At 35.2% G+C, this 46,030-nt stretch carries 37 protein-coding genes and 1 tRNA gene; 24 read left to right on the top strand and 14 right to left on the bottom strand.

Annotated elements, in window-relative coordinates:
• Positions 1–161: 161 nt before the first annotated feature.
• A complete protein-coding gene (locus GCQ56_RS19340) occupies positions 162–746 on the top strand; it encodes a hypothetical protein (RefSeq protein ID WP_152736186.1) in 585 nt (194 codons plus the stop codon).
• Positions 747–1,122: 376 nt separating this feature from the next.
• On the top strand, positions 1,123–1,647 hold the full coding sequence (locus GCQ56_RS19335; RefSeq protein ID WP_152736185.1) for a hypothetical protein: 525 nt from the start codon (positions 1,123–1,125) through the stop codon (positions 1,645–1,647).
• A gap of 763 nt (positions 1,648–2,410) precedes the next feature.
• On the opposite strand, the gene GCQ56_RS19330 is transcribed toward GCQ56_RS19335, so the two are convergent.
• From GCQ56_RS19330 to GCQ56_RS19305, 6 genes are all read right to left on the bottom strand, one after another.
• A complete protein-coding gene (locus GCQ56_RS19330) occupies positions 2,411–2,812 on the bottom strand; it encodes an endonuclease domain-containing protein (protein ID WP_152736184.1) in 402 nt (133 codons plus the stop codon).
• 438 nt (positions 2,813–3,250) lie between these two features.
• Positions 3,251–4,723, bottom strand: a complete 1,473-nt coding sequence (locus GCQ56_RS19325) for a DUF5723 family protein (RefSeq protein WP_152736183.1) — start codon at positions 4,721–4,723, stop codon at positions 3,251–3,253.
• A 19-nt stretch (positions 4,724–4,742) separates the two neighbouring features.
• Positions 4,743–6,380, bottom strand: coding sequence for a hypothetical protein (locus tag GCQ56_RS19320; protein WP_152736182.1), 1,638 nt, complete (start codon positions 6,378–6,380; stop codon positions 4,743–4,745).
• A 158-nt stretch (positions 6,381–6,538) separates the two neighbouring features.
• Positions 6,539–9,289 carry a DUF3352 domain-containing protein gene (locus GCQ56_RS19315; protein WP_152736181.1) on the bottom strand — a complete coding sequence of 917 codons (2,751 nt, stop codon included), beginning with the start codon at positions 9,287–9,289 and terminating at the stop codon, positions 6,539–6,541.
• A 224-nt stretch (positions 9,290–9,513) separates the two neighbouring features.
• Positions 9,514–11,073, bottom strand: coding sequence for an aldehyde dehydrogenase family protein (locus GCQ56_RS19310; RefSeq protein ID WP_193323849.1), 1,560 nt, complete (start codon positions 11,071–11,073; stop codon positions 9,514–9,516).
• Between the two features lie 178 nt (positions 11,074–11,251).
• Entirely contained in the window at positions 11,252–12,247 is a 996-nt protein-coding gene (locus GCQ56_RS19305) for a dihydroorotate dehydrogenase-like protein (protein ID WP_152736180.1), read from the bottom strand.
• A gap of 274 nt (positions 12,248–12,521) precedes the next feature.
• Here GCQ56_RS19305 and GCQ56_RS19300 point away from each other — a divergent pair, with 274 nt between their 5' ends.
• The 3 genes from GCQ56_RS19300 to GCQ56_RS19290 all read left to right on the top strand — a co-directional run bounded on the left by GCQ56_RS19300 (position 12,522) and on the right by GCQ56_RS19290 (position 15,147).
• Complete coding sequence (locus GCQ56_RS19300) at positions 12,522–14,060, top strand: AbgT family transporter (protein ID WP_152736179.1); 1,539 nt, start codon at positions 12,522–12,524, stop codon at positions 14,058–14,060.
• A gap of 143 nt (positions 14,061–14,203) precedes the next feature.
• Positions 14,204–14,285 (top strand) — tRNA-Leu (locus GCQ56_RS19295).
• Positions 14,286–14,700: 415 nt separating this feature from the next.
• Positions 14,701–15,147 (top strand): hypothetical protein, encoded by a 447-nt coding sequence (locus GCQ56_RS19290; RefSeq protein WP_152736178.1) that lies wholly within the window; start codon positions 14,701–14,703, stop codon positions 15,145–15,147.
• 80 nt (positions 15,148–15,227) lie between these two features.
• On the opposite strand, the gene GCQ56_RS19285 is transcribed toward GCQ56_RS19290, so the two are convergent.
• Both GCQ56_RS19285 and GCQ56_RS19280 read right to left on the bottom strand, forming a co-directional pair.
• Positions 15,228–16,814, bottom strand: a complete 1,587-nt coding sequence (locus GCQ56_RS19285; RefSeq protein WP_152736177.1) for a PorP/SprF family type IX secretion system membrane protein — start codon at positions 16,812–16,814, stop codon at positions 15,228–15,230.
• 14 nt (positions 16,815–16,828) lie between these two features.
• Complete coding sequence (locus GCQ56_RS19280) at positions 16,829–20,749, bottom strand: gliding motility-associated C-terminal domain-containing protein (protein WP_152736176.1); 3,921 nt, start codon at positions 20,747–20,749, stop codon at positions 16,829–16,831.
• 412 nt (positions 20,750–21,161) lie between these two features.
• Between GCQ56_RS19280 and GCQ56_RS19275 the strand changes: the two genes are divergently transcribed.
• The 3 genes from GCQ56_RS19275 (at position 21,162) to GCQ56_RS19265 (ending at position 24,212) form a co-directional block, all read left to right on the top strand.
• Positions 21,162–21,608, top strand: a complete 447-nt coding sequence (locus GCQ56_RS19275) for a dCMP deaminase family protein (protein WP_152736175.1) — start codon at positions 21,162–21,164, stop codon at positions 21,606–21,608.
• Between the two features lie 5 nt (positions 21,609–21,613).
• On the top strand, positions 21,614–23,218 hold the full coding sequence (locus tag GCQ56_RS19270) for a S41 family peptidase (protein ID WP_152736174.1): 1,605 nt from the start codon (positions 21,614–21,616) through the stop codon (positions 23,216–23,218).
• A 148-nt stretch (positions 23,219–23,366) separates the two neighbouring features.
• Complete coding sequence (locus GCQ56_RS19265) at positions 23,367–24,212, top strand: periplasmic heavy metal sensor (protein ID WP_152736173.1); 846 nt, start codon at positions 23,367–23,369, stop codon at positions 24,210–24,212.
• 57 nt (positions 24,213–24,269) lie between these two features.
• Here the strand turns inward: GCQ56_RS19265 and hemN are convergent, their stop codons facing one another.
• On the bottom strand, positions 24,270–25,634 hold the full coding sequence (hemN, locus tag GCQ56_RS19260) for an oxygen-independent coproporphyrinogen III oxidase (RefSeq protein ID WP_152736172.1): 1,365 nt from the start codon (positions 25,632–25,634) through the stop codon (positions 24,270–24,272).
• A gap of 127 nt (positions 25,635–25,761) precedes the next feature.
• On the opposite strand from hemN, the gene buk reads away from it, so the two are divergent.
• Together buk and GCQ56_RS19250 are read left to right on the top strand one after the other, a co-directional pair.
• The gene (gene buk / locus GCQ56_RS19255) at positions 25,762–26,838 is read left to right on the top strand and encodes a butyrate kinase (RefSeq protein WP_152736171.1); all 1,077 of its coding nucleotides are present in this window, start codon (positions 25,762–25,764) and stop codon (positions 26,836–26,838) included.
• Between the two features lie 3 nt (positions 26,839–26,841).
• Entirely contained in the window at positions 26,842–27,342 is a 501-nt protein-coding gene (locus tag GCQ56_RS19250; protein ID WP_152736170.1) for an alpha/beta fold hydrolase, read from the top strand.
• A 55-nt stretch (positions 27,343–27,397) separates the two neighbouring features.
• Here GCQ56_RS19250 and trpS read toward each other — a convergent pair whose 3' ends face one another.
• Together trpS and GCQ56_RS19240 are read right to left on the bottom strand one after the other, a co-directional pair.
• On the bottom strand, positions 27,398–28,387 hold the full coding sequence (gene trpS, locus GCQ56_RS19245; protein ID WP_152736169.1) for a tryptophan--tRNA ligase: 990 nt from the start codon (positions 28,385–28,387) through the stop codon (positions 27,398–27,400).
• A gap of 145 nt (positions 28,388–28,532) precedes the next feature.
• Positions 28,533–28,976, bottom strand: coding sequence for a YqaA family protein (locus GCQ56_RS19240; RefSeq protein ID WP_152736168.1), 444 nt, complete (start codon positions 28,974–28,976; stop codon positions 28,533–28,535).
• Between the two features lie 149 nt (positions 28,977–29,125).
• On the opposite strand from GCQ56_RS19240, the gene rbfA reads away from it, so the two are divergent.
• The 4 genes from rbfA to GCQ56_RS19220 all read left to right on the top strand — a co-directional run bounded on the left by rbfA (position 29,126) and on the right by GCQ56_RS19220 (position 32,114).
• Positions 29,126–29,461 (top strand): 30S ribosome-binding factor RbfA, encoded by a 336-nt coding sequence (rbfA, locus tag GCQ56_RS19235; protein WP_152736167.1) that lies wholly within the window; start codon positions 29,126–29,128, stop codon positions 29,459–29,461.
• A 12-nt stretch (positions 29,462–29,473) separates the two neighbouring features.
• Positions 29,474–30,688: an FtsX-like permease family protein gene (locus tag GCQ56_RS19230; protein WP_152736166.1), complete on the top strand. Its 1,215-nt coding sequence runs from the start codon at positions 29,474–29,476 to the stop codon at positions 30,686–30,688.
• 82 nt (positions 30,689–30,770) lie between these two features.
• A complete protein-coding gene (locus GCQ56_RS19225; RefSeq protein ID WP_152736165.1) occupies positions 30,771–31,457 on the top strand; it encodes a hypothetical protein in 687 nt (228 codons plus the stop codon).
• A gap of 12 nt (positions 31,458–31,469) precedes the next feature.
• Complete coding sequence (locus GCQ56_RS19220; RefSeq protein ID WP_152736164.1) at positions 31,470–32,114, top strand: hypothetical protein; 645 nt, start codon at positions 31,470–31,472, stop codon at positions 32,112–32,114.
• Between the two features lie 26 nt (positions 32,115–32,140).
• Here the strand turns inward: GCQ56_RS19220 and dusB are convergent, their stop codons facing one another.
• Positions 32,141–33,136: a tRNA dihydrouridine synthase DusB gene (gene dusB / locus GCQ56_RS19215; RefSeq protein WP_299994870.1), complete on the bottom strand. Its 996-nt coding sequence runs from the start codon at positions 33,134–33,136 to the stop codon at positions 32,141–32,143.
• A 137-nt stretch (positions 33,137–33,273) separates the two neighbouring features.
• Here dusB and GCQ56_RS19210 point away from each other — a divergent pair, with 137 nt between their 5' ends.
• Complete coding sequence (locus GCQ56_RS19210) at positions 33,274–34,194, top strand: CPBP family intramembrane glutamic endopeptidase (RefSeq protein WP_152736163.1); 921 nt, start codon at positions 33,274–33,276, stop codon at positions 34,192–34,194.
• Here GCQ56_RS19210 and GCQ56_RS19205 read toward each other — a convergent pair.
• Together GCQ56_RS19205 and GCQ56_RS19200 are read right to left on the bottom strand one after the other, a co-directional pair.
• Positions 34,141–34,920, bottom strand: coding sequence for a hypothetical protein (locus tag GCQ56_RS19205; protein WP_152736162.1), 780 nt, complete (start codon positions 34,918–34,920; stop codon positions 34,141–34,143). The genes GCQ56_RS19210 and GCQ56_RS19205 overlap by 54 nt on opposite strands.
• A 249-nt stretch (positions 34,921–35,169) precedes the next feature.
• Positions 35,170–35,856: a hypothetical protein gene (locus GCQ56_RS19200; protein WP_152736161.1), complete on the bottom strand. Its 687-nt coding sequence runs from the start codon at positions 35,854–35,856 to the stop codon at positions 35,170–35,172.
• A gap of 283 nt (positions 35,857–36,139) precedes the next feature.
• On the opposite strand from GCQ56_RS19200, the gene GCQ56_RS19195 reads away from it, so the two are divergent.
• The 9 genes from GCQ56_RS19195 to GCQ56_RS19155 form a co-directional block, all read left to right on the top strand.
• A complete protein-coding gene (locus tag GCQ56_RS19195; RefSeq protein ID WP_193323848.1) occupies positions 36,140–36,946 on the top strand; it encodes an energy transducer TonB in 807 nt (268 codons plus the stop codon).
• A 777-nt stretch (positions 36,947–37,723) separates the two neighbouring features.
• The gene (locus GCQ56_RS19190) at positions 37,724–37,951 is read left to right on the top strand and encodes a hypothetical protein (protein WP_152736159.1); all 228 of its coding nucleotides are present in this window, start codon (positions 37,724–37,726) and stop codon (positions 37,949–37,951) included.
• 87 nt (positions 37,952–38,038) lie between these two features.
• Positions 38,039–38,662: a phage tail protein gene (locus GCQ56_RS19185; RefSeq protein WP_152736158.1), complete on the top strand. Its 624-nt coding sequence runs from the start codon at positions 38,039–38,041 to the stop codon at positions 38,660–38,662.
• Positions 38,663–38,833: 171 nt separating this feature from the next.
• The gene (locus tag GCQ56_RS19180; protein ID WP_152736157.1) at positions 38,834–39,820 is read left to right on the top strand and encodes a hypothetical protein; all 987 of its coding nucleotides are present in this window, start codon (positions 38,834–38,836) and stop codon (positions 39,818–39,820) included.
• Positions 39,821–39,867: 47 nt separating this feature from the next.
• Positions 39,868–40,491: a phage tail protein gene (locus GCQ56_RS19175; RefSeq protein WP_152736156.1), complete on the top strand. Its 624-nt coding sequence runs from the start codon at positions 39,868–39,870 to the stop codon at positions 40,489–40,491.
• A 69-nt stretch (positions 40,492–40,560) separates the two neighbouring features.
• Complete coding sequence (locus GCQ56_RS19170; protein WP_152736155.1) at positions 40,561–41,181, top strand: phage tail protein; 621 nt, start codon at positions 40,561–40,563, stop codon at positions 41,179–41,181.
• Positions 41,182–41,256: 75 nt separating this feature from the next.
• On the top strand, positions 41,257–42,363 hold the full coding sequence (locus tag GCQ56_RS19165) for an ABC transporter substrate-binding protein (protein ID WP_152736154.1): 1,107 nt from the start codon (positions 41,257–41,259) through the stop codon (positions 42,361–42,363).
• Between the two features lie 57 nt (positions 42,364–42,420).
• Positions 42,421–43,287 carry a methionyl-tRNA formyltransferase gene (locus GCQ56_RS19160; protein ID WP_193323847.1) on the top strand — a complete coding sequence of 289 codons (867 nt, stop codon included), beginning with the start codon at positions 42,421–42,423 and terminating at the stop codon, positions 43,285–43,287.
• Positions 43,288–43,314: 27 nt separating this feature from the next.
• A partial coding sequence (locus tag GCQ56_RS19155; protein WP_152736152.1) for a Calx-beta domain-containing protein occupies positions 43,315–46,030 on the top strand: 2,716 nt, incomplete at its 3' end.

Genomic DNA, 46,030 nt, shown 5'->3' with positions numbered 1-46,030 from the left:
TTTGGCTCAAATAAGAACCTCAATTCTATTTCAAATTAAAAGGATTTTCAATTTTTATGTATCCTTAAAACTGCTATATTTAAAGCTTAATTGAGCAGTTTAATCAGTTTTTAGACAAACTGCCGTTCTGGGTAATTGAAATAAACGATAAAGCTGTTATAATGGCAAAAAAGAAAAATAAGGATTCAAATTATCAATTTGCTATAGAAATAGCAGATGGATTCTACCAATCAGGATTATCAATAGCAAATCATTCACATGAAGATAAGAGTGACAGAGGATATATCTGGATCCCTCCTGGTGTCGTGAATTTCAGTTTTGCTACTGAACTACTTCTAAAAGCCACAATCTTTTATGATCTAAAGAAAAAGCCTTGGGGACATAAGTTGTATGATTTATATAAATCACTCTCGACGGAAACGAGACTAAAAATTGAAGAGGCATATAAACTACATAAAAAGGAAAATGAAGCAGTAGAGTCTTTACCTGCTTATAAAATAATAATTCGTGTAGGAGAAGATAATTCAGACCATTCGCAAGAGACAAATGTTGACGAAATAAAAAACTTATTAGAAATTCATAGCGAATCATTCGAAAATTGGAGATACATACATGAATTTGGAGAAGAGGGGTATTGCTATGAATTTGATTTTAAAGCAATGGATGCTTTTTATAAAGCTATACAGGACATTCTGAGAATATTTCTTAAAGAGGAAAAAATGTCATTTGGTATGAAAAGGGTCTAAAATTCAACTACCCACAACAAAAGTAACCGTTGCGCATCCACATAAAATTAGATGAATACATTATAAAAGCCTTAAAAGGTTGTCTCTTGGCAAGCTTTTAAGGCTTTGTTTTTTGCTTTCAGTTCTTGAAAAAGTAAAATTATTGAGATTTTAAAATGGATCTGTTGCTTTTAGAGGGAAAGCACCTTGAATTTGAATAGAAAGGCAATGGAATTTGGAAGGTCTATTACAGAAATGTATTTTTAGGATACTTTAATGAAAATAAATTAAGATCAAAAGAATCATCAACAAGGGTAGAGACTAATTTAGTGTAAAGTCTAATCTTTAACTTGTGTAAAGGATGTGCCTTTACGAACACTTAAACCCAATTTGAATAATGAAGTATAGATTAATATTATTGTTTTTAGTTTTTACATCATGCGGGCATAAAACAGAGATAATTAAATGTGATTCAGACTTATCTCATTATTCAGCTTTTGATTATGAGATTCTTGAAAAAGAATTCATTAATGAGGTTAATGGTGATTCTGTATTTAGTGCGGAAATTTTAATTAAGACATTTACTAAGGATTCCATGATATTAATGGATTCGGTAAGCTGTTTTTGCTTGGCTATCTGTAAAAAGGAGTCAATTGCTGAAGCTCGATTCTATAAAAACAAAATTGGATTTGAAATTGCTAAAAAATATCAAATAAATGAATTCAGTATTGCAACTTTATATATTGATAATAATATTGATATGCAGAATCTGTTGAAACACTCCATTGCTTCAATTAGAATAGATGATATTGATCAAAATTGGACACAACACTTAAATTCTGATAATTTTTCGGTTTTTGGACTTAGACAGATTCAACCATTAGAAGGAGAATATGTAGAGAGGAAATTAGTCATTGAATAAAATAAGCAGTGCCTAACAAAAGTAACCGTTGCGCATCCACATAAAATAAGATGAATAAATGATTAGAGCCTTAAAAGTTTGTCTCTTGGCTAGCTTTTAAGGCTTTGTTTTAATGTTACCAACTGCCGCAAGCAGTCTAACTATTTCCAAAGAAAAATCCCGAACCTGCTGAGTCCGGGATTTTCTTCTAACCACTATTTACTAACCTAAATCTAATCTATGAAAAAACATCTCTGTTTTGTATGTTACAAATGTAGGTGGTAATTGTGCTAAATGGTTAAAACAAAAGTTAATGAAGCTTAAAAGTGGGTTTGTATTTTCTTTTTCACCCTTTTGCCTGTCGGCATTTTCCCTGGGAGGGAAAAATTGTAATTGCAAAGTACAAATCTTGATGTAAGAGACTCTGGTTTTAAAGTTGAGTGTTTCCCTTTTAGAGAAACGGAACAAACTGTTGGTAGACTAACGGGTGAATTTTCGGAAAACATGCAAATCTACACCAAAGAAAAATCCCGAACTTCGTTAAGTCCGGGATTTTCTTCTAACCACTAATTACTAACCTAAATCTAATCTATGAAAAAACATCTCTGTTTTGTATGTTACAAATGTAGGTGGTAATTGTGCTAAATGCTTTAAACAAAAGTTAATGAAGCTTAAAAGTGGGTTTATATTTTCTTTTTCACCCTTTTGCCTGTCGGCATTTTCCCTGGGAGGGAAAAATCAAAATGGATAAAGATGAATCAAGCTTAGCCGATATGAGTTTTAATTATCTCATTTTCCTTTTGAAAACAGGATCATTGTCATTGCTTTTAAAATGACTTATAATTTTAGTAAGTACTTTTTGAATGTCAATTAGTTCTTCGTTTTTAATTCTAAGGACAGTGATATCCATACTTTTTAAAATTTCTTCTCGATTTTTGTCTTTTGCTTTCTGAAAATCATGAATTTTTCCATCTAATTCAATGACAAGTTGTTCATCTTTACAATAAAAATCAGGGATAAAGAAAAAATGCTCTTCTTCATTCGAATCATAAACTATTGCATGTTGTCGTAGAAATTTTCGTCCTTTTAATTGACGTCTTCTAATTTGTTGCCAAAGCAATTGTTCCGAAGGAGTAGCTTCCTTTCTAAGTTTTTGTTTAAATTCTTTTATCTCTGAGTATTTCATACAGAACCTATTTCCAATAAAATTAGAAATATTATTTCAAGATTTTTATCAACGATTAATCAATTCTTTAATTTTCAAGTTGAGTATTTCCCTAAAAGAGAAAAGTTCTAAAATTAAAGATAGAACTCGATTTGAAATTTCTCTCCTGTTAGGGGAGATCCCGACAGGGAGAGGGGTGTGATTGTTCACATTTTTTCTTTTTCACCCTTTTGCCTGTCGGCACTTCCCCTAAAAGGGGAAGATTGGAATTGTAAAGCTTGATGCAAGAGACTCTGGGTTTAAAGTTGAGTGTTTCCCTTTTAGGGAACCTGAACAAACTGTTGGTAGACTAATGGGTGAGGAAAATAAAACACAAAAAAAGGACTACCTGCAAGAGGTAGCCCTGAATTTAAATTGATGTAAACACTCCGAAAATATGGAGTTTATTGTAGTTACGCTTTATTTGTATAAGGGTTTCTTTTTGTTCTTCAGTTCATCTTCGAAAGAACAGGAATTTCGACTGATTACTTTGTTTTTGCAACCAAATAAAAAGTTGAAACCAAAACGAATGTTTGCTATTTGTGCGCTGTTGGGTCTAATTGCAGCCATTACATTGTCGCTAATCACATAGAATTGCAAAGGACCCGCTTTAGCCGCAATACCAAGTCCAAGGTTGGCATAAGAATTATTGGCAACGGTGTAACTGGCACTAGTGCTTAGGTTCTTAAAAAAGCGAGCATTTGCTGAAAAAGACAGAGAAGATTGAACCTTGCCATTAAAAATTTCAGTTCTACTCAAAGCTCCTAAATTAACTCTCTTCCCAATTTGATGCGTTCCTCCCAAATAGATTTTAGTTGGTAAGGCAACAGAATAAGATCCTACCAAATCAGTAGCACGAAATTCGTCAGCAATATCATCCGAAAGATCTTCAAAAACATCTTCAATCTCTTCATAATTTGGATCATTTGAATTTCCAGATTGTGACCAATCGGCACCGTCATAGGTGAATGAACCATCCTGAACAAATTCATATCCATTCGATTTCCAATTGATAGCACCAATATCTAAGATACTTGCATAAAGCGTAGTTTTATCATCCATTTGGTAAGTCATACCCAAATCTACAGCAAAACCCTTATTATCGGTGTTTAAAAAGAAATCCTGATCGAAATCATCACCATCAAAGTTGATATCATCTACATATCCATCTGCATCGTAACCAATTTGATTGATTGGTAAAGAGGCTCTAAGTCTGTGTTTTGAATTTAGAACAATTTGATCTCCCGAAGCTGAGGTGAATATTGACATATCGGATTCTTCCATATGCACATTTGCAACACCAAACAATACTTTCCCCTTAATACCAACTGTCCATTTATCGTTGATCTTTTTAGATGCTCCAAGCGCAATTTCGTGATAATAGTTGGCATCAAGTCCTATGCCTCCCCAATTCGAAGTTTTACCTCTATAATCGTAGTTACCATCTTTAAGGAATGTAATCATCTCTTTATCGAAGCTAAACCTGGAATCTTCTTTTTCAATTACATCCAGAGTGAAATAGTAATCTTTCGCGCGAATTCCTAAGGCAAAAAGAGTTATTTCAAGTTGTTGAGATACATAATTGGTTGTTTTTAAGGCATCGTGAAAGCTATTCACATTTACCACCAACGAATCGGAACGAATTCCTGTTCCATCGGTAATAATATCATCGTAAGCGAAAGCGGTATTGCCATAATTCACATAAATAGAACTGAGGGCAGGAAAACCTACAAACACTTTACATTCTGGTTGAATAGCAGGATTTAACTGATTGGATTGAGGCACATTTTGCATTAAATACAATGTGTTGTTTAATTTCTGTGCTGTAGCATTTGTAATCAGAAAAACAATTAGAATTCCTGTAAGAGATATTTTATAAAATAGTTTAATCATAGCGGGGTGAATGAGTCTTCTAATTATTTAAGTCGATTTGGGCTTGAACAGCTATTGCAAATTTAAGTTCGTAATCACCCTTTAATTTTACAGCTTCAGTTCCAGTGCCAGAGGTTTTAACGCTAGCATTGATAATAAGATTCTCTGTCTCGTTAAGGTGTTCAATTTGAGTCTGCGTCAATTTTATTTCATGAGTTACCTCAACAATTGTACTTGGATCAACTTCTCCTTCGGATGCATGTCCAGCTGGGTAGACTCCTGCAGCATCTATTACTTCACTATCCACAATAGAATCAACTACATTGTAAAGTTCATCAGTCATGTAAATTCTATCAATTTGAACGTCTAAAGGATATCCGTTTTCGGCTGTTATAACGATAGCTGCATTCATTATTTTTTCTGCATCGTCAATATCCATATCATCAATGGTATCGCGTAGCATTAAATTAGTCGCTGAGAAATCAAGAGGGACATCAATTTCCAGATCAACATCAATTCGCGAACTGCTGCTAAGAATGTTCGGTTGTGAATTAATATCTACTGTATTTGGATTTAAGTCAACCTGACCTGAATAATCCAATCGATCAGAAGGTGGCAAAGCCATCACTTGAGTGATTTGTGAGTTGTTTCTGTCGTAAACAACTGTTTCTGATATTCCGTTGGTAACTTCGGATAAATTTCTTGGATAATTGGGTTGCAAAGGATCTGGATTTAGAGATGCCGAATTGCCATCTGTACTATAACCAGTCATATTGGCATTAATCTCAAAAGGTACACCAACCGAATTGCGCATGTACAAGTAAATTCTTGGATCAGCAAATTCGTATTCGCCTTCAATATCATCCCAAAAATCAACATCCATATCTATATTACCCGTTCCTATGTCTATCATTTGTTTACCAAAATCACCATAAGCCATATCGAAATTGATATTCTGAACCTGATATTGAATTCCTAAGCTACCTACACCAGAAATGGTTCCTCCATTGTCTAGAATTGTTCCAGAAAATTCAATGGTAATTTCATTTGCAGTTGTGTATGGTGTGTTAAAAGTTAGATTGAGATCAGTTAAATCGAAGTTCTCAACATGGTTTGGATTGTTTGCTGGAATTGTAAAGTTATCCGTTGCAAGTGCACCTCCGATTGTTCCACCAGGAATCGTCACATCAAGAGAGATATCTGCATTTAGCGGGTTGCTAAAAGTTAATTGTAGATTTCCATCAATTTCTAATTGAGATAAGGTAATGCCAGCTTGACCTGTTTGTACACCATATACATCAGATTGAGGTGGAATAGGTATTGGACCGGCGAAACCTACCGGAGGAAGGGGCATTGAATAGCTTTCTGTAAGCTGGTTTGGAAATGTTAATACAGAACCTGCATCGTAGGTAAAAATATTATCTTCTCGATATTTGATGTGAAGAAAACCATTTTCTAAAAAGATGGTTTGATCAGCAGGATCAGTTTCATGTTCGTTTAATAAATACCAAAGAGAATAGGTTCCGTAACTAACGGGAACGATCATATTTGGAGTCCAATCTACCTTATCAGATAATTTATCCATGTCGTAATCATCTGAATCGAAACATGATTGCATTGTTACGGCTAAAATACCGGAAATTAAAACCGGAATGAGAAATCGAAATTTAGATATCATAGTAGTTTTATTTAATTGACATACGTAAATTAATACCGCTTAACGCATGTTCAACCCTAATATATTTGATTAGATTTTTAGTTTGCCTCAACAAAAATACGAAATCATGTAAACAACTTAATTGATTACGTGAATAAAATCTTATTGCTGATGAACGGCTAGTGTACGGAGTAGTTTAACAAGAAGTTACGATTATCTCCTACGTATAGGTTAAAAGATTTATCACCCGATTTGGCAAAGCCAATAGAAAATTCTGTGTTGCCTTTCAGAGGAAATCCACTGTGATTGTTACCATTGGTATCAAGCAGATAAATTTTATTCTCATTTTCAACACATATTCCAATTTCGATATTCCTTCTAGAGAATCTGTAAACATGAGGAGCATAGCTGATACCAGAGTCGAATTTTTTCTCCAGCTTTGTTTTTCCGCTAGCATCAAAAACCTTGAGGAAATTATAATCTGCAAACAGGTATTCATTTTTACCATCAGAATTCAAGTCGGCAGCAGTAAAAAAGTGTGCTTCCGATAATTCGGTAAATGTTTTACTTTCCACTTTTCCTGTGAAATAAATGTAGTGAATGGTACCATTGGTATCAGTTGTAACCATACGGCTATTCGTTTTTTCCAGGAAGAATGGATTTTTCTCCGATTTTGAGAATTGCTTTTTTAGTTTTACTCGCTCTACACCACGTCTATTCAATATGTATATTCGATATTTATCGGCGAAAACAATGTAATCTTTATTGTTGACTCTAAAATGTTGAATTTGGCTGGTAATTTGGTTTTCAGCCTTGGCAGGATTCCATCCGGTAAGCAATTTTCCTTCTTTAGTGTAAGCGTATGCTTTTTGATCTTTGCAAGGAATAAAGAATCGATAATTGCGATTTTTATCGTAATCGAATATGGAAACTCCTCTTACCGCATCCGATTTTAACCGAATTGGATAATTCTTTACGTTATTGCCATTTCTATCAATCAAATGCAAATGTTTTTTGGTTGCAAACAGATATTGCAATTTGTTATTTTTGAAGTAATCAACTTGCTGAATTTCTCCAATGATTTTAGAATCCAAAGGTTTTTTCCATAGCATTCTACCTGCTGGATTCAAAAGGCATAATTGATTGTTGATATCCTGAATCAGAATTTCATTCTCCTTGGTGTAATGATTTCTTACCAAATAGGGTTTGTGCTTGAAACAAGTATCTAATCTGGATTCCCAATCGGTTTGTGGGGCAGCTTCCAAAACCGGATCGTACTCAATAAACAAGTTGTTGTAAATTAAGTTTCGATTCGAACTTAATTGCAAGCCAATTGCCTGAAACTTATTTACACTTTCCTTATGATTTTTAATTTCCTTTTGCAATTCTTCGTTTAAAAAACTTGATATAAATCGATTTGCTTTAGGTGTTGCTGTATAAAAAAAGAAGTTGGCTTTATTGGAAAGAAACTCTTTATTTTCCTGATAACTCTGATTGCTATCAAGGGTTTTTCCTAAAACTGATTCTTTAATGAACTCCGATAAGGAGTTGATATTCGGTCCCATAACCAAATAGTTGTCGATAAAGGTAAAATAAGCCGATGAGGCATCCGTAAAAAAGCTTCCAAAGAGCTTTTCTGGCAAACGATCATCCGGTAATCGGTAGATATCGAAGGATGTTTCAGAATCCAATTTATAGGTTCTTTTGTAATATGCCAAAGTGCGTTGTTGCTTTTTAGCGTATCCCAAAACAGGCTTCAGCATTTTCTCTTTGGCAATACTTGCACTTTTGGTTCTTATTACGGTGAATCTTTTATCAGAATTACCTTCAGCAAATGCTAAACCAATTTCTTTATGGATAATTGAGAATATGATTTCTTCAAAATCTTCTCCTGTTTTCTTTTTTAGATCATTGATATCCTTTTGATAATCTGATAATTTTCCCATTTGATCGAGAAACTTGCGATATTTTCCCTTGTGCATTAAAGGATCTGCAATACCCAATATTGCCAAAATACCAGTCTCTGAAGGAAGAATGGATTCCATTTCCATTTTAACAGGTTCTTGCTGCAAAAATAGATTCATCAGATTCCCTTGTTGAGGATCACTATAAGTAAAACCATTCAGTAAAATAATGCGGTTTCTAAAGCTAAGATCAAGCTCTGTCCAGTTGGCTAAATTGGTGTAGTTGCGAATAAATTTGCTGTGACTTTTATCCAATGAAAAGGAAATCTGTTTTGGGAATGTTTTTAAATTCAGGAATATATTGGCATCAACATTTTTACCAATAGTTCTTCTGATTTGTTCAAAACCTTTCGATTTAGATATGGAATTCTCGGTACTTAATTGACGAATCGAATTTTCCAATAATAACATCGATCGGCTACCAATTAATAGACCATTGGAAAATGAAAAATGCAATTCTTCACCTTTTTTGGAAGAGCTTGGAATGGTGTAAAGAGTTGTGTTTTGGTAGTGTCGCTCTCTTAATTGTAAATCAGGACCAATCCAATTGCTAACAGAACTTTGAATCTTTTTTTCTTCCAGGTAATCATTAATGGGCAAGATGTAGAGATATTCAATATCGTTTTTCCCTTGCAAATGACTAGCCAGAGTAAAACTACGATCTAATGAAAATGAATAATCGGAATCAAAGTTGCTTACCAAGCTATCAATAAATTGAAGATTATTGTTGATTTTGGCTATTTTATCAAAGTTTCCTAGCTCTTTCCAGGCGCCAGTGTTATTCTCCAATTTAGTGATGAGTTTTTCCAAACTCTCGAATTGAATGATTAATTCGGAGTTTACAGGTACTGCAGAGAAAGGATCAATTCCTTTGTATTCTTTTTGTTTTTGAAGATATAAATAGCCTAAAACAATGATTGCCAAAAGCAATACAATGAAAAAAGAGGTAAGAATTTTTCTCAGCATAGTAAACAGATTGGATGGTATAGTGTTGCTTCAAAAATAAGAATTTATGAAGGCTTTAAAAAATTATGTGAAAGGCTTTTGTGAATGATATTGCATTAATGTGTGAATTAATGATTTTGATAGGTGAGAAGCTCGATTAATGCTATAAATTTGGAAGAATTAAATAAAAAAAGCCCCCGCATTAGCGGAGGCCTTACATTATTAAAATTTGAAATGCTATTTTTTTATAAATCAAATTTGATTCCTTGAGCTAATGGCAAATCATTACCATAGTTTAAGGTATTTGTTTGTCTTCTCATGTATGTTTTCCAAGAGTCCGAACCCGATTCGCGTCCACCACCAGTTTCCTTTTCACCACCAAAAGCACCACCAATTTCGGCACCTGAAGTTCCAATATTAACATTTGCAATACCACAATCGCTCCCAACTGCAGAAATAAAGGTTTGTGCTTCACGCATATTCATCGTAAAAATGGACGAAGATAAACCTTGAGGAACATCGTTGTGCAAGTCAATTGCTTCTTCGAGTGTTTTGTATTTCATGATGTACAATACCGGAACAAAAGATTCATCCTGAACAATTTGCCAGTGGTTTTCTACCTCGCAGAAAGTTGGAAGTACAAAATTGCCTTCAATAACCTTATCACCAAATACAATTTTACCACCTGCTTTTTTTACCTCGGCAATGGCAGTTTTATAAACTTCAACAGCACCTTCATCAATTACCGGTCCAACCAAAGTATTTTCATCAAGTGGATTACCAATTTTTCCTTCAACTTGTTTGTATGCATTTAGCAATCGACCTTTTACATCATCGTAAATACTTTCGTGAATGATTAGTCGACGAGTAGAAGTACATCTTTGTCCTGCAGTACCTACCGAACCGAAAACAATCCCTGGAATTGCCAGATCCAAATCAGCAGTTGGAGCAACAATAATTGCATTGTTTCCACCCAATTCAGCAATGGTTCTTCCCAAACGAGCACCAACTTTTTCAGCCACACGTTTTCCAATAGCTGTTGATCCGGTTACTGATATTAGTGGAACACGTTTGTCTTCAATAAAGTTATCACCCATTACTGATGATTTAGCAACAACTAGATTGAAAACACCTTCAGGAACATCATTATCCTTCAATACTTTTTGAATGATATTGTGACAAGCGATTGCACAAAGAGGAACTTTAGAGCTAGGTTTCCAGATTACAACATCGCCACAAACAGCTGCGATCATTGCATTCCAAGCCCATACTGCTACTGGAAAGTTAAAAGCAGAAATAACACCAGTAATCCCTAACGGATGATATTGATCCATCATTTTGTGATCTGGTCGTTCTGAATGCATGGTAAATCCGTAAAGCATTCTCGATTGTCCAACAGCAAAGTCGCAAATGTCTATCATTTCTTGAACTTCACCCAAACCTTCCTGATAGATTTTTCCCATTTCCAAGGTAACCAATCTACCCAAATCATCTTTTGCGTCGCGTAAAGCATTACCAATTTGACGAACAATTTCTCCTCGTTTTGGGGCTGGCATTTTGCGCCATACTTTAAATGCTTCTTGCGCTTTTACAAGTACTTTTTCATAATCATCTCCATCTGCATTTTGAACTTTCGCAATTAAAGATCCATCAATAGGAGAGAAGGATTCGGTAACAGCACCTTTGCAGTCGAACCATTCTGTTCCCGTTGAGACTCCGGCATTTAAATCTTTTATGCCCAATCGTTGTAGTGTATCCTGTACATCAAAATTTTTCATGATTTTTTGTGTAGTTGTCGTTTCCATGTGATTATGAATTTTTACAGTAATTATGCTTAAACTAAAGAATTATACAATTTAATAAAACTAAATCTAAATAGTAATGATTTTTATCAGTTTAACGGTTTAAGCCTATAAAAAACCCGAATCAATTACTTGACTCGGGCTGAAAGGATATTTATTTTTTAAAAACAAAAGGTTCTTTTTAATGCATTACAAAATTTCTGAAATTCTTCATGAATTGAACTCGTTCGTAAGCCGCTGGTTCATTTGATTTCGATTGGCACATTTTACCCTTAAAATCACGAATGTTCTCAAATCCCTGATCTTCCATCCATGAATAAATTTCTTTTGTAAGAATATCAATATACTCCGGTCCGTTTTTATATAAAATGGATGCCAATTGAACAGCATCAGCACCTGCCAGTATTTGTTTGATAATACTCTCCGAAGTATGAATTCCGGTAGTTGCAGCCAAAGAGCATTTTACACGATCCGACATGATTCCAATCCATCGTAATGAATTCTTGTAGTCATCGGAATGTGAAAGTACTTGTCCACTGGTAATGCTTAGATTATTAATGTCGATATCAGGACTGTAAAAACGGTTGAACATTACAACTCCATCAGCATCCATATCGTCTAATTTCTTGATTACATTTGCCAAATTAGAATGGTAAGGACTTATTTTTAAAGCAACCGGAATGGCAACTTGTTCCTTTACTGTTTTCAATACATCGAAATAAATCTGTTCGTTTTCTTCGCCACTTCTGTTCATATCCGTCGGCAAAACAAAAAGATTCACTTCAAGAGCATCAGCACCTGCTTTTTCAATTTCACGAGAAAAGTAAGTCCATTTTTGTGCGCTAACACAGTTGATACTTGCAATAATAGGAATCGAAACAGCAGCTTTAGCTTCTTCAATCAATCTTAAATATTTACGTAGAATATCCTCATGAGGCTCTTCCTCCATATAGTCAAAAGTCTCAGGATAAATGTATGGACGATTGGTCATGGCATGCATTTGCTCTTCCATTTCCATTACAATTTCTTCCTCGAAAAGAGATTTAAGAACAATAGCTCCAGCTCCATTTGCTTCCAATTCGACTAGTTTTTCAACAGTATCAGTTAATCCGGAGCTTGCTACGATGATAGGATTTTTTAAATCCAATCCTAAATAGTTTGTTGTTAAGTTAGGCATGTTAGAAAAGTTTAGTTTATGTTTTTGATATTTACTCAAATTTAGCAGGGGAAATGCTTTATTACAAATCAATAATCTTTATACTAATATAGAGAATCCTTATCTGTTTAAACTCAGATCTTCGCTAAATTATTTTGGGTTTTTAAGTTCGGTGTGTAAAATCACTGTAAGCATAAATTTACAAAGTCAATTCTTATTTGCAGTATCCCATGATTTTACCTTTTTTTGTGTTTCAATCGGTTTTCCGTTTGAACAACTTAACCAACTAACTAACATGCAGAATACTTTAAAGAAAAAACGAAGCTGGACAGATCGTTTTTTGAATGTGACTGAGAAATTTGGGAATGCGCTTCCGCATCCTGCAACACTTTTTGCAATTTTTGCCATAATGGCGATTTTATTATCTGGACTTGCATCTCTTTTGGGATGGCAGGCAGTTCATCCAGGAACAAAAGAAACTATCGAAGTTGTTAACCTCTTATCAATAGAAGGACTTCATCGTATTCTTATGGAGATGGTGGATAATTTTACAGGCTTTGCTCCATTAGGAATTGTTATGGTTGCGATGCTGGGTATTGGTATTGCTGAAAGTAGTGGTCTGATTGGAACCTTAATTCGTAAACTGGTTTTATCAGCACCTAAAAAAATGTTGACTTTTGTTCTTGTTTTGGCAGGTATTCTTTCCAACACAGCTTCGGATGTCGGTTATGTTCTTTTGATTCCACTTGCTGGGATTATATTTGTTGCTGTTGATCGACATCCTATTGCGGGTATGGCTGCCGCTTTTGCTGGTGTATCGGGGGGATTTTCTGCAAATTTAATTTTAGGTACAATTGATCCTTTATTGGCAGGTCTTTCGCAGGAAGCTGCTCGAATTGTAGATCCAACTGTGGTTGTGAACCCAACGGCTAACTATTACTTTATGGTGGTTTCAACCTTTGTTATTGCAACTGTTGGTACACTTGTTACCGAAAAAATAATAGAACCTCGCCTGGGAGTATATAAAGATGCCGCCGATCATAAGGAAGAAATTCATGATTTGAACGATTTAGAGCGACGAGGATTGCGTTGGGCATTATATGTTGTTCTTTTCTTAACAGCTATTACGATTTGGGGCTTAGTTCCCGAGAATGGATTTTTCCGAGGACCTGATGGTGGATTTTTAACTTCTCCATTGATTAAAGGAGTTGTAGCATTATTATTCCTAGGAGCAGGTGGATGTGGTATTGCTTATGGATTTGGGGCTAAAGTTTTCAAATCAGATGCGGATATCATGAAAGGAATGGGAAAATCGATGGAAACCCTTGCTGGTTATTATGTGCTTGTCTTTTTTGCTGCTCAATTTGTTGCTTATTTTAAATGGTCAAACTTAGGAGTTATTATGGCTATTAAAGGGGCAGGAGCGCTTATGGCAGCGGATATAGGGATGATTCCTTTAATGATTCTTTTTGTGCTTTTATCGGCTCTAATTAATATGCTTATGGGATCGGCTTCGGCCAAGTGGGCAATTATGGCACCAATTTTCATCCCGATGTTTATGCTGATGGGATATTCTCCGGAACTCTCGCAGGTGGTTTATCGTATTGGTGATTCAGTTACTAATGTAATTTCTCCAATGATGAGTTTCTTTGCTCTGATTATTGCTTACGTTCAGAAATACGATAAAAAATCGGGTATAGGAACCATTATCGCAACCATGTTACCGTATTCGGTGGCTTTCTTTGTAGTTTGGGTAATATTATTGATGGGATGGATATTGTTAGGCTTACCATTAGGACCGGGAGCTGGATTAGAATATACAATGCCAAAATAAACTAATAAAGTGAAAGTCAGTGTATCTAGCAATCATGGGCATTTGCACTGACTTTTGCCTTTTAATTTTTTTTGAAAAAAATGTAGAATTTGTTTTGCGAGAATGAAACATTTATCTACATTTGCATCGCATTCAAAAGCAATGCCCAGGTGGCGGAATTGGTAGACGCGCTGGTCTCAAACACCAGTGGGGCAACCCGTGCCGGTTCGATCCCGGCCCTGGGTACAAAGAAATCCTTTCGAAGATTATTCGAGAGGATTTTTTTTTATGCATTAAATCTAAATTTCACATTCTTTAACAATTCTTCTCATTTGTTAACCGAAATGTTAAATATATTTGTTATCAACGAAACAAAAGAAATTAGATTAGGTTTTTTCATAGAATAATAGATTAGGATTTAAAATAGATACCCGGCTTTTTAGCCGGGTTTTTTATTTTTTATAAATTTGACTTATCAGAAATTAATTTAAAATGAGTAAAAATATTCTTACTCAATTCATTTACATGCCAATAAATTAGAGGTTTTTCAAACATTGAAATAATTTATTTTAATTATGCATCATAATTAACTAAACATATTTTGTAGATTTGTGTATAAGATCAAAGTTTAATCTTTATTAAATCTCTAAATTATTGAATCATGAAAAAATCAATTGTTATACTTTTTGTTTTGATTGGGTTCTCGTTAAGTGCGCAAAACACAAAATTTGAAATATTAAAGGAATTTGTTTCTGGAGCAATTACTTTTAATGACGAATTTGCTGATTTGGGTCAGCCTATCGCTACGATTAATGAGTTGGCAGAAAAACAGGCTGACAAAACCGTAGACCTAACAAAAGAGAACATTACGGAAACTCTTGCCTTGGCTAAAAATTATAAAACCTGTATTATAACTGTGGGTGTTCACACCATTGTTAAAATTACCGATTTGGATGATTGTAGTCCTAGTGGAGCTTGGGGTGCATGCATGCCTAAGGGAACTGGATATGTTCAGAAAGCTGGAATTTTAAACGAAAAGAGCGACTATATTAAAAATATTATTGGTCGTCCAGGTTCACAAGAAAGAAAAGTATTTTTGTTTAAATAAATCGAATTAGAAATATCAATTAGCCCCAATTTGGATTTCCAAATTGGGGCTAATTTTATATAGATATTTTGTTTTAGAATTTATTGATAGGAGTAAATTTCGAAAGTTACTCGCCTGTTATTCGCTCTACTTTTATTGTCTTTATTTTCCACAATAGGAAGTCTCTCGCCATGAGGAACGATAATTACACGATTATCAGGAACACCATTTAAAATCAAATAGTTTTTAACGGTAAGCAATCGTTTATAAGCCAGTTCTACATTCGAACGATCCGATCCTATATCATCGGTATGTCCGTGCATTTTAAGGATGTAAGAATTATTATCAACCATCATTTTAATCACAGTCACCAGCTTTCTTCTGGAGTATTCCGTTAACTGATATTTTCCAAAGGCGAAATAGACATTTTCCAATCTTTCTTCCATTTCAATTCGCTCTTCTTTTTGCTCTGGACAGCCATTGTTAATTCTGCTTCCCGGAGTCTCAGGACAGAAATCTTCACTATCAACTATGCCATCATCATCAGAATCAACTGGACAACCATGTTCGTCTACTATATAAAATGGCGGGGTTGAAGGACATTGATCCACTTCATCTGGAATACCATCTCTATCTTCATCGGATTGCTTGTCGCTTTTTTCCATTTGCTCCAACTCATGACGTAAACGATCAATTTTCTTATACTTTTCAGCAAGAAGAGTTTTTAGTGTACTTACATCGTTATCAAGAATTCGTTCTGGTTCTTTTTTAGCTTTTCTTTTTAATCTATATCCGATAAGAAATTCATGATTATTGGAAGCATAGCGCCCAGTTTTTTGAATTCCAATATCATATGCATATCCCATTGTGAAATTTTTCAAGACTTGAACGCCAATGTTAAGACCAATTGAATATTCATCGCGATAATTAAGAGCAAACCATCCTTTATTGGCTAATTCAGCAATTAAATTCACATCATATTGTACTGGAGAACTATCGGCATAACGCAACATTACATAGGGTGTAATGCTTAGATCTTTCACTCTTTGAATTGGAATTTTATATCCGCCGGTTAGCATGGCATGACGAACCAATTCGTAAGAAGATTCGTTTTCATTTTCACTACCATCAACCGAGTTGTTGAGTAATTGAGGTATGGTAAGACCAACAACAATGTTTTTATGGGTGTAATAAAGACCCATATTCGCCATAAATTCCGTGTTCTTGTAATTTGTATTAATCAGGTAAGGATCGTTAGGATTTGCTCTTACATCGTTCATATTTACCCTAAAATCGGATATACCTGCAGAGATCCCCAATCGCAAATAGTGATCGGTTGAAATTTTTAATCGATAAGCATAACTTAATGTTGCCTGAGTATTGTTAAAAATACCAACATCATCATTGGTAAGGTTAAATCCAGCTCCGTACTTTCCCTCTTTTAATTCGGCATCAGCGGTGAATAAGTGTGTTACCTGTCCGCCATCAAAACCAGAAAATTTTTGATTTCGTAGTAAATAGGCGTTAAATAAACCATTTGCCCCAGCTGCAGAAGGATTGTAAAAAGTTGGATTGATATAATATTGATCGAGCAATGGAACTTGTTGAGCCTTGCTTGACTTTAGATTAAGTCCAAGGAACAGTATCAAATAGATGAAAATGTATTTAGTGGTGTAGATTTTTTTCATTCAGTAGGGGATTATTAGTTGCCTAAAATTGATAAACTTCCTTTAATCGGTTTGATCTCTTCCGATTCAAATTCAATTAGGTAGTAATAGGCTCCGTTTGGTAATATTGAGCCATTGAACGTTCCTTTCCAGTCGTTCTGATAAGATTTTGAATGGTAAATTTCTTGTCCGTAGATATTGAAAATATAGACCTCAGGATTACCAAGTTCAGAATCGTAATGAAGAATCCATTCATCATTATATCCATCTCCATTTGGAGTTAAGGCATTGTTCACAATTACCTGAAGTTCTTCGTTGATACTGATATCAACTAATTGTCCAGCATCTGATGATCTGCAAGCATTTCCATCAACAACTAATACCTGATAAGTACCAGCCTCAAGTCCGCTTAGTTCCAAAACACGATTATCGCTGGTAATGGTTTCTCCAGGACTAATGATATATGTATAAGGAGCAATTCCTTCAGAAACTGATATGACCAGGTTACCATCGTATCCAGATTGTACTTCGCTTGTTAAGATTTGAAGTTTAGGATTGGACTGTAAAGTGTAATCAGGTTGAGCAACTACAAGTTCTTCTTTACAATTTCCGACTGTAATTTGAAGATTTGAATTTTCATTAGGAGTAACATTCTCAAATACTACAGGACTTCCATCAGAAGTTAGTTCAGAAAGAAATTCATTACCATTTTGTAGTGTATACCTTATTCCATTTATTGTATTCGGAATTTCGATATCGATGGATTCACCTTCACAAATTTCGCCAGGAGTTGCAAAACTTTCTACCGAAAAAAGAGCCAAATCAGGTATGAAAATAAATTTAGAATGATCTAATAAAACAGGAGTTGTACATACAGCTTCGTGTGCATAAACTGAATAAGTTTTGCTATCGTTAGGATATTGCGATGGGAATTTGATTGTCGTTCCATCGCCAACAATGTTTGATTCTATAATGTTAGTGCCATCATACAATTGATAAAAAATATCTGTTTCACTATTCTCTATTGACAATACAATCTCTTCACCAGCACAAATTGTATCACTGTCGCTAAGTAATACTTTATCTGTCTCTGGTTGATGATGAACTTCAACATCAACTGTATATCTAATATCAATTGGATCCAAACAGCGTTCTCCCATAGCTTCAATTCTATAGGTTGTAGATACTGTTGGTATGGTTGGATCAAAGTTAATTTCCACATTTGTACCAGTTAATGGTGTCCCAATTGGCGTATCTCCTTCAAGCAATTGATAGCTAACTCTAGTGTCAGTAGGAGTTAATGAAATGATAACTTCTTCACCCTCGCAAACTGTATGTTTGTCTATTGTTGGATGCAAATGAGTTTCAGGTTGTAATCCCACATCTACACGAACCGTTTCGGATAAATTAACACTGGTTCCACATATTTCGTTAGTAGCAATTACCTGGTAAGTAACTGATCGGAAAGGAGAAAACTCTGGAAAAGAAAAAGCTGATCCGGTACCGGCTATAGGGTCAGCTTCCAAATAAGTTCCATCGAACAATTGGTAGTTTACTCCAATTTCGCTGGTGTCGATTGATATAATTGTATTCTCACCAACACAAATTTCTGGTTCTGAAATTCTAACCTTAAAGTCCGGATCAGGTAATGGAATAACAGCTAAATCGATTTTATTTTTAAGATCGACTCTTCCGTTACATCCTGGCATTGTGGTTTCAACAATATATGTTGTAGTGATATTAGGTGAAACTGAAGTGAAATTGATTGTTCCACCATTACCAATTGCAGAACTTATTTCAGTTCCGTTGTTATCTTTCAACCAATAATCCAATCCATTTTCAGAATTTTCAACGGATATGATCACAGGAACATTTAAGCTTTCACAAATTTGAGGTTCACTTGCCAATACATTTAAATCTAATTTTGGTCCGGGATTTACAGTTATGCTAACCGAGTTTGGATACAAAACAGAACTGGCACAATTCAAACTTCGAGCTTGAACTTGTAGGTTCTGACTACGATGAGGTTTGATAAAAATACTCATGTCAGTGCCATTTCCTTCCGAAGATCCTAGGATGCCATCTAAACTTCCAAACACCTCATAAATAATTCCAGTTTCACTACTATTAATCGTAAACGCACTTATTTCTCCTTCACAAATTGTACTAGGGTTTAAAGTAAGGCTAACTGTAGGTTTAGGTTGTGGATTTACAATTACATCAGCTTGATTTGTTATTTGATATGAGTTTTGACATTCGGTTTTAATAGCATCAACAAAATAGCTTGTATTGTTTGTTGGAGTTTGATCTGGAAAAGTTATAGCACCACCGTTTCCGACAATTGGCGTTCCTATTGGTCCAGTTGCATCTTTCAATTGATAGTTTACTCCAGCTTCGGAGTTTTCAATTCCTATTACTGTTATTTCACCATCGCATATTTCGGCAGGAGTAGCTGTTAATACTAAATTCAGATTTGGCAAATCGGAAACTGTGATATCTGATTTTAAGTTTAATGTACTTATAGTAGAACATACACTTTTGCTTGCATGAACTTCGTAGATTGTATTTGTAGTTGGATCTACAATAAATTCAAGATTTCCACCAGTTCCAACTATTGCCGATCCAATATTCGAAGTCCCATCCGACAGTTGGTAAGTCACATCAGTTTCCGATAATTCAACAAATATAGATATGCTTTCACCAGAACAAATATCAGCATTAGTAGGAGTTAGGTTCAAATCAACATCTGGCTGTTCATAAACTGTAAGGCTTACTGTATTGTCAAGATCTTTAGCTGCAGAGCAGGATGTTGAAGAGATTTTAACAGAATAAGTTGTCGTAACAATTGGGCTTACCTGTGGAAATGAAATTGAATTTCCATCCCCAACTATTGGAGCTCCAACCGGATTGGTTCCATCTGTTAATTGATACTCAACACCAGTTTCCGACTCATCAAGACTAACAAGTGCAGATTCACCAATACACAATTCAGTTTTATCGATTGAAAGATTAATATCTTTTCTAGGCTCTGTACCTACTGTTACCATTACCTTTTGGTCGAGATTGTAATAACTCAAACAACTGGCTTTAAAAGCTCTTAGGGTATACAACTCTGTGGATGTAGGATTTAGAGTAAAGTTGAGAGTGCCGCCGGTACCAGAAACTGGTCCAGCCACATAGCTTGAACCATCAAAAACTTCATAATCTACGCCTACCTGAGATGCATCAACACTTATAATTATTTCTTCTCCAGGACATATTTGTAAGTGATTGGCACTAACTGCAAGATCAGTTTTAGGGGCTGCAGCTACATTAATTAGCGCACTGTTGGTTAGTTGTATTTTATCGGAGCAATTGTTACCACTTACATAAATTCGATAGGTTGTATTGCTAATAGGAAAAACCTGAGGAAACTGGATAGTTCCACCGTTTCCAGCTCTTGCGGGAGGGAAATCATCCGGACCATTGTTTAAAAGATAATCAAAGCCAGTTTGAGTGTTATCTATAGAAATAATGCTTCCTTCTCCTTTACAAATCATATTTTCTGATGAATTGACAGGAATAGTAAGATTAGGACCTGGAAGGACTGTTACCTCTGTTGTTTCGGTTAAATCAACGGTTTCAAATGTAGTTGTGTTGGTTGCAGTTATACTATAGGTAGCTGTTGCCGAAGGTGTTAATTCAAAATGAATTTGAGTGCCGGTTCCATTTATTGGACTGCCTGTATTTGTTCCATTTGATTTAAGTTGATATTCGACTCCAGTTTCGCTGGTAGCCAAAAAAATACTAATGCTTTCACCTTCGCAGATGCTAGTTTTATCAACATTAATGTCAATTGAATTATCTGGAACAGCTGCTCCAGGCACCAACAAAGTGTTTGCTTGAGCAACGAAAGTGATAATTAGTGTTGCGGAAAGAAGAAGTATTTTTTGAAAGTAGGGGTAAAATTTCTTCATTCAGTAGATTTAAGAGGTTATTTAGTGCGTTTAATTACTTGATCTTGATTGGTTTCTGTTTGTCTTAATGGTGCTCTGTTAATAATCAATAAATTGTATGAAATGTTTATACAAGATATTTGCAATTTTGTTTCAAAGTCTCATGATTATTAGCATAACAAGAAGATGAAACAATCAAATCTTTACATTTAATAAATTTATTTGTAGAATAGCATTAACTCTATTTATATCTCAATATGGATATGGTTTAAAAATAGTTAAATTTTTGATTAAACCTCATAAAATCAGGATAAAGCTAATGTAAAATAGTGTCAATTGATTATGGTAAATTTAAAGGATTCGATATGAATTTGCGGCTAACTCCCAATATATTTTTATACATTTGTTTGAACCACTTAAATGGAGTAGTAATATGCAGAATACTGAAATTGTGAAGTTGAAAGGTAAGCAGGATAATTTAGACAGAAGATATTTGAGAATGGCTTCGGTTTGGGCTGAAAATTCTTATTGTAAAAGACGACAAGTTGGTGCTTTGATTGTAAAAGACAAAATGATCATATCAGATGGGTACAATGGAACTCCATCGGGCTTCGAAAATGTGTGCGAAGATGAAAACTTTACGACCAAACCTTACGTACTACATGCAGAAGCCAATGCTATAACCAAAGTTGCTAAATCTAGTAATAGTAGCGATAATGCTACCTTGTATGTTACAGCCTCCCCATGTATTGAGTGTGCAAAATTAATTATACAAGCCGGAATTGTTCGGGTTGTATTTTCCGAAGAGTATCACAGTTCCGACGGAAAAGACTTGCTTGAACGAGCAGGTATTGAAATGAAATATATCAGTTTAAAATAAAATTCATGGAATACAATAATAAAAAGAATGCCATTCTATTGCCTGTTTTACTGGCATGTGCGATAGTATTAGGTATGTTTTTGAATTCCTTTTTTCAGAAGGGAAGTAGTGGGGAATCAACCATTTTTCAATTGCCAACGGCTAGTAACAAATTAGACATTGTTTTGGATATGGTTGAGGAAGATTATGTTGATACAGTTAGTTCGGATCGATTGGTTGAAGAAGCTATTCCCGCCTTACTTAAGGATCTTGATCCACACACCGTTTATATTCCAGCAAAGGATTTACAACGAGTAAATGATGATTTAAAAGGAAATTTTGGTGGAATTGGTGTACAGTTTGTGCGCTATCAGGACACGGTTGCCATTGTTAGAGTAATTCCTGGTGGTCCATCTGAGATTGCAGGAATAAAAGCTGGCGATAGAATTGTTAGCGTGAACGATTCTTTAATTGCAGGGAAAAAATTAAGCGATAACAATATTATTAGCCGATTAAAAGGACCCAAAGGTACTCCTGTAAAAGTTGGTATATATCGTCGTAGCTCGAATGAGAATTTGGATATGGAATTGTTAAGAGGTTCTATTCCGGTTCCAAGTGTTGATGTTGCTTATATGTTGAATGATTCGATTGGATACATTAAAGTGAGTCGTTTTGCAGCAACCACTTATTTCGAATTTTCTGAAGGATTGCAAAAGTTACACAACGAAGGAGTTCAGAAATTAATAGTTGACTTACGTGGAAATACTGGAGGTTATCTTGGCGAAGCTACGAATATGATTAATGAATTTTTGTCTAAAGGCAAGATGATCGTTTACACCCAGGGAAAAGCTCAACCAAAAACTGATTACATGTCAACAGGTAACGGGCAATATCAGGATTTACCTATTATGGTTTTAATTGATGAGGCTTCGGCTTCAGCAAGTGAAATTTTTGCAGGTGCTATTCAGGATAATGACCGAGGAAAAATTGTTGGTCGCCGTTCCTTTGGTAAAGGATTGGTGCAGGAACAGCGCAGATTGCCAGATGGTTCTGCATTGCGATTAACCGTTGCACGTTACTACACTCCAACTGGTCGATGCATTCAAAAGCCATATAATAATGGAAAAGAAGAATATTATAATGATATCAATCACCGATTTTTAAATGGAGAATTCCAGAAAAAAGATTCCATTCATTTTAACGATTCGCTGAAGTTTACAACACCAGGTGGAAATGTTGTTTACGGAGGAGGTGGTATCATGCCTGATGTCTTTATTCCTGTTGATACTTCGGGATACTCAAACTATTTTAGAGATCTTAGAACCAAAGGGATTATTTACCAGTATGCTTTTGCTTTTGTAGATAAGAATAGAGAGGAGATGTTGAATCTTAAAACACATACAGAGGTTTTATCTTACCTTAAGAACAAGAATATTATTAGTAAGCTAGTTGCTTTCGCTGATAAAAAAGGGGTTAAGCCCGATTCGAAAGGATTGCGTCAATCGCGTAAAGTAATCGAAACTCAACTGAAAGCATATATTGCCAGAGATATAATAGATGATATAGGATTTTATCCAATAATTAAAGAATTGGATAAAACATTACTTGAAGCGGAACAGATGTTTAATTAATAGCTTTTCGATAAAATAAATGAAGGACTCGCAAATTTGCGGGTCTTTTTTTTGCTCTGAATTAAACCTTTTAAAACTAGAGCAGTCAAACTCCCGAAATCGATTTTAATAGCGCAATATATTAGTAAAGGATTTAAAATTAGACATCATGAAAAAAATAGCAATTATAGGAATGATATGCATGTTCTTTGTAGCAGGAACAACAAGTTTGTATGCACAGCAGGGACGCAAGGGTAGAAATATACAAAAATCTACTTTAACCGATGAGCAGAAGGAACAAATGAAAGAGGTTCGTATTAAGCATGCTTCCGAAACTAAAGATTTACGTAACGAGTTAAACGAGTTGCAAGCACGTCAGAAAACTCTGGTATCGGCGAATCACCCGAATAAAAAAGAGGTTTATGCCAATATCGATAAAATGAGTTCAATTAAAAAAGAATTGAATTTACAGAGAGTGGATATGCGATTGGAAATGCGTTCGATTCTAGATGAGGAACAGCTTTTAAGAGTTGGTAACGGATCAGGTTTTAAGCATGAAATGAAGAAAGGAAAACATGGACAAAAAGGAATGCGACAGGGCATAGGAAATGGAAAACGACATGCTGCCAATTGCAATAAGCAGTTTTGTGATGGAACTGGTGTTGGAGCTAAAGGCAAAGGGGCTAACATGCACAATCGTAACCTACTTGATTTAAGTGACGACCAAAAGGAGCAAATGAAAGATTTACGTATTGCTCACATGAAGGACACCAAAAGCTTAAGAGATGAAGCTGAATTAATCAGACTAAAGCAAAAGCAAATGATGACATCTGAGAATCCTTCAATGTCTGATTTGAAAACAAATGTGAATCGTTTGTCTGAGATTCAAAATCAGTTGGCAAAAAAGAGATTCGATAATCAGTTAGAGATTCGTAAAATATTAGATGAGGATCAGTTGGTACTTTTCTTAAACCGATCTGGTAAAGGGTTTAAACATGGACGCAGAGCGTTGTAGATAATAGATTTGGATTTAATGATTAGAGGTTCCTGTAGACAGGAACCTCTTTTTAATTTATATCGCTTTCGAAAACATTTTATCGCCACCTTTTTGTGAGTAGCGCAGTTTGTTGTCGAATGGTTTGGCAATGTTTCTCAGGAAAATCATTCCCAGATCGGTAACCACCAACTTTTCATCGTTCAGTTCAATAATTCCTTCTTTCTGCATTACCTCCAGCTCGTCCATAATTCTTTCAGGAAGGTATTTCTTCAGCTCATTGGAAAAGAAGAGTTCTCGACGGCAGGTAATGTCTAAAATCGCACGTTTTATCGTTAAATCTTCATCTGTTAAGAAATAACCTTTTACTAAATCTAACTCACCTTTTTCACAAACTGCTTCGTACAAATCTATTTCCTTTGGATTTTGTGCGTAAGCATATTTCGCATCGGAAATGGATGAGGCCCCTAGACCAATTAACAATTCGGTGTGCGAGGTATTGTAGCCCATAAAATTACGATGCAAGCGTTTCTCTTCGCGTGCAACATACAATTCGTCGTGAGGTAAGGAGAAATGATCCATGCCCACATCGCTGTAGTTCAGTTCTGCCAATTTTTCTTTTCCCAAATCATACAAGGCTCTTTTGCCTGCACTATCCGGAATATCAGCATCGGTAAACATACGCTGACCTTTGGTTTTCCATGGCACATGAGCGTAGGAATAATAGGCAATTCTATCTGGTTTCAATTCTGATACTTTCTCGAAAGTATCACGAATCGAGCTGATTTTTTGTTTTGGCAATCCGTAAATTAAATCGAAGTTCACCGATTTGTAGCCAATTTCTCTGGCTGCTTCGGTCACTTCCTTTACGATTTCGAAGCTTTGCTTGCGATTAATTACACGCTGAACCTCGGGATCGAAATCCTGAACACCGTAACTTACTCTGCGAAATCCAACATCATACAAAGCTTGCAAGTGTTCACGAGTGGTATTGTTTGGATGTCCTTCGAAACTGAATTCGTAATTTTCATGCAATTCTGCATTTTCCTTTAATCCGATAATCAGTTTTTTTAAATTTTCAGGACTAAAGAAAGTTGGAGTACCACCACCCAAGTGCAATTCACGAAGGATTGGTTTTTCACCAAAAGTATTCAAATAGATTTTCCACTCTTGAAGAACAGCCTCTATGTATTTGTCTTCAACACCATGATTTCGGGTAATTATTTTTGTGCAGGCACAATAGGTACACAATCTTTCACAGTAAGGTAAATGCACATAAATACTAATTCCTTTACTTGCATTCGATTCGTCGAAAGTACGCTTCACCACCTTTAACCATTCCGAAGCATCAGGTTTATCGTTGCCCCAAAAAGGAACGGTTGGATAACTGGTATATCGTGGTACGGGTACGTTATACTTGTCGATTAAGAGTTCTCTGTCCATAAAAAAATACGTTATCGGTAATTCATACAAAGATATCTTTTTTTATAAGAATTGAGATATTGGGAAGCGGCAATCGCGATCTGATAAAGATTTTGTAAATTCATCATGCTCAAATAAAAAATTAAAGATGATGAATGCGAAGGAAATTGTAGTTGTGATTAATCCAGGCTCTACCTCAACCAAAATAGCCCTTTATAACAGAACCGAATTGCTTGATGAGATGACCACTCGTCATTTACAGAAAGATTTGGATCGTTTTGAGTGTGTGACTGATCAGTTTGAATATCGATATAAAATGGTAGAAAAGGGATTGGATGAAATGTTATCGAAAAAAGAACTTAAAGTTGTTGGTATTGTGGGTAGAGGTGGAATAGTAAAGCCTTTAGAAGGTGGAACGTATCGCATTAATCAAGCTTTTTTAGAGGATGCCAAAATGGGAAAATATGGCGATCATGCATCTAATTTAGGAAGTATGTTGGCTAATAAATTATCAAAACATTTTAATCTAAACGAAAGTTATACGGTAGATCCGGTGTCAGCAGGGAATATTGTTGAGAAAGCCAGAATATCAGGAGTTCCTGGAATTGAGAGAAATAGGAGAGGACATCCGTTGAATATGAAAATGACTGCCAGGAAGATTGCATTGCAACAAAACATACCATACGAAGTGGCAAAGTATGTAATTGCACATTTGGGAGGTGGAATATCCATAGCAACAGTCGAAGGTGGGAAAATTACCGATGTGAATGATGCACTAATGGGAATGGGGCCTTTTTCACCAAACAGGGCAGGAGCCATTCCAACACGAGGAATTATGGATTTGTGCTATTCGAAACCACGAAAAGAAGTGGAGCAGCAATTGAGCAAAAACAGTGGATTAAAAGCCTATTTGGGAGTTGATGATTTGCGTGATGTTTTTAAACTAATTGGAGCAGGGAACGAAAAAGCAAAATTGGTATATGAAGCATTTGTTTACCAGATTGCAAAAGAGATTGGCGCCTATCACGCTGCTATGAAATGTAAAGCCAATGGCATAATTATTACAGGAGGTATTGCTTATTCTGATCGATTTATTGCAGATTTGAAAGAGTACGTTGGTGGTTTAACCGATTTTTTTGTTTATCCTGGCGAAAATGAAATGGAAGCATTAGCCGAAGGAGCATTTAGAGTGATCGATGGAAAGGAAGTTGCATTAGAATATTAGGATATGAAAGTTATTTTCTCACATGGAAAAGAGAGTGGTCCTTGGGGAACCAAAATAAAACGTTTGGCGAAAATTGCCAGAAAACATACTTGCGAAGTGGATAGTCTTGATTACAGAGCGTATCAAAATCCTGATGACAGAGTATATCAACTTCTTAATTATTTAAATGATGAAAAAGAAGAATTCATTTTAGTTGGCTCAAGTATGGGAGGCTATGTTTCTTTGGTAGCTTCGGAAAAAGTAATGTCAAAGGGCTTGTTTTTGCTGGCTCCTGCTTTATTTCTTGAGGGGTATCAAAAACAAGATTATAGGACCAAGTGTGCAGATATAGAAATTATTCACGGATGGAAGGATGAAGTAATTCCATATCATAACTCAGTAAAATTTGCTAAAAATGTAGATTGCTCCCTTCATTTGATTAGCGGCGATCATCGTTTGAATTGTTCCTTAGAAATTGTAGAAAACTTGTTTAAACAGTTTCTTCTTAGAATATTGCATGACTAGAAATAAAAAATGCCATCTCAATTGAGATGGCATTTTTATATCATATTAATTGTTCTTAGAATTTTCTAAAACCAAATAGTCGACGAACTTCTTCTAATGTTTTAGCTGCACTTTCACGAGCTTTTTCGGCTCCTTCTTGAGTTACTTTTCTTAGATAAGCGTCATCCTGTGAAATATCCAAAAATCGCTCTCTAATTGGGCTTGTGAAATTAATGATATCCTCGGCCAATTGCTTTTTCATATCGCCGTAACGAATTTCACAATTGTTGTATTTGTCATTGAAAAAATCGTAAGTATCTTTTTCAGAAACCACATCCATTAAAGTGAAAAGGTTTTGAATTGCCTCTGGTTTTTCCTGATTCATTTCAGTTGGTCCACTATCCGAAACAGCTTTCATCACTTTTTTACGAATACTTTTTGGATCTTCGACCAAACCAATTGCATTTCCTTCCGATTTACCCATTTTTCCAGATCCATCTAATCCAGGAATTTTAATGAATTCTCCGGTAAATGAATAGGGTTGAGGAATAGGGAAGGTTTCTTCTCCGTATGAATTGTTGAATCTCTTCGCAAACTTACGTGCCATCTCTAAATTCTGTTCCTGATCTTTTCCAACAGGTACAAACTTTGCCTTATGAATTAAAATATCAACAGCCATTAAAACCGGATAAGTTAACAATCCTGCATTTACATTTTCAGGATTTTTACGTGCTTTGTCTTTAAAAGAAGTTGTACGTTCCAACTCTCCTAAATAAGCATTCATATTCATTAATAAATACAATTCAGGAATTTCCGGCACATCACTTTGTACGTAAATAGATGCTTTTTCAGGATCAATTCCACAAGCAAGATATTCGGCTAAAACGTGTTTTACTTTTACGTGAAGATCTGCAGGGTTCGGATGTGTAGTTAGGGAATGCCAATCTGCAATAAAGAAAAAGCAATTGTTATCATTCTGCATTTGCACAAAGTTCTTTACCGCTCCGAAATAATTTCCCAGGTGTAGATTACCTGTCGATCGAATTCCACTTACTACTGTATTCATGATCTAATTCATTAATAGCTCAAAAATGAGCTGTTTATACTTAAAAATATTATCCCGCAAAATTATGAAACCTAATGGATAAATGAAATAGAACTCGAAAATTCTACGATTTTTTGATATTTGAAATTTTGGAAGTGTTATTTCATTAGTTAATTGCTTGCAAGGTAAGCCATGCCCAAACAATGTAGCGGCACAATTTTCCCATTCCCATTAACAGAGCCATCCAGTATGGATTGGTTTTTAAAAGTCCCAGTCCCAAAGGTATTAGGTCACCAATAAACGGAAGAAAGGCAAAGAAAGCGAAAGCATTACCTTTGTTTTGCAGATAGATTTTGGTTTTTTCAGCTTTCTTTTTTTTAATCCGAAGCAGTTTTTCTATCCACTCCCATTTGCCAATATATCCTAAATAGTAGCTGGTCAGTCCGCCAAGCCAATTGCCAAATGTGGCAACGCCAATGGTTAAATTAATATCAAAACCAGAATATACACAAAGACTTAAAATAGCCTCTGAGCTAAACGGTAATATCGTCGCAGCTAAAAAGCTAGCCGCAAACAAACCCCAATATCCATATTCTATTAATTCTGTCATTTCTGCGCAAAAGTAAGGAATTGAAAGAATCAAGAGTCGGAATTGTTAAATATTCTTAGATTTCTGATAATTTGTTCATTGATACATTTCAACAATTCAGACTATTCAACTTTTCCTCTTATCTTTGTGAAAAATTTAGACAAGTATTTATGGAAAGCACAAGACAAAGCAAAGTTTCAAGATTATTACAAAAGGATTTAGGAGAGATTTTTCAGGTGGAATCACGTAATCTTTTCGGTGGAAAGATGATATCGGTTACAACTGTTAGAATTAGTCCTGATTTGGGCTTGGCTAAGGTTTATTTAAGTATTTTCCCTTCCGATAAATCAGAGGAAACTCTTGAGTTGGTTAAGATGAGCTCGAAAAATATCAGAAGAATTTTAGGTAAAAGAGTTGGGAAACAACTTCGTATTGTTCCTGAATTGGCTTTCTTTATTGATGATTCACTAGATTATATTGAGAATTTAGATAATTTGTTGTCTTAATTTTATCACAATTTGAATCTTCCATTTCACATCGCCAAACGTTATCTGTTTTCTAAAAAAAAGCAGAATGTCGTCAATATCATATCTCTGATATCTGTTATTGGAGTAATGTTGGGTACCATGGCTTTGGTAATTGTTTTGTCCGTATTTAATGGACTAAACGGATTGATTACTGATTTGTATGGAAGTTTCGATCCTGATTTAAAAATTCTACCAACTAAAGGAAAAACCTTCATTCCCGATTCCACTTTTGAGCAAATTCGAAATATGGAAAATGTGGTGTTTTACTCAGAAGTTTTGGAGGAGAATGCCTTGTTGAAATATGGTAATCGCCAGCGCCCAGCAACCGTTAAAGGTGTTGATGAGAATTTTACGTTGATGACCGGCATTGATACCATGATGGTGGAGGGGAATTTTATATTAGATTCCGAAAAGTATCAGTTCGCTGTTTTAGGATATGGAGTGGCATTGGATTTAGGAGTTGGATTAACCTTTGTTGATCCGATTAAATTTTATGTGCCCAAGCGAACTGCAAAAGTGGGACATAATCCGATGAATGCATTTAAATCTGATATTTTATACCCATCGGGATACTTTGTGATTCAGGCAGATTTTGATTCTCAATATGTATTGGTTCCTCTTGATTTTGCGAGAAAGCTATTCTCGTATAAAAATGAGGTAAGTGCTATCGAATTAGCCATTAATGATTCGGATGAAATCGAAAATGTGAAAGAAGAAATTCAGAAATTACTGGGTAATGAATTTGTAGTAAAAAACCGCTTCGAACTTCACGATGTTATTTTTAGAATGTTAAAGACAGAGAAAGCAGCTATCTTTTTTATTCTTGCTTTTATATTAATAATTGCTTCTTTTAATATCATTGGTTCATTAACCATGTTAATTCTCGAAAAAAAGAACGATATCTCAACCTTGAGAAGTATGGGCGCCGATGAGAAAACCATACAGAAAGTATTTCTAATGGAAGGTTGGCTGATTACCTTATCTGGAGGTGTTTTAGGGATTATTTTAGGCGTTATTGTATGTTTCCTGCAAATTCAATTTGGTTTTATTACGGTTGCTGGATTAGGCAATTTGGTGGATAGTTATCCGGTAGAGGTTCACCTTATTGATATTTTTATCATCTTTACAACTGTTGTACTAATTGGATACTTTGCATCTCGCTTTCCGGTTTACTACATCACCAAGCGATTTTTACAGTTTAACTGATAAAAATTCCACTACGACATTACTTTAAATACTAAAATCACAAGCTGATTTTAGAAGATAATAACTTATTAAATCATACAAGATGAAAGGATTATTTGTATTCTGTTTGTTGGTATTTGGTATTGCCCAAATTGCGCACGCTCAACAAACTGCACTTACAGCCGATGGTAAAGTGGTTATTCTTTACGATAATGGAACCTGGTCTTATGCCGATGTCAAAGTTTCTGCAAATAAAACGAGTGATACAGAGGTAAAAACCATTAATGAGCAGGTAGTTGTTATAAATCCAAAGGTTGAGATCGATAATTCGCCTATTACTCTAAAGGATGGAGAAGTTGCAAAAACTGCTTTTATTGAAGGTCCGAGTAAAAAATTGGCAAAGTATTTCAAGCAGAAAAATATTGTTCGTTGTGATTTTGTATTGACATCAAAAGATGGGAAAGCAATTTTAAAAACCGATTGGAGAATTATGAACGGAGAAGCTTATTCCTATTTCGGATTTATTAAAGAAGGAAATATGCTTCAATTGGAATTGATTGGTGGTAAGAAAGTTGATTTGGTTTATACAAAAGAATTTGAACCTAAAGAGTACGAAAAATATGGTTTCTCAACTTATTCTGCCGAACTGGAATTAACTGAAGATCAAATGCGTTTACTAAGTAAGAGCATTGTTTATAAAGCTCACATGACTTGGAGCAGGAGAACAGAGGAATATAAGGTGATTGAACCATCTTATTTTATAAAGGCATTGCCTGAAATAATCGAATAAATTTTAATAGTTATGAAGTATATATTGGTATTTGTTGCAATATTGTTTGCAAGTTATTCAAGTGTAGATGCTCAAATCAGATTGAGAACTCCTGAAGGCAAAATCGTTTTACTTTTTGACAATGGCACCTGGAAATATGAGGAGCCGAAAAAAATTACTGAAGAACAGAAGGCGATGAAAATTACGGAAAGTATTAAGCCTATTGTTTTAAAGGATATTGAATTGGACGCTTTAACTGTAATTAAAGGGGAAAGTGCAAAATTGAGTAAATTTTTAGATGCTAAAGATGCAATAAAATGTACGTTTAAATTAAAATCAGAGAAGGACAAAGTTGTATTAAAAACGGATTGGAAGGTATTGGATGAAGAGGGATCTCATTTTTTCGGATACATTACCAAGAAATCTAAAATTGACTTAGAATTAGCAAATGGTGAAATAGTTAGCTTGCAGTATGCTAATTACTATCAACCAAAGGAATATGTCAATTATGGTTTTTCAACCTATTCAGCAGAATTGGAATTAAGCAAAGAAAATATCAGAAAATTACAAGCTGCCTATATTACTAAGGCAACTATGAAATGGAGTAGGAGAACGGAGACTTATACAGTGTTCGATCCGGATTATTTTCTAAAAGAATTACCTAAAATAATAGAATAAAAAAAGACGCTTTAAGCGTCTTTTTTTTATTCATCTTCTATATGCAGGTCGCCCCATTCCGAAGCAATTCTATTTAAAATTATCATTAAATCCTCGTAATGATCGGCCCGAAGCATATCAATACGGGTTTGTTTAAAATTGAAAAGACCTTTAAACATTCCTGCCATGTGTCTACGCATGTGTAGAATACCTCTGCGTTCATCTATCCAATCTATGGCAGCGTCAATTTGTTCTTTTAGCATTTCCACTTGTTGAGCAACTGTAGCAGGAGGTAACAATTCTCCAGTTTTCATGTAATGCTTCACATCTCTAAAGATCCAAGGTTTTCCAACAGCAGCACGTCCAATCATAATAGCATCAACACCATATTTATCGAAAGCCTCTTGTGCTTTAACAGGATTGGTAATATCACCATTTCCAATAATAGGAATGTGCATTCTCGGATTGTTTTTTACCTCACCAATTAATGTCCAATCGGCTTCGCCTTTGTACATTTGGCAACGAGTTCTACCATGAATTGTTAGACCGGCAATTCCCACATCTTGCAATTGTTCTGCAAGCTCCACAATAATTTTTGAATCTGCATCCCAACCCAAACGAGTTTTTACGGTAACTGGGATATCAACAGCTTTAACCACTTGTTCGGTGATTTTTAAAAGCTGTGGTACATTTCTTAGCATTCCCGATCCAGCGCCTTTACCTGCAACCTTCCGCACAGGACATCCAAAGTTCAAATCAAGAAATTCGGGTTTTGCTTCTTCTACAATTTTAGCCGCTTCTACCATTGGATCTACCTCTTTGCCATAAATTTGAATAGCTACAGGTCTTTCCTCTTCAAGAATGGTAAGCTTTTTCATGGTTCTATTAACCGAACGTATTAATGCATCCGACGAGATAAACTCGGTATACATTAAATCGGCACCATATTTCTTGCATAAAACACGAAATGGTGGATTGGTAACATCTTCCATCGGAGCCAATAAAACAGGCTTCTCTCCTAAATCCAAACTTCCTATCTTCACTTGTATTCTTTTTAAATCAGGCACAAAGATATAATAAAGTCTTAAGAGTCGAAAAGTCTACATTGCGATTGAGTACTTTCTGCTTTGACCTTTATACTTATTGTTTTATTTTTGTTTCTCACCTTAAAAAAAGTAACATGTTAAAAGGATCCTTGCGTCATTATTCACCATTTGCACAATTACTACTCAGTTTGATAATTGTATTGGGCTCATTTTTATTGACCATGTTTGCTGGTAGTATTTTAGCTTACCTTATTTATGGTGTAAATATCTTTACCGATACACAAGTTATAAATATTCATAGCGATACTGTTAATCTTTCTATTCTAAAGTTTTATCAGTCGGTATACTCTGCTGGAATGTTCATTATACCACCTTTTGTTCTTGCTTATTTAATTCATGATAATACAGTGGAATATCTGTACCTGAAAGAGAAGCCAAAGTTTTTGAATGCTTTCTTTGCCACAATTATTATTGTAGCTGCCTTACCTATGATTAATTTCCTGGCAGAGATCAATTCTTACATGCAGTTGCCTGATTTTTTGGCTGGGGTAGAGAATTGGATGAAGGCTAGCGAAGAGCAGGCGAAGGTGGTTACCGAGAAATTTCTGGTCATGAATTCAAGTTCTGACTTATGGGTAAATTTGCTTGTAATAGCTCTTATCCCTGCCATTGGTGAAGAATTACTGTTTAGAGGCGTTATACAGAGAATTTTCTCGAATATGACCAAGAATATTCATTGGGGAATAATAATCACGGCATTCTTGTTTGCTGCACTACACATGCAGTTTTACGGATTATTGCCACGTATGGCTATGGGAATTCTATTCGGATATTTATTGATATGGTCGAAAAACTTATGGGTACCAATTATTGCTCATCTAATGAATAATGGTCTGGCTGTTTTAGCTAAATACTATGTAAGCAAAGGAAGTTTACCTAAAGAAGTAGAAACCGTTGGTGCCGAGGGTAATTTTCTAATTCCCGGAATTTTATCAATTATATTAGTCTTGTTTTTGATGCATACTTTCTACCGAATTGGTAAACGGCAGGCTTAATGTATCTTGCTCTGCTTTTTTAAGCTGTTCTAATTTTTCTCGTTCACCTTTTCGCCAAACGTAAACAATACCATAGTCTGTGCATTTTTCTCGTTTGATTTCATCCGAAAATTCATCAAATTTTTTCTCTACTTCGTTCCAAAGTTCTAGGATTAATTTATCCGCATCAGTTCGATATTCGGCTACTTTTTCAGAGAAACGATGGGTATTATTCTGAAGTGTTTTTTGATAATTGTAAGCTTGTTTAAAATTCTCACAGTTCACACGAACCAAAGCGATAGATGGGCTGTAAATTGGATTTCCTCCATTACGGGTTCTTTCCTGTTCGCCTTTTATTAATTTGTCGCCCCATTCAATTAACTTAGTATCTTGTAGTAGGGATGGTGTTGCTTTAGAGTTTTTCTTTATTCCATAAAATTCTCTTACCTCAGGTTTTAATTCTCCTCGAATAATACAAAAATTCAATACCTGAATAAAGTGAGAAACATACAATCTAGCTTTTCTTAACTTCTCGTTGTACTTCTTACTTCTGCTCGATTGCTGACTCAAAGCCTGACGATGATTCCGAATTGCTAATTCATAGTGAGGCAAAAAGGTTTCTATTCTCTGGTATAAAGAATAGGAATAAGCCAAATCGAATCGATTGACTCTCATGCTAATACTTAATGCTGCATTTAAAGCACGAACTCGTGCTGTATCGGTATTTGGTAATCGGCGGTAAGGCATTTATAATGGGGTTTAGCAAAAATTGGTATAGTGTATTGCGAATATACAAAAAATATGCTTTCGTATTTTACCGTTCGCACAAGAAATGAATATATAAGATTGATTTGGTAGGTGATATATTTCTTGCGATACTATATTGTATAGTCGATATTTAAGCTAGTAATGAATATTTTAAAATTATTTTCAATGAGGAATTGTACTAATATAAGAATAGGCTGATTTTTCGCTAAAATCAGCCTAGTAAAAACATCATTTATTCTTTAATTTACCTGAATGCGTGGTAATGTAAATTATGCCATTACCTCCTCTTACTCCATATTTAGATACATCGCCACCTTTGTCAACTCTTATATTTTTAATATCATTTGTTGATAGTGTCTTCAACATTGAAAAATCAGATGCCATACCATCGATATCAATCAGAGCCGCACTCGATGCGTATAGTGAAGAATGACCTCTAATTATGAATTCGCCGTCTATATATCGTACACTGGGAAATTCTGCTTGAATAATAGCTAATACAGAACTATACTTTGAATAATCCTTTAGGTTTGATTTTTTTTTCGCCAATGTTTTAAAGGATTTAATTAAACCAATATGACCATTTTTAATGGCTAATTCTTCTGCATTTTTTGATGGAATAAGTTTTAAGCTTACAATTAGAGGATGATTGATTTTACGAACTTTGATTCTTCTATTTACAAAACCACTTGCGCTAATTATCAGCTTGTCTTTCATTTCTGAAGAGCAAATAAACTCTCCTTTTTTATTTGTATATACTATTTCATTACTATTATGGTTCATTACTTTTGCATTAACAATAGGTATGCTATCAAAAGCAAGGACAGTACCTTTTACTTGTATTTTTTGAGCCGAAACAAATTGACAACTAAATATAGTAATCAATAGAAATGGTAGAAAATTTTTTTTTTTCATGAATGGGTTTTTTAATGGGTTAATAATCTTTAATATATGAATTTGTAAATTACAAAATATTTATATTAATACAATATTTAAAACAAACATTATGCCAAGTAGCTATACGGATGTATTGTTGAAAAAATCAATTTGTATATTAACGCATAAGATAAACATTGAAAATAAAATTAATCTAACACCTTAATAAGATTTTATTAAGAAATAACAATTCTTTCTAGTTTCACCTATTATAAGATAAGTATAAATAATATGATACATTTGCATTTTTTTAATGTGGATTATGAAACGTACTTTACTGCTATTTTCATCAATATTATTGGTCACTTTTACTTATGCCCAAAGAGACACCATTGTTTACTACAAAAAACATGTGCCTCAAGTAACAAGTGTAGATGCTGATTACCAAGTGGTAATTCAGCAGAAAACTGACAAATCATCAATCATGATGAAATGCTCTTTTGAAGAAGGAAAATGGAAGGTGGAAAACACGGAGTTTATCAAATTGAAAAAAGATAATACTTATTTCATATCGGATGGAAATAAGAAGTACAAAAGGAAGTTTAAAGTAATCCCTGGTGGTTATCGGGTCGAGGATTACAATCACAAAGGACAGTTGAAAGCCAAAGGAATAAGTACAACACTATTTCCATTAACCTGTCATGGTCAGTGGCTGGATTATACGGAAGGATTCGTTACCGGAGTAAGTACTTATAAAAATGGAGTAATGACCTGCTCATACATTACCAATAATAAAAAAGAACTTCTGCCTACAAATACCTATGCTAATGTTGATGAATTGGCGGAGTATATTGGTGGTGATGAACAATTTGATATAGACTTGAGTAAAAATATCACTTATCCGGTAATTTGTCAGGAAAATGGAATAACAGGTAAGGTATTTGTACTGTTTGCAATATCTGAATCAGGTGAACCCTGCGAATTTCAAATGTTAGAGGGTAATGATATTTATTTGTATCAAGCTGCGGTACAGGCACTAGCTAGCTGTAAAAAGTGGAAACCTGCTCAAAAGAATGGTATGTCGGTAAAGGTTTATACTGTTGTTCCAATCAATTTTGATTTAAGGTAGATTCAATAGAAATATATTTATGAAAGTGGTCGCCAATTGGTGACCACTTTTTTTTGATAGTAGCATTTAAATAGAATGTCCACCTCTTTTTTTTTTAGGTTAAAATTCTCAAAAAGGGATACTTCAGTAATTAAGGCAATAATATAAATGCTTTCTGTTATTTAGAATAAAAATAAATAACTTGATAAAAGCTGGTTTTATTCTAACTAGAATTATGTATTAAATTAAAATTGGATAAATGAAATGCATCCAATAAAGTATAAATGCTACAAAATAAATTATACCAACATTCTTACTGATTTGTCAATCCCAGTGGTATTCGTAATATCAGAATTATTTAAATGATTTAAAAGATCAGATTAAAGCACTTAAAAAAACGATTAAGAAAATAATATCACAAATGAGGATATTGCCATAATATAAAGGTTAAGCATTAGTGTATCATTACTAAATAGAACAATAAAAATCATAAAAAAATTTTAGAGTGTAATGTTTTTGTTTTAAATTCATATATAATATGACTCAGATAATCAGAATTATGTAGGGTTGAGGTTTATTACTTAAATGAAAAAGCATAAAGGAGCGAAGGATTTTTAAGTGAATAATGGGTTAAAATGAATAACGATCATAGACTACTCATGATATAATTTTTTTAAACACTTAAAATTTTACTTATGGATGCATTTCTTTCTTTTATTGGATTATGGCATGTTGGTAAGACAGCTAATCAATTAATACGGCATTGATGGAGAAAATCGGACTTCTGCAGGAAATTATTTGGGTTTTTCCGGAGGTGATATTTATCAAGACTCAGCTTCAGCAGGGAGTACATTAAATAGTGGTGCTATTACTGTCGATTCTTCAGAATTACAAGTTGCTATGGGAGATGTTACGGTACAAATAGACGATACTGGCGAAGGATCTCGATTTCCTATTATTCAACCATTTTTATGTGTTAACTGGATAATATGCATTGATGTACTTTACCCTCAAAGAGACAACTAAGCACTAATAAAACAAGAACTGAGAGGAGCTTCCCCCTCTTTAGACATTATTATTATTTGTAAGAATGATTAATTAAAAAGAGAAATTATGGATGGAACTTTAGCAGAAATTAGAGGGTTCGCAGGAGCGTTTAATCCTAAAAACTGGGTCTTTTGTCAGGGACAATTAATGTCAATTAATAATAATCAAGCCTTATTTGCGCTAATAGGCAATTTTTATGGTGGTGATGGTCGCACTACTTTTGGTATTCCCGATTTGCGTGGAAGAGTACCGGTAGGATCTGGCAGAGGACCAGGATTATATCCTTACCAACTAGCTCAAATGGGAGGTTACCAGCAGATAGCTCTGACAGTAAACGAAATGCCGCAACATAGTCATGCTGCTGCTGCTACTGTTGGAGCAAGTGTTGTGGGAGGTACAGTAACAGCCACAATGAATGTTAATAACTCCGATGGAGAAAATAGAGCACCAGCTGGAAATTACCTGGGGGTATCTGGAGGCGATATTTATCAAGATGCACCTTCAGCAGGAAGTACACTAAATAGTGGTGCTATTACTGTTGACACTTCTGGACTACAGGTAGCTGTGGGAGATGTTACTGTACAAGTTGGTAATACTGGCAAAGGACAGCCATTCCCTGTTATTCAACCTTATTTGTGCATACAGTGGATAATGTGTGTTGATGGACTTTTCCCTCAAAGAGATAACTAAGCAAGATTCAAAAAATTTAAACCTGGGAGGAGCTTCTTCTTTTCAGGTTTTACTGTTTGTAAAATTTAATTGTTACTAACAGTAATAAAATTAGAAATAGATATTTAGCATAAATCAGAAGAGGTATAGGAAAATTTTACTCCCAAAAAACTGAATCTATCACATAAAAAAATGGCAGAACTTTCAATTAATAGAGAATTACGGTACGCAACAGAATTAATTCTCAATTGTAAAAAAGAATATGGATTGATGAAGAATGCTGTTGACAGAATGTATCAAGTATTCCTAAAATTTACCGATGTAGACATCTCCGATCAGAATACTCCGGATATTGAACTTGCATCTGGCATTGCTCTTGCTCCTGCACCAGCAGCACATTGCCTACTGGAGATGACACGTACTGCCATATTTCTACGCGGTATAAATCAAGCGATTCAAGAAAAGTTACAGCAAAAACAAAACTTACAAATATTGTATGCAGGCTGTGGTCCATACGCTACTTTAATTACGCCTTTACTTACCCTTTATTCTTCAAATGAATTAAGGGTTGACATTATTGACATTAATGAGGTTTCGTTGAACTCAGCAAAGGCGGTGATTAGTGGTTTGGGAATGGACGATTACATTGGTGATTACCTCCTTGAAGATGCTACTGAAATGAAACTCACCAAGGATTATGACATTGTAATTTCGGAGACTATGCAAGCCACACTTAAAAATGAACCACAGATGGCGATAATGCAAAATATGGCACAACAAATAAATTCGCAATGTGTGTTTATTCCTCAAGAAATAATTGTGGATGCCAAGCTAAATTCTGGTGGAAGACGTAATACCGAGACTCTAGTTTTGGAAAATGAAAAAAGAATTGAATTGGGAGAGATATTGAAAGTAAACATCAGTAATGTGTTAGATCCCTTTGAGATTAAGAAAGTCAATCTTGAAACTATTTCTGGCGAAAATCAATGGGAGCTTAAGTTGTACACAACAATAAAAGTATTTAAAAACCATAAACTCACTGAGGGAAATTGTTCATTGAATTTGCCGAAAAAAATTAAGGATTTTAATCTTGAATCAGTTGATGAAATAGATTTTTGGTACGATCAGAGCATTCCCGTAAAAATTAAACACCGATTTAAAGCCTTTTCAAATAACTGACTAAAACAATAATTTACTTTTTACAAACTCAATTTAAATTTGAAATAATGGAAGGAACATTAGCCGAAATCAGAGGTTTCGCAGGAAATTTTAGCCCTAGAAACTGGGCTTATTGTTATGGACAGATAGTGTCAATAGCTCAAAATACTTCGCTTTACTCACTATTGGGAACAACTTTCGGGGGTGATGGTCGTACTACTTTTGGAATTCCTGATTTACGAGGTCGGGTGCCTATTGGACAAGGGCAAGCACCAGGAATGCAAGAATATTACTTAGGACAGTTTGGAGGACAGGAGTTGATTAGGTTAACTCACGCACAATTGCCAGCACATAATCATGCAGCTGTTGCTTCGATTGGTTCCGCTACTATTAGCGGTGAGGTAGTAGCAACGATGAATGTTAATAATAGCGATGGAGAAAATCGGACTCCTGAAGGGAATTATTTGGGTTTTTCCGGAGGTGATATTTATCAAGACTCAGCTTCAACAGGAAGTACATTAAATAGTGCTGCCATTACAGTCGATTCTTCAGGATTACAAGTTGCTGTGGGAGATGTTACAGTACAAGTAGATAATACTGGGGATGGAGGTCAATTTCCTATTATTCAGCCATTTTTATGTATTAATTGGATAATATGTATTGATGGACTTTATCCTCAAAGAGATAACTAAGAGTTAAGAATAAGATTCATATTTTATTATTTGTAACAATCAATTATTAACAACAAAAAAAGAAAAGTTATGGAAGGTACAATGGCAGAAATCAGAGGATTTGCAGGAACTTTTAATCCTAAAGGTTGGGCATTTTGTCAAGGGCAGATATTAGCTATTGCTGATTTTCAAGCACTGTTTGCACTAGTAAGTAATTATTACGGTGGTGATGGTCGTAATACATTTGGTATTCCAGACTTACGAGGACGAGTACCAATAGGTTCGGGAATGGGGCCAGGATTAAGCTCCTACCAATTATCTCAAAAAGGAGGATTGGAATATATCACTCTTACAAATAATCAATTGCCAAGCCATAATCATATTGCGACAGCTTCAGCAGTTTCTGCTGCCATTGGAGGAGAGATTAAGGCGACGATGAATGTTAATAATTCCGATGGAGAAGTAAGAACTCCCGCAGGAAATTATCTGGGTCTATCTGGTGGTGACATTTATCAAGACATACCTTCGGCTGGAAATACATTAAATAGTGCAGCTATTGATGTTGATGCCTCGGGACTACAGGTTGCTGTGGGGGATGTTTCTGTACAAATTGGTAATGCTGGTAATGGTTCACCATTTCCTATTGTTCAACCTTATTTGTGCATAAATTGGATCATGTGTGTTGATGGGCTTTTCCCTCAAAGAAGTTAGCACTGTTTAAATTTAAACCTGACAGTAGGCAATCTATTTTCAGGTTTAACTCTTGTTTCAACCCTAAAATAAATTATGAAAATAGGAATACTAAGCCCGAATTCAGGATTTTATCCTTATATAGGAATAGACTTATTTCAAAGTATTAAACATTTCCTTGGCACGGATCATCAATACGTTGTTAAGGACACTCATTTGGCAACACCCAAAGAAAATCAGCAAGCACTAAAGGAACTCATTCTTTTCGAGAACGTAGATATGGTCGTGGGTTTTGTCGGTTATAAATCGCTAACCGCTATTAAACCACTTATTCAACAGACCAAAACCCCGATGATAATATGTAATTCTGGTGATCACCCATTACTTAAAGCGGATGTCAGTCCATACATAGTCCATTGCTCATTGGATATGTTTAACTCAATATATTTTGCTTGTAAATGGGCGTTTAAAAATATCGGTGAGCATTACTCTCGCTTGAGTTCATTCTTTGAGGCAGGTTTTCCCCTCGCCATGGCTACAGAAACCGCTGCCAGACAATACTCTGGAAAAGTGAATATAACTGAAACTTCACATAGGAATAAAGCAGACCAACTGGAAGAACATATTGCCAATGTTCAGAAAGAAAATAACGATTTTGTTTTTATGGGATATCATGGCTTTGAGGCTATTGAAGTACTGCAAAATTTAGCAAATGCAAAAGTTTTAAAGGGTATTCCTTTAATATGTTCTCCCTTTTTAACACAGCCAGAAGTCATACAACCGAATGTTGCCAATCCAATTTATTCGGTAAAAACATGGGAGGATAATACTATTCATGAACAATTGAACACATTCTTCAATTCAGAATTAAGACGCGATCTCTCATTGTCGGGCATATTAGGATATGAAGTAGCCATGATTATTAAGTATTGCATTGCTAAAGAATGGGATTATAATGATGAAATAACACCTCTGTTAAGTGATTTGGAAATAGAATCACCAAGAGGACATTTACAATTTAACAGTGAATTAAATAATTTCAATTACCATTATTACCTTTTTGAATTGAAGAAAAGTGAAGATGGTGATGGGATTATTAATAAACAAATTGACACCATTGTCCCCGACAAATCAGATTGGGAGATACTAAATAATTTTAAAGAAGAAATGTCTGGATGGCAAAATACTTATTTATGTAACTAAATTATGCAAGCACTTATATTTTGTAATAATATTCAATCTGCCCAAGTCGTTTTTCCGATGATTCAACGCCGTCTATTTGCAGGTGTAGTAGTTCCATCAACAAATGTGGATTTAATTAATGAACTATCAAACTCTGGATACATTGAATCAGAAAAGTTATTCACTCCCAATCATAATAATGATGATGAGATTATTGACATCATTAATAGTGTAGAGCCTGATGTATGTTTAGTATTTACCTTTCCTAAGATATTTTCACAAGAGATACTCGATCTGCCTAAATTAGGGTTTTACAATTTCCATTACGGACTGCTACCAAAATATCGTAGTGCCGATCCTATTTTTTGGCAGATAAAGAATAGAGAACCTTTTGGGGGTGTTACTGTTCTTAAAATGGATAAAACCATTGATGGTGGAGAAATTGTAATGGAAGAAAAATTCCCCATTGAATCCTATGACTCCTACGCGATGCTCTTACAAAAATCCGTTGCTTTGTCAATTAAACTTCTTAATGAATTTATCGATGCCTTAATGGCTGAGACACTTACTTTCAAGCCTCAGGAATCAACAGCTTTCCAATATTTTCCCAAGCCAATACTCAAGGATGTAACCATCAATTGGTCGGAAATGGCAATGAGCGATGTCGTAGCAACCGTTAATGCAGGAAACCCGTGGAATCGTGGTGCTATTACCAATTTTGAGGGTGAAAATATTAATATCGTGCAAGTTTCTCCTGCTAAATATGACAAAGAACTACCTGATGAACCTGGGAAAATAATATTTGCAAATCAGCAATATGGAATCTTTGTTGTCTGTAAAAACCGCGAACTCTTAAGAATTGAAACGACCTATTCATCACTTGGATATAATTCAGGTGGTATGATTTTAAGTACCGGAATACAGGAAGGTAAAATATTTGAATAATTAAGCTATCCCTAAAACTAATACGCTATGAAAAGAGAGGTAAATCGAATAATGCACCCCCAAAGAAATATTAAATTGAAAGGATTTCAAATTCTTTTTTTCGTAGTATTTCTTTTTATAACTAACCATGGCTTAGGTCAAACTACGCTTCATACTGTCGATTTTGAAACTGATGGATCGGGTTATACCGTTTCACCATCCGAATCTAATGCTAATACCAGTAATCCTGATTATTGGATACGTACAAATGGTATTACCCCCGCAATTTTTCCTACTTATGGGTTCACAACTTCAAATGGAGATTATTTCTTTGCAATAGAAGATCTGGATTATGATGGTGGTGCTACTAAGCATATCATTACTTGTGATGCGGTTACGGTAAGTGGATACTCTAACCTTCAAATAAAATTATTGGTTGGTGGTACAACTGGTACACAAACCATCGAACCTACGAAATTTTTAAAGATTGAATATAATATGGATGGCGGTGGATGGGTAACACGGGCTCAATTTATAGGAGATAATACCAATTATAGATATTATGAAGATGAAAATGCTGATGGAACAATAGATGGACCAGCCCTATTATCAGCCTTGTCAGAATTTACGTATTCTATACCCGTTACAGGATCATCTCTTCAGGTTAGATTTCATTTTTACTGTGGAGGTTCAGAAGAACTTGCAATAGATGATATTAGAGTGTTGGGAGTATCTGCCAATGCCTCCCCAACAGCTTCAAATTTTACCGCCTCCCCAATTTACCAAGGTACGCCTTATGCTTTTGCAACTGCTGATTTTGCTTATTCAGATTCAGATAGCGACCCTATAGACCATGTGCGGATAACAGCTGTTCCCGGTACAGGTAGCTTATGGGTTGACTCCGATGCAAGTGGAACTATAAATGGAGCTGAATCCGCTTTGTCAAATGGAGGAACCGTTAGCAAAGCAAATTTAGATGCAGGATATTTAAAATATTTGAATACAAGTGGTACTTCATCGAGTTTTACATTTGATGTGAATGATGGAACTGATTATAGTGTTTCGACATTTACAGCTACTTTAACCGTCACTCCTGTACCAACGATCGCCTTTAATGCGACGAGTTCCAATGGTACGGAGGCGCTTGCTAGTGCTGATTTGCAAGTTGACCTTTCAGCAGCCAGTGGTTTGACGGTAACGGTTGACTATACGGTAACGGGTACTGCAAGCAGTGCTGATTATACTTTGGCAGATGGAACATTGACCCTGACTGCTGGTGATGTGAATAAAAACATCACTATTACAAGCATTGTCAATGACCTCTTGGATGAAAATAACGAAACGGTAATTGTAACGCTATCAAATCCCACAAATGCAACACTTGGGACCAATACGGTACATACTTATACCATAAATGATAATGATGGCACACCAACAATAGCTTTTAATGCAACGAGTTCCAATGGTACGGAGGCGCTTGCTAGTGCCAATTTACAGGTTGACCTTTCAGCAGCCAGTGGTTTGACGGTAACGGTTGACTATACGGTAACGGGTACTGCAACAAGTGCTGATTACACTTTAGCAGATGGTACATTGACAATTACTGCAGGTGATGTGAACGATAATATCACGATTGGAAGCATTGTCAATGACCTGTTGGATGAGAATAATGAAACAGTTATTGTAACGCTATCAAGTCCCACAAATGCAACACTTGGGACCAATACGGTACACACCTATACCATAAATGATAATGATGGCACACCAACAATAGCTTTTAATGCAACGAGTTCCAATGGTACGGAGGCGCTTGCTAGTGCCAATTTACAGGTTGACCTTTCAGCAGCCAGTGGTTTGACGGTAACGGTTGACTATACGGTAACGGGTACTGCAACAAGTGCTGATTACACTTTAGCAGATGGTACATTGACAATTACTGCAGGTGATGTGAACGATAATATCACGATTGCAAGCATTGTCAATGACCTCTTGGATGAAAATAACGAAACGGTAATCGTAACGCTGTCAAATCCAACCAATGCCAGTCTTGGTACAAACACGGTACATACGTATACCATAAATGATAATGATGCTCTTCCTGATGTATCATTTGAGTACGCAGCTCAAAATAGTATAGGTGAATCAGGTGTTGTAAATATGAAAATAGTAATGTTGCCTGCCAGTGGGAGGGATGTAAGCATACCATTCACTGTGAATGCTTCCAGTACAGCTACTGAAGGTGTTGATTATACAATCTCATCGAGTCCGATTGTAATTCCAGCAGGTTCTGAAAATGTTAATATTGTTGTAAATGTTGTTTCTGATGCATTCGATGAGGATAATGAAACTTTAGTTGTCGATATGGGAGCAGTTGATTATGCTATTCCTCAATTAAACACAAGTCAAACACTAACTCTAATTGATGATGATGCCACACCAACGATTGCTTTTAATGCGACTTCTTCCAATGGTTCGGAAGCGCTAGCCAGTGCAGATTTGCAAGTTGATTTATCTGCCGCAAGTGGTTTGACGGTCACTGTTGATTATATGGTAACGGGTACTGCAACAGGTGCCGATTACACTTTGGCAGATGGTACACTAACGCTGACTGCAGGTGATGTGAACGATAATATCACTATTGGAAGCATTGTCAATGACCTGTTGGATGAGAATAATGAAACGGTAATCGTAACGCTATCAAATCCAGTTAATGCGACATTAGGTACAAATACAATTCATACCTATACCATTAATGATAATGATG

The sequence above is a fragment of the Marinifilum sp. N1E240 genome (assembly GCF_009295825.1).
Taxonomy (GTDB): domain Bacteria; phylum Bacteroidota; class Bacteroidia; order Bacteroidales; family Marinifilaceae; genus Marinifilum_A; species Marinifilum_A sediminis.
The sequence above is the reverse complement of the archived record's forward strand: the minus strand, read 5'-3'. Positions and strand labels throughout refer to the sequence as shown.

Bases quoted from the DNA above. Each gene is read 5' to 3' on its own strand.
- GCQ56_RS19340 (WP_152736186.1), top strand. From the start codon at position 162: ATGGCAAAAAAGAAAAATAAGGATTCAAATTATCAATTTGCTATAGAA.
- GCQ56_RS19335 (WP_152736185.1), top strand. From the start codon at position 1,123: ATGAAGTATAGATTAATATTATTGTTTTTAGTTTTTACATCATGCGGG.
- GCQ56_RS19330 (WP_152736184.1), bottom strand. From the start codon at position 2,812: ATGAAATACTCAGAGATAAAAGAATTTAAACAAAAACTTAGAAAGGAA.
- GCQ56_RS19325 (WP_152736183.1), bottom strand. From the start codon at position 4,723: ATGATTAAACTATTTTATAAAATATCTCTTACAGGAATTCTAATTGTT.
- GCQ56_RS19320 (WP_152736182.1), bottom strand. From the start codon at position 6,380: ATGATATCTAAATTTCGATTTCTCATTCCGGTTTTAATTTCCGGTATT.
- GCQ56_RS19315 (WP_152736181.1), bottom strand. From the start codon at position 9,289: ATGCTGAGAAAAATTCTTACCTCTTTTTTCATTGTATTGCTTTTGGCA.
- GCQ56_RS19310 (WP_193323849.1), bottom strand. From the start codon at position 11,073: ATGGAAACGACAACTACACAAAAAATCATGAAAAATTTTGATGTACAG.
- GCQ56_RS19305 (WP_152736180.1), bottom strand. From the start codon at position 12,247: ATGCCTAACTTAACAACAAACTATTTAGGATTGGATTTAAAAAATCCT.
- GCQ56_RS19300 (WP_152736179.1), top strand. From the start codon at position 12,522: ATGCAGAATACTTTAAAGAAAAAACGAAGCTGGACAGATCGTTTTTTG.
- GCQ56_RS19290 (WP_152736178.1), top strand. From the start codon at position 14,701: ATGAAAAAATCAATTGTTATACTTTTTGTTTTGATTGGGTTCTCGTTA.
- GCQ56_RS19285 (WP_152736177.1), bottom strand. From the start codon at position 16,814: ATGAAAAAAATCTACACCACTAAATACATTTTCATCTATTTGATACTG.
- GCQ56_RS19280 (WP_152736176.1), bottom strand. From the start codon at position 20,749: ATGAAGAAATTTTACCCCTACTTTCAAAAAATACTTCTTCTTTCCGCA.
- GCQ56_RS19275 (WP_152736175.1), top strand. From the start codon at position 21,162: ATGCAGAATACTGAAATTGTGAAGTTGAAAGGTAAGCAGGATAATTTA.
- GCQ56_RS19270 (WP_152736174.1), top strand. From the start codon at position 21,614: ATGGAATACAATAATAAAAAGAATGCCATTCTATTGCCTGTTTTACTG.
- GCQ56_RS19265 (WP_152736173.1), top strand. From the start codon at position 23,367: ATGAAAAAAATAGCAATTATAGGAATGATATGCATGTTCTTTGTAGCA.
- hemN (WP_152736172.1), bottom strand. From the start codon at position 25,634: ATGGACAGAGAACTCTTAATCGACAAGTATAACGTACCCGTACCACGA.
- buk (WP_152736171.1), top strand. From the start codon at position 25,762: ATGATGAATGCGAAGGAAATTGTAGTTGTGATTAATCCAGGCTCTACC.
- GCQ56_RS19250 (WP_152736170.1), top strand. From the start codon at position 26,842: ATGAAAGTTATTTTCTCACATGGAAAAGAGAGTGGTCCTTGGGGAACC.
- trpS (WP_152736169.1), bottom strand. From the start codon at position 28,387: ATGAATACAGTAGTAAGTGGAATTCGATCGACAGGTAATCTACACCTG.
- GCQ56_RS19240 (WP_152736168.1), bottom strand. From the start codon at position 28,976: ATGACAGAATTAATAGAATATGGATATTGGGGTTTGTTTGCGGCTAGC.
- rbfA (WP_152736167.1), top strand. From the start codon at position 29,126: ATGGAAAGCACAAGACAAAGCAAAGTTTCAAGATTATTACAAAAGGAT.
- GCQ56_RS19225 (WP_152736165.1), top strand. From the start codon at position 30,771: ATGAAAGGATTATTTGTATTCTGTTTGTTGGTATTTGGTATTGCCCAA.
- GCQ56_RS19220 (WP_152736164.1), top strand. From the start codon at position 31,470: ATGAAGTATATATTGGTATTTGTTGCAATATTGTTTGCAAGTTATTCA.
- GCQ56_RS19210 (WP_152736163.1), top strand. From the start codon at position 33,274: ATGTTAAAAGGATCCTTGCGTCATTATTCACCATTTGCACAATTACTA.
- GCQ56_RS19205 (WP_152736162.1), bottom strand. From the start codon at position 34,920: ATGCCTTACCGCCGATTACCAAATACCGATACAGCACGAGTTCGTGCT.
- GCQ56_RS19200 (WP_152736161.1), bottom strand. From the start codon at position 35,856: ATGAAAAAAAAAAATTTTCTACCATTTCTATTGATTACTATATTTAGT.
- GCQ56_RS19195 (WP_193323848.1), top strand. From the start codon at position 36,140: ATGAAACGTACTTTACTGCTATTTTCATCAATATTATTGGTCACTTTT.
- GCQ56_RS19185 (WP_152736158.1), top strand. From the start codon at position 38,039: ATGGATGGAACTTTAGCAGAAATTAGAGGGTTCGCAGGAGCGTTTAAT.
- GCQ56_RS19180 (WP_152736157.1), top strand. From the start codon at position 38,834: ATGGCAGAACTTTCAATTAATAGAGAATTACGGTACGCAACAGAATTA.
- GCQ56_RS19175 (WP_152736156.1), top strand. From the start codon at position 39,868: ATGGAAGGAACATTAGCCGAAATCAGAGGTTTCGCAGGAAATTTTAGC.
- GCQ56_RS19170 (WP_152736155.1), top strand. From the start codon at position 40,561: ATGGAAGGTACAATGGCAGAAATCAGAGGATTTGCAGGAACTTTTAAT.
- GCQ56_RS19165 (WP_152736154.1), top strand. From the start codon at position 41,257: ATGAAAATAGGAATACTAAGCCCGAATTCAGGATTTTATCCTTATATA.
- GCQ56_RS19160 (WP_193323847.1), top strand. From the start codon at position 42,421: ATGATTCAACGCCGTCTATTTGCAGGTGTAGTAGTTCCATCAACAAAT.